Source organism: Aeromonas sp. R4-2 (genome assembly GCF_040908295.1).
GTDB lineage: Bacteria > Pseudomonadota > Gammaproteobacteria > Enterobacterales > Aeromonadaceae > Aeromonas > Aeromonas veronii.
In genome coordinates this window covers 285,659-335,102 of the sequence record NZ_JBFODL010000025.1, presented here as the reverse complement: position 1 = coordinate 335,102, position 49,444 = coordinate 285,659, and the positions used below count along the sequence as shown (strand labels likewise).

The window sequence follows — 49,444 nt, the reverse complement described above, 5'->3', positions numbered from 1 at the left end:
GCAGCGACAGCGGCGGAGGCAGCGACAGCGGCGGAGGCAGCGACAGCGGCGGAGGCAGCGACAGCGGCGGAGGCAGCGACAGCGGCGGAGGCAGCAACAGCGGTGGAAGCAGCAACAGCGGTGGAGGCAGCAACAGCGGTGGAGGCAGCAACAGCGGTGGAGGCAGCAACAGCGGCGGAGGCAGCGACAGCGGCGGTGGCAGCGACAGCGATGGGGGCAGCGATGACCGGGGCGGCCAGGGCGAGCATGCCGGCGGAGAGCAGCATGGTGGTGGAGAAAAACATGCAGGGGGAGAACGCCATGGGGGTGGCCGCGGGTTTGGCAATGGCGTTGATGACAACGGCGTGGATGCCGTCGATGCCAACGGCAACAAGCTCAGAGGCGATGGCACAGTCGATGACAACGGCGTAGATGCCGTCGATGCCAATGGCAACAAACTCAGGGGCGATGGCACGGTCGATGACAACGGTGTGGATGCTGTCGATGCCAACGGCAACAAACTCAGAGGCGATGGCACAATCGATGACAACGGTGTGGATGCCGTCGATGCCAATGGCAACAAACTAAGAGGTGACGGCACGGTCGATGATCGCCAGCAAGTGCTTACCGATGAGCAGGAGCGGGCGCTGCTCAACAACGGTTTTCGCCAACAGGGGCAACCATGATGCGTTATCTGCTACCACTCTTCCTGCTCGGCCTCGCTGGCTGCGCCACGGTCGACACTCCGCCACTTTACCATCAGATGGATAAGACAGATGTTCAACTGGCCAATCAGGCCCTTGCCAAAGCGCTGGAAACCCGCACCAAAGGGCAGAGCCTCACCTGGTTCAATCCGGCTAACCGTCACTCGGGTAGCGTCACCCCGCTACGCACCTTCCGCCATACCAGCGGGGAGTGGTGTCGCGACTATCGCGAGCAACTCTATATCGGCAAGGCCAGCCAGCAGTGGCAGGATACCGCCTGTCGCAATCAGGAAGGGCGCTGGCGGCCATTGCGAACTTAGTGAGTGCCACGGGTGATGAATGAAAGGGGGTAGCAGCGCTACCCCCTTGTCATCTTTACCGATCCGCTATCCGGGCGGTGAATACGCGGTTATACCCGACGATAGGGCAGGTAAACCGGCTCCCACATGTGGTTGAGGATATGCTGCTGCAGATCCTGACCGATTAGCGGGTGGGAGGGATCCCGGCGCACGATATCCTTGAGCACGGCGGTCGCTACATGCACCGAGATGCTGCGCAGCTCGCGAATGCGGGGATAAACGGCCCCTTTCGCCAGATCCACCTCACTCACGCACTCGGCCAGCGCAAAGGCGGCGGTAGTGAATACATCGGGTGTGATCTCGCGGATCTGGCTGACGATGGCCGCCAGACCTACACCGGGGAAGATAAAGACGTTATTGCCCTGCCCGACCCGGAACTCCTGCCCCTCGTAGCTCACATCCTTGAACGGGCTGCCAGTCGCAACAATGGCTTTGCCCTTGCTCCAGCGGTAGATATCCTCCGGCAGCGCTTCACAGTTGGCGGTCGGGTTGGAGAGCGGGAACACCATGGGGCGCTCGCAATGCTGCAGCATCAGCTGGATATGCTCTTCCTGGAAGGCGCCGCCCGAGCCGCTGGTACCCAGCAACACGGTAATGGGCACATGACGCAGCACATCGGCCAGATTAGCCTTGCCGGGCACCTCGGTGTCCCAACCCGCCAGCAGCAACCCCGGTTTGGCGTAGCGGCGCTTGTACTCGTCGAGCCCGTCCCGGTTGTCGCACACCAGCCCCTGGGTATCCAGAATGTAGATGCGATCGCGGGCCGCCTGCGGATCCATCCCCTCGCGGATCATCCCCGCGCAGATCTGATCCGCGACGCCGACCCCGCCGGCGCCAGCGCCATAGACCAGATAGTTCTGCTGGCCCAGGGTCTCCCCCTTGACCTTGACCGCGCCGATGATACCGGCCAGCACCACGGCACCGGTGCCCTGAATATCATCGTTGAATGACGGCAGTGACTGCTGGTAGCGGGCCAGATTGTTGAAGGCATTGGATTTGCTGAAGTCTTCCCACTGCAGCACGGCGTTGGGGAAGTGGCGCTTGACCCCCTGCACGAACTTGTCGATGAACTCTTCATACTCCTTGCCGCGAATGCGCTTGTGGGGGCGGCCCAGATACATGGGGTCATCGAGCAGTTTCTGATTGTCGGTGCCCACATCCAGCGCGATGGGCATGCAGCAGGCGGGGTGAATACCGGCCCCCAGGGTATAGAGCGCCAGCTTGCCGATGGGGATGCCCATGCCGCCAACACCCTGGTCGCCGATCCCCAGAATGCCCTGGCTGTCGGTGACGACTATGATGCGGATCGATTTGGCATCGAAGTGACGGGCCTGACTGCCCATGTCATCCACGTTGTCCGGGGTGATGTAGAGGCCGCGCGGCTTCTGGAAGCGGTGGCTGAACTCCTGACACGCCTTGCCCACGGTCGGGGTATAGATATAGGGAGTCATCTCCTCCACATGGCGTGACAACAGGGCATAAAACAGGGTTTCGTTGCGATCCTGCAGAGCACGCAGGTTCTGGTACTTCTCGATATCGCTGCAAGCGCTCTTGAACCCCTCATACACTCGCTCGAGCTGGGCTTCAAAAGTTTGCACCTGAGGCGGCAGCAAACCATCGAGATCAAAATCGGCCCGCTCCTGTTCGGTAAAGGCTGTGCCCTTGTTGAGGTATCGATTGTTAAGCAGATCAGTGCCGGTCAGTGCAACGGGGCGAAAATCCTGTCCCTGTGCATCTTTCCACAGCAGATATTGTCCGGTAGCCATAGTCATTCTCTTTGATTTACGTGAAATTGCCGTTCGGCAGGAGAGCAAGACTCATAATGAAATCAATCATATGACGTTTACTCGATCGGTTTTGTGAGCTTGGGCATACCCTGCGGCCAAAATAGGCGCCCGGCGACCCCGGCGAGACAAATATCCACGGCAAGGAATGAGACTCATGTTAGCATTGCGGGCAACCCAGCCCCTTTCACCGCATCACAGCCGGGAGTGATCTGATGCCCTCGCCTCTGCCAGCCTGCGCCCCCTTCTTCCTGCCATGCGCCTGATCCCGCTGCTTGCTCTGTGGTTGTTTCTGGCCTGCCAGTCGGCTCTCGCCGCACCGGGCCGGGTGCTCAACATCATCGTGGGTGAATGGCCCCCTTTCGTCTCCGAGCAATCAAAACAGCACGGGCCAGTGGCCCACCTCATCAGCGATCTGTTCAAGGAGGCGGGCTATGAGGTGAAGTTCCACTTCGCCCCCTGGGGTCGGGTCTATTCGCTGGCGGCCAACAGCCAGCTCTACGACGCCACCGCCGTCTGGATGCACAAACCGGAGCGGGAGCTGGATTTTCTGTTCAGCGAAGCGGTGCTGCAGGAGCAGTTTGTCTTCTTCTCCCTCAAATCACGGCAGCTGCGGGCCGAGCGCCTTGAACAGATCATCGGCATGCGGTTGGGGGGCGATATCGCCTACAGCTACGGGCCCGAGCTGGACAAGATGGTGGCCGATGGCAAGGTAACCCAACAGAAAGTCACCGACGTGAAACTGAATTTCGGCAAGCTGCTGCGCGGGCGGATCGACCTCTATCCGCAAGAGCTGCGAGTCGGTCTGGCCGAGTTGCAGAGCCAGCTCGACCCCGCCAGCGCGGCACTCATCATCCACAGTCAGACCCCTTTTCTGCGCAACGACAGCTTCGTGATGTTCCCGCGCAAGATGCCGGATTCAGCCAAACTGCGGGATCAGTTCAATCAGCAGTTGCAGCAGGCCATCGCCAGCGGACGTTATAAGCGCTACTTCGAACGGCTGGCCCGGGGCGAATATTGACCTTGGCGAGGCAAAAACAGAGGGGATAAAACAACGGTGGCGGCCCTTTGTGGCCGCCACCTCTGTGATGCTTGTCAGCTGCTGGCATTAGCCGCTGATGCCCACCTCCAGCTTGAACGGCGTCTTGGCCTTGCTGCTCTCGGCCGCCCCCATCTGGTAGACCCGAATGGTATAAGTGCCCTTGGCGGGCAGGGTTGCCTCAAAGTTGTTCCCTTCGGTAGAGCCGATAAACATCGCCTCCCCCTTGCTGCCCGGCGGCAGAATATTGAAGTAGGGCTTGCCGGTCAGGATCACCACCATGCTCTGGCCCTTGTTGGCCGTCAGCTTGTAATCGAGGGTCTGGCTACCCTGAATGGTGCCGTTGATAGTCGCCCCTGACTCCCCCTTCTTGAACTGCACCTGCTGGGTCTTGATCCCGTCAGCCGCCTGCGCCACGCCCGCAATACCACCGAAGAGCGCAGATGCACATACCGCTGCCAGCCATGCTTTTCTCATCATTTGTCATCCCTTGTGTGAATGGAACCCCTGTTACTGTTGCTCAAGGTGGCCCAAAAAACCATCGCCGTTTGCGGCATCGCTCAATCAATTTGCCATCACAATCGACCCGCCATCAAAAGGGGCGCCGCAGCGCCCCTTCTCTTTACTCTTTGTCGACCATCAGCTTGATTTACCCGCCTTGGGCTCATCGAGGGTGTGCTTCACCTCCTCATACCAGAGGTCATGGTGCTCCTTGGCCCAGGTCTCGTCCACCTCGCCGGTCACCATCCCCTCCAGCGCCCCTTCCAGCTGGAACAGGCCCATGTAGATATGGAAGATGAAGCCGCAGATAAGGATCAAGGCGCCTACGATATGGATGAAGCTGGCCCACTCCATCTGACGGCGCAGCTGGCCGAAGATGGGGAAATCAAGGAACAGCCCGGTCGCCACCACGATGCCGCCAAACCAGATCAGTAGCCAGAAGATCGCCTTCTCGCCGCCGTTGGAGAAGCCCGCCGAGGGGTGACTTCCCTTGTGTTTGCCGAGCATGCCGCCAAACTTCATGAACCACTGCACATCCACCATGTTGACGATGTTGTGGCGGAACCACTTGATGAGTACCCCCATCAGGCAGAGGAAGAAGAGCGGCCCCACGTAGTTGTGGAACACCTTGGCAAACCAGATCCAGTTCTCCCACACCCCGAGGCTCACCACCGGCTTGATGAAGTACTTGCCGTAGATGATGGCCAGCCCCGACCCGGACAGGGTCAGAAACATGGCCGCCGTGGTCCAGTGCAGCGCCCGATCCAGCCGGCTCCAGCGCTTGAGCTTGCGCCCGGTGCGCGGTTTGGAGAGCTTGGTTTGCCCCACCACCAGATACATCAGACCGCACATGGCCAAGGATCCGAAGATGGCGATGGCACCGAGCGGCGACACCCACTTGGTCTTCACCTCGAACCAGAGCTGGCCCGGCACCGAGATAAGCACTCCGTGCTCCGGCGAGCGGGAGGTGGTCACCCCCTCCTGCCCATCCTTCACCGCCCGCCAGTAATCGGCGCCGGCAAAGCCGACCGCCTCTTTCTCGGCATCGGCGAAACTCGCGGTACTCACCATCAGCAGGGCAGCAAACAGGGCCATTAGCCAGGTTTTCATGCCGCCCCTCCCTGCTTGTTCAGCTTGCTGGCATCGTGGAACAGCTCATCGCCATTACCCCAAGCCGCATCCTTGGCACCGCGATAGGCAACCCGCTCGCGGAAGATATCGGAGATAACCTGCGCATCCCCAGCCAGCAGTGCCTTGGTGGAGCAGAGCTCGGCACACATGGGCAGCTTGCCCTCGGCGATGCGGTTGGCACCGTACTTCTGGCGCTCCGCCTCACTGTGATCCTCCTCCGGGCCACCGGCGCAGAAGGTGCACTTGTCCATCTTGCCCCGATCGCCAAAGGCGGCAGTTTTCGGGAACTGGGGGGCACCGAACGGGCAGGCAAACAGGCAGTAGCCGCAACCGATGCAGAGATCCTTGTTATGCAGCACTATACCGTCGTCAGTGTGATAGAAGCAGTCGGCCGGGCAGACCGCCATGCAGGGGGCATCGGTGCAGTGCATGCAGGCGACCGAGATGGAGGTCTCACCCGGCAGGCCGTCGTTGAGGGTCACCACCCGTCGGCGCTGGATGCCCCACTCGAGGGCATCGTCGTTCTCGTTCTTGCACGCCGTCACACAGCCGTTGCACTCGATGCAGCGCTTGGTGTCACACATGAATTTCATTCTGGCCATGGGATCAGGCTCCTACTTTGTGAAAACGGCACAGGGTGACCTTGGTCTCCTGCATCTGGGTGACCGGGTCATAACCATAGGTGGTGACTATGTTGACCGACTCCCCCAGCACATAGGGGTCAGACCCTTCCGGATATTTGGATCGCAGATCCTTGCCCTCGAAGTGGCCACCGAAGTGGAACGGCATAAAGGCGAGCCCCGGTTTGACCCGCGGGGTCACCAGCGCCTTCACCTTGACCCTGCCCCCTTCCGGCCCCTCGACCCACACATCCTGACCATCGCGCACACCGACATCGTTGGCATCCGCCGGGTTCATCTCGACGAACATCTCCTGCTGCAATTCAGCCAGCCAGGGGTTGGAGCGGGTCTCGTCGCCGCCCCCCTCGTACTCCACCAGACGGCCGGAGGTGAGGATGATCGGGAACTCCTTGCTGACGTCCTTCTCCTGCACCGAGGCGTACTGGGTCGGCAGGCGCCACAGGCTCTTCGAATCAGGCCAGGTGGCGTAGTCGGCCAGCAGATCCCGGCGCGGGGTGTAGAGCGGCTCGCGGTGCTTGGGCACCTGATCCGGGAAGGTCCACACTACGCAGCGCGCCTTGGCGTTGCCGTAGGGCACGAAGCCATGCTTGATGGCGACCCGATGGATACCGCCGGAGAGATCGGTCTTCCAGTTCTTGCCCTCGGCCTCTTTCTTCTCGGCCTCGGTCAGCTCATCCCACCAGCCGAGCTGCTTCATCAGGTCGGCAGTGATCTCGGGATAGCCGTCTTCCACCTCGCTCCCCTTCGGCCAGGAGTCTTCGGCGAGCAGCGAGACGCCCTGATACTCGATGCCGAAGCGGGCGCGGAAACCACCGCCCCCTTCCGACACCGGAATACTGGTGTCGTAGAGGATGTGGCTGCCGGGGTGCTTCATCTCCGGGGTGCCCCAGCAGGGCCACGGCAGACCGTACACTTCGCCACTGACCGGGCCCCCTTCGGCCTTGAGGTTGGTCTTGTGGAAGGTGTGCCAGTTCTGCTGATGCGCCTTGAGCCGCTCCGGGCTCTGGCCGGTGTAGCCCACGCTCCACATGCCGCGGTTATATTCGCGGGTGATGTCTTCCAAGAGTGGCTGATTGTTCTCCACCTTGATGTGCTTGAACAGCTGGTCGGCAAAGCCGAGCTTCTTGCTCAGCAGATACATGATCTCGTGGTCGACCTTGGATTCGAACAGGGGCTCAATCACCTTGTCGCGCCACTGCATGGAGCGGTTGGTGGCGGTGACGGAACCATAGGTCTCGAACTGGGTGGTGGCCGGCAGCAGGTAGACGCCGTCAGTGCGATCGTTCATTACCGAGGCGACGGTGGGATACGGGTCGACAATCACCATCATGTCGAGCTTTTGCATCGCCTTCTTCATCTCGGGGCCGCGAGTCTGGGAGTTAACCGCATGGCCCCAGTAGAACATGGCGCGGATATTGGAGCCCTGCTCGATGAGATCGGCGTTCTCCAGTACCCCGTCCACCCAGCGGGAGACCGGAATGCCGTTGTTGTTCATCGGCAGCTTGCCATTGTAGGCCTTGTTGTCGAAGCGGGCCTTGATCCACTCGTAATCGACGTCCCACACCCGGGCCCAGTGCTTCCAGGAGCCCTCTTCCAGACCGTAGTAGCCGGGCAGGGAGTCGGAGGTGACGCCAAAGTCGGTGGCCCCCTGCACGTTGTCGTGACCGCGGAAGATGTTGGTGCCCGCCCCGCTCTTGCCCACGTTGCCGAGGGCCAGTTCGAGGATGCAGTAGGCACGGGTGTTGTTGTTGCCGGTGGTGTGCTGGGTGCCGCCCATGCACCAGACCACGCAGCCGGGACGGTTGTCGGCCAGCAGCTTGGCGGCGCCATAGACCTGCAGCTCGTTGAGGCCGGTCACCCGCTCCACTTCGGCCGGAGTCCAGCGCGCCACCTCTTTTTGCACCTCGTCCATGCCGTAGACGCGGGTGCGGATAAACTCCTTGTCTTCCCAGCCATTCTTGAAGATGTGCCAGAGCATGCCCCAGATAAAGGCAACGTCGGTGCCCGGACGCAGGGAGAGGTACATGTCCGCCTTGGCGGCGGTGCGGGTGCGACGCGGGTCAACTACCAAAATCTTGCAGCCGTTGCGCTCTTTTGCCAGCAGGATGTGCTGCATGGCGACCGGGTGGGCCTCCGCCGGGTTGGAGCCGATAAACATGATCGACTTGCTGTTGTGCATGTCGTTCAGGCTGTTGGTCATGGCGCCGTAGCCCCAGGTGTTGGCGACCCCAGCGACCGTGGTGGAGTGGCAGATCCGCGCCTGGTGATCCACGTTGTTGGTGCCCCACAGGGACGCCATCTTGCGAAACAGGTAGGCCTGCTCGTTGGAGTGCTTGGCCGAGCCGAGCCAGTAGACGCTGTCGGGGCCGGACTCCTTGCGAAGGCGCAGCACTTCGTTGCCCACCTCTTCGATGGCCTGATCCCAGCTGATGCGCTGCCACTTGCCGCCCACCAGCTTCATCGGGTACTTGAGGCGACGCTCACCGTGGCCGTGCTCGCGCAGGGCCGCCCCCTTGGCGCAGTGACCGCCCAAGTTGAAGGGGTGATCAAAGGCCGGCTCCTGACCGGTCCAGACGCCGTTCTGCACCTCGGCATATACGCCGCAGCCCACCGAGCAGTGGGAACAGATGGTGCGCTTCACCTCGACCGGCACCTCGGCCGCCACGGTTTTGGCCTCGGCCCGCTGCATCATGGCTGGCGCCAGCCAACCGGCGGCCACGGCGCCACCGGCCACCAGACCCGAGTTGACCATAAAGGCGCGGCGGGTCAGCCCCTGACCGCGAATGGCCTCATTGCCCTGCTCGCCCGCCTGGGGCTGCTCGGCACGTTTTGTCAGTTTCATGAGTTCTCCTTCACTGATCCGGCTCAGTCGGTGCCGCGCAGGGTGCGATAAAAGTCGTGAACATGGGGGGTCTCCCGATAGCCCTTGTCAGGCTCGGTGTCGTGGGTCAGCACCTCTTTGCCCACCACCCGACCGGTGGCACCGGCCAATACGCCTATGGTGGCGACCACGCCAACTCCCTTGATCAGATTGCGGCGAGACGGGTCTTTCAGCTGTTCATCGCTCATTCTTGTGACCTCTGTTGTTGTTCTTGCTGGCGCCTGCGCGCCAGCTTCGCGTCCAATGGGATATCTCGTCTGCTCGTTTTGTTATGCGCAGCTCTTGTTATGCGCAGATAAGGGCGTTCAGCCCCTCACCACGCAGGCGCCAAACGGCAGGCGCAATTCGTTTTCCAGCTTGAAGAAATCTTCGGCAAGGGCGCCGACCGCCCGGTAGAAGCTGCCCCCTTTCGCCTGTTGCTGATCGCGGCAGCAGGCGAGTACCCAAGGGGCAAGGTGGCGCTCATAGAAGCGGTTGCGCTCCGGATGCTGCTCGCCAATCAGTACCGCCATCACCTCACAGAGGGCGGCCAGATGATCTTCCGGCTCGCACACTCCGCTCTGGCGCTCAAAACCGAGGGACTGCAGATCTGCGCGCAGCACCGCCAGCGGCAGCTCCATCAAAGAGCCGGTGAGATACCAGGAGGCAAACGGCAAGATCTCCCCGCGCCCCAGCCCGATAAAGAGATCCTGATACTCCTCGGCAAGCTCGTTTTCGTGGTGGCTGCTGGCCGCCAGCTGCACCAGCCCCAGCCCTCTGGCAAAGGGGCCCGGCATCGGCTGCAACCCTTGCAGCCAGGCGAGCTGTTCGTCACGGGGGGCGGCGCGCCAGAGGCTTGCCAGCAGGGCGTAGAGATCGGCGCTACTCTGTTCCAGTTCGGTCATGGTCAGTTCGCCAGCCTTTTCGTTATGTTGTTCACTCATCACTGGCCCTCACACCTTGAGCTGGGAGACGGGATCCGCCGCCAGCGCCGCAAACACATCCTTGACCCGACACTCCTCGCACATCAGCAGCCGCTGGGCGGCCTCGTTCTGGAAGTGGGAGTGACCGGCCAGTTTTTGCTGGATGCGGCGGATCATCGAGGCGGGCGCGAACGGCTTGGAGCAGCGAATGCAGCAGGCCGCCTCTTCGGCTTTGAGGCTCTGCACGGCGCGGCGCGCCTCGGGCACGGGTTGCAGGCGGGGCGTGAGCACTATGGCCTGCTCGGGGCACGCCTTTTCGCACATGCCGCACTGGATGCAGTCCTGCTCGATAAAGTTGAGGCCGGGCGTGTGCCCAACCGCATGCAGGGCGCGGCTCGGGCAGACCGCCACGCAGCCCATGCAGAGGGTGCAGTCAGACTCTTTCAGTTCCACACTGCCGTATGGGGCACCGTGGGGCACCGCCAGCGGCTCGCGACTCCCTTCGTTGGCCTGCCAGAGGGCATCGAAGGCGGCAAACAGGTTTTCCCGTTTGTCCCCTTTGAGCGGCTTCTCCAGCAGGGCAACGGCTGACTCACAGGAGATCGGCTTATCTTGTTCGGCATCCGGGTTAAACAGGGCGATGCGATCGGCAGCAAGCCCAGCGCCCACCAGCAGCACGGCGGCGCTCGCCAGTTCCCGCTCAACCAGTGCCCGCACACTTGCGGGGGCATCGTCACCGAGCGCAATGCTCACCGCGCTGGCGCCATAGGAGAGTGCGGCGAACCAGCTCTCGATACCCAAACTCGCACTCTCCTCCACCCAGACTGGCAGCCAGTTGGCGGGCAGGCGGGTGAGTTCGGCTTCCACCCATTCGCGCTCGTTTTCACCGGCGATCAGCAGTCGAGGCGCTTCGCCACCCGCCTCTCGGTAGTGCTTGAGCAATCGGAACAGGTAGTCGCCGCTGGTGTTGGCATCGGGCTGGTGATAGGCAATCGCCCCGGTCGGACAGGCAGAAGCGCAGCTACCAAAGCCCTGACAGAGATGGGGATCGATCTGGATGCGACCATTGATGGGCTTGAGGGCATCGGTCGGACAGACATCGAGGCAGCGGCTGCAACCGGGCACGCCGCGGGCGGTAAAGGCGCAGGCCTCGGGGTCGAGGCGAAAATAGCGCGGCTTGTCGAAAATACCGGTCAGTGCGCAGATCTCGGCAAGCCGTTCGGCCAGCCCTTGGTCATCGGCAAGATGCAGATAACCGACCGGCGGGCGCTCCAGCGCAAAGAGCGGGGTGCGGCCCAGATCGGCCACCAGATCAAAGCGTGGTTCGCCATTTTCCGCAGCCAGCTGAGTAAAACAGAGCGCCGCCAGATTAACCCGCTCACCCTGACCATTAAGGCCGGTAAGCTGGAACTGCCCCAGATACCCTGTCAGGCCCGGTTCGCGCAGGGTCAGGGCCGCGAGGGATGCGGTGGCATCGAAAATGGTTTCGAGATCGGCCGCCTCGGCATCGTGGACCGCTTCGATCACCAGCAGAGTGGGCTTCACCCCGGCAGGCAGCAGGTTGGCAGCACGGCGAATGCGATCTTCCGGGCCGACCAGCAGCAGGCGCCCCTGACTCTGGTAAGAGACAGTGGCCGGGATCAGGTTGTCGGTCTTGACCGTATGCTGCAGGGCATAGGCGCGAGCGCGCGCGTTATGCTCGGCCGCCCCCGCCCCATGGGCAAGATTGGAGGCTAGATTTGGGGCCAGATTTGGCAATGTTTGTTCAGTGCTCACATACGCTCCTGTGCGCGCCACCTCATGGGATGGGCGCTTGTTGGTAAGCCGAGAGAGCAAGAGGCGAGCCAACTCCCCCGGGAAAAAAGTGACTGACAGGGAGTCAGGATCCTGAGGGTTCCATTCCTCCACCTTTGGTTGGGACATTTTGTCCACCACAGGAAACCAAAATGTCCCGATCGTCGGTGTGGGTTTGAGAATGGTTATCAGCCAGCTCGTCGGCGGCAGGTGCGCTGACAACCGCCACCGGTTCAGCGGAGCCGCTGGCCGGATTGGCCGATTCGCTCTCCGGGGCGATTACCTGATCCACCAGCCAGTTGCGCAGCCCGGCGGTCAGGGCTGCGGGCAGCCATTCGGGCTGGCTGAAATCCTGGGTGTAGTCGTCGAGCCCATCCGGCTTATGGCTGCGAAACATGGCCCGCAGCGCCTCCCTGTCGGGGAGTTTGGCCTTGCCCAGCTGGGCTGTTGTTAGCGGCGGTTCGCCACTCTCGGCCCCCTCAACGGCAAGGGGTTCACAACTCCCCTTGTCAGTGCTGACTACGGGGCTATCCAGCGCAGTATCTGGAGTTTCAGCTTCGCCACAGCCTTCGATGAGGGCGGCAACAGCCTCGGGGCTAACCTCTTCCCGTGGCTGCAATACCTGATGCTTGCGCGCCTCACTCTTGCGAGACGACCAGCGCTTGAGGAACTCACTCATGGGCGCTGTTTCCGGCCTTGTTTACGGCACAGGTTCCGGCGTCGCTGCCACGCTCGCGGCCATCGGGGCCGGTGGGTTTCACGGCGCCGCAGCTGGCTTGATCCTGGCTATCGACTCCCAGCTGATCCTGGGCCCGCCCCTTGCCCTTCTTGCCCTTGCGACGGGCCTCCAGCAGCTCGCCGTGGCGGCCGATAAAGGCCTCCACCCAGGCTTGCAGCGCTTCGGGCAGCGGGCAGGAGAGCACCTGCCGCTCGCCATCCATATAGGCGGCGGCCACGGTCTGGCTCAGGGTCAGGCCGTCGGCCACAAAACCACTGTCCACGCGGCTTCCGGTGACAAAGAGGCGGGGCGAGCCGGAACTCAGGTTGAAGCGATAATCCCCCCGCTCATCGCGAAACAGGGTAAGGGGCAAGGCACCGGCAGCCTCAGGTTCGGCGGGGTGGAGCGCCGCAATCTCGAAACGGCGGCTCTGCCAGCGGCCAACCTGGCTGTCGATGGCCTTTAACTCCAGTTGCAGCCAGCGCTGCGGGGGCAAGGTATTGGTTGTCTCTTGCACTGTCACGGCTCCCATCAGAAGGTCTCTGCCGGGCCGCCCTCCCCCATAAACCACCCAGTTCGGGGTGGATCAGGGCAGGAGTTTTATGGCGGCCACGGCCATCAATGGGATAAGACTTAGCAAGAGTGGGGCCAAGGCAGGTTTGGTAGTTGATGGAGGCATTGCTGCGGGTTGGCGCGTTGTGCGGGATATGGATCGGCGCGGGCGTAGGTTGGTGCTGAGCGCAGCGAAGCCCAACATACGGAGTCAGACCAATCCGCCATAACCTAATCAGCAGGGATGGCAATAATCGAATAACTCTGAATTATCCGATTATTGCTTTGATAAGGCTGTTCGCGGTAAACGTTGGGCTTCACTTCGCTCTGCACCAACCTACGCTTTGGCTCAACATACGAGATTTATATTTTCTCCCCAACCTATCAATAAGTTCTCCTGCCAGATATATTGGCTATAAAACAAGGGTATGTTATATTTATTCTGCAACAATGAAATATAAATTTCACTTTCCTTCGTCAAAGGGGCATCACCCATAACGACTAACTCATAGTTTTTATCTTTGCCGTAATAATGTGCATACTCTAATAACTGCCCAATTGCTTCTCTAATGCAGCGTTTCGCTGTTGATGCCGTCTTTATTTCGATTAAAATAAATTTGTTAGACATGTCAACTGAAAGATCAACATAATCCCTCTCATAAAAAACATTTTCATCTCCGAAATGGGAAGTTAAAATATCATAAACTCTATTTTGGAGACGGACATGTGTCGGATCATACTGGGCTCCCGCTTGAGCTGAACGCATTCTAGATTGTTCTGAACGTTTACTACCATTATTTAAATTACTTTCTATAAGATCCATTACAGACGATATGTCCCCATCCCAATTAAAAGGATGGTATCGATAATTTCGAGAAATAGTATGTTCTGAATCAACGGTTAACATAGGATCAAAAAACTCTACATCTTCAGGCTTAAACCTTATATTGATAACACCACCTTCGCTTATACCATCCGAATTAAAAGGCCCAACATTTAAGACTTCGCAGTCTTCTCTCATCTGTTTAATCCAACCGCGACGCTCAAACTCATTATATATTTCTTGTGTTTCATAAAGTGTAGGGATATAGGCTTTATGTATCACACCCACTATCAACCTGGTTCTATCTGGAGTAATTGTATAAAGACAAAGAGATGTTGTTTCACCTGCATATCTGGCATGAAACTTCCCTATTGGCTGAACAAATCCATAACTAAATCCATCTATCATCCACTCATAATTAAATAGCCATTCTTCATGCCCATATCCATGCTGGGCGACATAACTACCCCCAGTTTCTAACTCTGCTGCCTCCCCTGTTGGTCGCCTCCAAGCTGCTGTATTCCAACAAATTCGACATAACTTCATTTCCATATTTATCTCCATAAAATATAGAGCCAAGGAAATCGTTATACCACTTAATAGGTGTTAAACAAGTAATAAATCAACCCATTACGAACAGTTGTTTTATTAAATACATCCATATTCACTTCGTATATTCTGCTCAATCTGGAACAAAACTTGCTGTATCCCTCCCCTTAGATCCCGGCAACCGGTCGCGAGGGGCCCATGACACCGACCTTTATCAAAAGCAATGCAGCAGCCCAGCTCACCATGGCCGTCGAGGTGATGGATGAACAGGGCACGATGAACACCCGCCAAATCGCCTGTGAGCGGCCACTGACGGTCTACCTCAACTGGAAGGAGATAGTAACCCTGATGACGCTGGGTGCCCGTCCCGAGGCGCTGGTGCTGGGTTATCTGAAAAATCAGGGCTTTATCGAGGATATTTCGGCCATCGAGTCGGTGATCGTCGACTGGGAGAGCGAGGCCGCCGCCGTGGTGAGCAGCCAGCAGGCCGCCGATCTCGACAAATCCTTGGAGAAGAAGACGGTCACCTCCGGCTGCGGTCAGGGCACCATGTATGGCAGCGTGATGAAGAAGCTCGAAGGGGTGGTTTTGGCGGCGCCCGAGCTTAAACAGAGCACCCTCTACGCCCTGCTCAAGGCGCTGTCGGCCCATAACGAAACCTACAAGATGGCCGGTGCCGTCCATGGCTGCGCCATCTGTCGCGGTAGCGAAATCCTCTCCTTTGTCGAGGATGTGGGACGCCACAATGCGGTGGATACCCTGGCGGGCGAGCTCTGGATGCGCGGCGAAAGTGGCAGCAACAAGATCTTCTACACCACAGGGCGGCTCACCTCGGAGATGGTGATCAAGGTGGCGCAGATGGGCATTCCGGTGCTGCTGTCGCGCTCCGGCGTCACCCAGATGGGGCTGGATCTCGCCCGCCAGCTCGGCATCACCATGATTGCCCGCGCCAAGGGGCGCCACTTCGAGGTATTCAGCGGTCACGACCATATGGTGCTGGACGAGAAGCCGCCGATGCTGGCGCCCAGTCCGGCCGGTCGCGGGATGCGGGATGCGGGACTAAGCCATGAATGAGTTTATGAACGTGAAGCAGGTGGCGGAATACCTCGATCTCAACGAGAAGAAGGTCTACCAGCTCGCCAACGAGGCGCGTATCCCCGCCACCAAGGCGACCGGCAAGTGGCTGTTTCCCCGCTCCCTGCTCGACCGCTGGCTGCTCGGCAGTTGCCACGAGGGGGTGATGAACGACCGGCTGCTGCTGGCAGGCTCCGACGATGTGCTGCTCCACTACGCCAGCAGCCGCTTGGCACAGCAGCTCGGCACCCAGGCACTGGTGGGCTACACCCCGTGCGGCACCCGTCAGGGGCTGGCGATGCTGGCGCGCGGCCATGTGGATCTCTGCGCCATCCACTGGGGGCAGGCCGAGGAGGCGCACCTGCGCCACCCGGCGCTGGTGCAGCAGTATCAGGGCCACCGGCAATGGGTGATCGTTCATGGATTCAGGCGGGTGCAGGGGCTGGTGCTGCGGCAAGGGCTGCAACCCAAGGAGGCGAAAGAGGCGCTCGACTGGCGCTGGGCCATGCGTCAGGAGGGGGCTGGCAGCCAGCGCGCCCTGCAGGAGTGGCTGCAAACCCAGGGGGAGTCGCTGACCCGGCTGGAGCGCACCCTCGAGGTCAACAGCGAGCGGGAGCTGGCCGCCGCCATCAGCCGCGGCGATGCGGATGTCGGGCCCGGCGCCCAGAGCACCGCCACCGAGTTTGGCCTCGGCTTTATGCCCTTGTCGCAGGAGTGCTTCGATCTGGTGATGCCGCAGGGGGTCTTCTTTCGCACCCTGCTGCAACAGCTGATCGGCTGGCTGCAATCCCCCGAGGGACGCGAGCTGGCGGCCCGCCTCGGCGGCTATGATCTGACCCAGAGCGGCAAGCTGGTGTGGAGTCCGCAGTAAATAACCACTCACCCACAGACAAAACAGCCCGCCAACCATGTTGACGGGCTGTTTTTATCACGGGCCTTTTTATAACAGCATCAATCGCTTGTCTCACGCCCCTCGGCATTGAGGGCGATGCGCCACCCTTCCAGTTTCGCGGGCTCGCTGCCGCTGGGCAACAGGGCGTGGCTGCGCAGCCGCACGGTAAAGCAGCTCCCCTGCCCCGGGGTGGAGTCCACCAAGAGCTCCCCACCCCAGCGACTGATGATGCGGTGGCTCAGGGCCAGCCCCAGCCCGGTGCCGGTGGCGCGGGTGGTGAAGAAGGGGTCGAAGATCTTGTCGATAATGGCCGCCTCGATGCCGCTGCCGTTGTCGATCACCCGCACTTCTGCCCCGCGCAGCTGACCCAGTTCATCGAACCAGTCGCGGCTCTCGACCCAGATCTCCCCCTGCTCCCCCAGCGCGTGGCTGGCGTTGACCAAGAGGTTTATCAGAACCTGCAGCAACTGCTGTCGATCTGCCTCAATGGGCTGCTGGGCCCTGAGATCGGCCACCAGCGCCACCTGCTGCTGGCGCAGGGCGGAGCGCACCAGAGTCAGGCTCTCCTCGATGATGGGATTGAGGTGCTGCCACACAGGCGCCGTCTCGTAATCGCCGGGGCGCGAATATTGCAGCAGGCTGCGGGTGATGGCACGAATGCGCTCGATCTGGGCCAGCACCAGCGCCAGCTCCTCGCTGACCGGCTCGGCCGCCTCCCCCAGCTCCAGCTTCATCAGCTCCACGTTGCCGAGGATCACCGCCAGCGGGTTATTGATCTCGTGGGCCACCCCGGCCGAGAGCTCGCCAAGGGCCGCCAGCTTCTCGCTGATCAGCAGCTGCTGGCGCGCCTCGGTCAGCATATGGATATGATCTTCCAGCTCCGCAGTCTTGAGCTCGAGGCTCTGGGTGCGCTCGGCCACCTTCTGCTCCAGCTCGTCGGCGCTGCGAGCCATCTGCTGCTGGTGCGCCTCCTGCCTGTCCAGCATGGCGTCAAACTGGCGACCGAGCTGGGCCAGCTCGTGGTCGGGGTCGAGGGCCAGCGGGCCGATGCGAGCCGACTCCCCGGCCTGCACCTGCCGCACCACCTTGTGCATCCGCTCGATGGGGGAGAAGAGATCCCGCGCGCCGCGATAGACCAGCAGGCCGGAGAGCAGCAACAGCAGCACCACGCCGGAGCCCAGCTCCACCAGATTGGTGAGGTAGGTGCGGATAATGGGCCACTCGAGAAAACCGACATAGAGCATGCCGATCCGCTCGCCCCTGGCGCCCAAAAGCGGCTCGTAGCCCGAGACATACCAGGCGTCGTGAACGAAGGCGCGGTCAACCCACATCTCCCCCCGTCCCAGCACCTGATCGCGCACTGGCGGCGAGACCCGGGTGCCCACCGCCCGACCCACCTGACGGCTGCTGCTGACCGGTACGTTGGTGCTCACCCGCAGATCGTCGAGAAACAGGGTGACGGTGCCGACGCTGCCATCCGGCAGGGTATTTTTGGCAAACACCTGCCCCTTGAGCTCATCCACCAGCCGGGTGCTGCCGTTGACAAGCTCGCCCCCCTCCAGCACCGCCCAAAGGGAGCCGTCGCGGCCCATCACCGGCGTCAGCGAGAGGCTGATCAGCCCCCGGTTCTCCACCACTTTGGTGCCATCCCGCTGCCACAGCATGGCCCGCTTGGCCAGTTGCGGGGAGAGGGCGAGCATCTCCTGCTGCGACCAGACCACGAAGTGACTGACGCTGCGACCGGCCGTGAGGGCGGCGCGCTCCTGCGCCGTCAGCTGATCCAGCTCGGGGCCACGGCGCAAGCGCAGAAAATCGAGACCATAGTTGGCCGCCAGCGGCATCACCCAGTCATGCAGCTGATCCGGCGATTCCCGCAGCCGCAGCTGAAAGGCCCAGGCATCGCGCAGATGCTCGAGATGCTCGGTCTGGCGCTGCTGCTGCACCGTGATGGCGTGGTGGGCCACCCCGAGATCGCTGCGCACCGTGGTGAGCAGGTTCTGCCAGCTGTAGGTGAGGGTCCAGTAGAGGGTGAGCGCGATCATGCCCACCAGGGTGAGCATGATGGGTACCGAGGTGAGCAGCAGCAGGCGCCAGCGCACCTTGGTGCGGACGCAACGGGGCAACAGGGCGCGCATGCAGCGGGAGAGCAGGGTCAGTTTCATCGCCACCCCATCCAGTCAGCCTTCCTCATTCGATGGCCCACTCCTTGAATTTGCGATCCAGCGTCTTGCGCGCCACCCCGAGCACCCGGGAGGCGGCCGACTTGTTGCCATCATGGCTCGCCACTACTTGCAGGATGTGGGCTTTTTCCACCTCCGCCAGCGGCCACGCCAGCGGATAGCCCTCCTCGCTCGCCCCCTGTTCGGCAAGCTTGCTGCTCTGCCAGTAATCCGCCGGAGGTTTGCCCAGCAGCAGGCAGCGCTCGATAAGGTTGCGCAGCTCCCGCACGTTGCCGGGCCAGGGGTAAGCCTGCATCGCCACCACATCCTCGTGGGTCCAGCTCAAGGAACCCATTCCCATCTCGGCGGTGAGCTGGCGGGTAAAGTGGTGTACCAGCGCGGGGATGTCGTCGATCCGCTCCCGCAGCGGGGCAACCGGCAGCGCCACCACGTTGAGGCGATAGAAGAGATCTTCGCGAAAGCGGCCCGCCTCCACCTCGGCCTTGAGGTTGCGGTTGGTGGCGGCGACGATGCGCACATCCACCGCCAATTCGCGCTCGGCCCCCACCGGGCGGATGGCCTTCTGCTCCAGTGCCCGCAGCAGGGATGCCTGCATGGCGAGCGGCATCTCGCCGATCTCGTCCAGAAACAGGGTGCCCTGGTGAGCGACCCGGAACAGGCCGTCGCGCCCCTTGCGGGCGCCGGTAAAGGCCCCCTGCACGTGGCCAAACAGCTCGCTTTCCAGCAGCTCCGGCGCGATGGAGGCACAGTTGAGGGGCACAAAGGCCCCCATACGGCCGGAGAGTTGATGCAGGGCGCGAGCCACCAACTCCTTACCTGTGCCGGACTCCCCCTCCACCAGCACGGCGGCATTGGAGGGGGCCACTCTGGCGATGAGCGTCTTGAGTTCGCGGGTCTTGGCACTGTCGCCGATCAGGGTGGGCGGGAACAGCTTGCTCACCTCCCGGCGCAGCAGCAGATTCTCCCGCTCCATCTGGCGGCGCTCGATGACTCTGTCCACCGCCTGCACCATCTGATCGAGGTTGAAGGGCTTGAGGATAAAGTCGCTGGCGCCGAGGCGCAGCGCCTTGAGGGCGGTCTCCATATCGCCAAAACCGGTCATGAAGATGATGTCGCTGCGGCGAGTGGCCGGGTCTATGGCCTCGTGCCACTCGATGCCGGAGCGCCCCGGCAGCCGGATGTCGGCGATGATAAGGTCAAAGTGAAGGCGGCAGCGCAGGGCTTCCGCCTCCTCCACGCTGGCGGCTGTCTCAATCTGGGCGAAGCGCTTGGCCAGCGCCTTGGCCAGAAAGCTGCGCATGCCGGGCTCATCGTCAACGATAAGCAGGGAGAGGGCAGACCAGCGGCTGGGAGGGAGTGTCATGGAAAAAAGTACCTCGGATGCACGTACGGTCGATGAATGTCCCGATAACCGGAACCTTAGTGGGACATTTTGTCCTTACCGTATCAAAAGCACCAACACCAATTATTAAAAGCGATAACAAGCTCACCTAATTGATTCTAATAAGCTTCTGTTTTTAAACGGCAAACCGTGAATGCACCGGCAAAGGAACAGTTTGGCACCCTGCTTGCTTACTCTTGCCCTCTCCTCAGCCACCCTGAAAAAAGTTGCATCACGATGACGATAAAAACCAGCCTCAAACGTTTTGCCCTCTCCCTCGCCGCCAGCCTGCTGATCGCCGGTACGGCCCATGCCGAAGCGGATACTAATGCCACAAAAGCGCCGATCCGCCTCGCCACCACCACCAGTACCGAACAGTCCGGTCTGCTGGGCTGGCTGCTGCCCCAGTTCACCAAGGAGACCGGCTATCCGGTGCAGGTGATGGCGGCCGGTACCGGCCAGAGCCTGAAGATGGGCGAGAATGGCGATGCGGATCTGGTGATGACCCACGCCCCCTCTGCCGAGAAGAAGTTCGTCGACGCGGGCTTTGGCATCGAGCCGGTGCACCTGATGTACAACGACTTCGTCATCGTCGGCCCGGCGAAAGATCCGGCGGGTCTGGCTAAACTGCACGACGCGGCCAAGGGGCTGCAAGCCATCAAGGAGCAGGGCCAGACCTTTATCTCCCGCGGTGACGAGTCCGGTACCCACATCAAGGAGAAGACCCTGTGGCAAGCCGCAGACGTCAAACCCGAGTTTGCCGGTTACAAATCCATCGGCCAGGGGATGGGCCCCACCCTGACCATGGCCTCGGAGCTGGGTGCCTACACCCTGACCGACCGCGGCACCTGGCTCGCCTACCAGAGCAAGCTGGATCTCGCCGTACTGCTGGAGGGTGACAAGCGCCTGTTCAACCCCTATCAGGTGATCCTGGTCAACCCCAAGCGCTACCCGGATCTCAACACCGAAGGGGCCCGCACCCTGAAGAACTGGCTGGTCTCCGAGCATGGCCAGAAGTTGATCGGCGACTTCAAGGTGGCGGGTCAGGCGCTGTTTGTAGCGGATGCCAACGGGAAATAATGGCAACGCTGACTCTTGCGATGAGGTTGATGGCCCTCCCCCGGTTCGCTGAGGGAGGCGCCTGATGCCGACCTTGATCGATACCACGCTGGCGGCCCTCGCCCTGCTGTTCAGTGGTGACACCGAACTGTGGCAGGTGGTGGGGGTCTCCTTCTCCGTCTCCTGCATCGCCCTGCTGCTGGTGCTGCTGCCCGCCTTGCTGCTGGGCTTTGCGCTGGCCTATCTGCCGCTGCCCGGCCGCTGGCTCTGGCTCTCCTGCATCAATACCCTGCAATCGGTGCCGACCGTGGTGATTGGCCTCTTGCTCTATATGCTGCTGTCGCGGGCCGGCCCCTTTGGCGACTGGAAGCTGCTCTTTACCCAGCAGGCGATGGTGGTGGGGCAGATGCTGATCGCCTTCCCGGTGATCGCCACCATGGCCCACGCGGCGTTTGTCCAGAGCGACCGGCGTGCCTGGGAGACCGCCCTGACCCTGGGGGTCTCCTGGCCCAAGGCGCTGCTCGGCCTGATGCACGAGTGCCGCTTTGGCCTGCTGGCCGCCATCATCGGCGCCTTTAGCCGCATCGTCACCGAGGTGGGCTGTTCCATGATGGTAGGGGGCAATATCCTGCACTTCACCCGCAATATCCCCACCGCCATCGCGCTGGAGACCCAGAAAGGGGCCTTCACTCAGGGGGTGGCCCTCGGCATAGTGCTGCTCACCCTCGCCCTCTTGCTCAACCTGCTGCTGACGGCCTGTCGCGGCCACAGCTATCTGAAGAACTGACCATGCCCCCACTGTGTACCAACAGGAGTACCCCATGGCCCTGACCGCCCACCAGCTGACGATGCGCTTTGGCGAGCGCCAGCTGTTCGAGATTGACCGGCTCGCCATCGCACCGGGGGATGCCATCTGGCTGCATGGAGCCAACGGGGTGGGCAAGACCACCTTGCTCAAAATCCTGGCAGGGCTGCTGGCCCCCACCCGCGGCCACACCAATCTGCCGGGGCGCTGGCAACAGCGGCTAAACCGGCTGCTCAAACGGGATCTGGGGCCGGGCAGGGTTACCTATCTGCACCAGACCCCCTATCTGTTCGATCGCACGGTGCACGACAACGTGGCCTGGGCGCTCGATAAACAGCTCGGCAGCGAGATCCGGGTGTTCGAGGCGCTGCGCCGGGTCGAGCTGGAGGGGCTGGCGCGGGAGCACATCAGCATTTTGTCCGGTGGCGAACGGCAACGGCTGGCGATGGCCCGTGCCTGGGCGCTGCAACCGGCCTTTCTGTTGATGGATGAGCCCACCGCCAATCTGGACACACATTCGGTTGCCCTGATGGCCGCATTGGCGCAAGATCTGCGGGAACATGGCAGCGGCCTGGTCGTCATCAGCCACCAGAGCAACGCATTGACCTCCCTGTGCGAGCGGCAATGGACCCTCGCCCGTGGCCAGCTGCAAGAGACGACCCCTTTAAAAATCATCGAGCGACATGACTTCAAAAAGCGACAGCCACTCTGATCCCGTTGCCGTATCAGCAGTGATCCTGGCAGGAGGCCGCGCCACCCGGATGGGGGGCGAAGACAAGGGATGGGTAGCACTGGCGGGACGCCCTCTTATCGACCATGTTTTGGCGCGCCTGCGCCTCCAGGTGGATGAGGTGCTGATCAACGCCAACCGCAGTCAGGCCCGCTATCAGACGCTGGCTCCGGTCATCAGCGATGACAACAACGACTATCTCGGCCCGCTGGCGGGCATGCAGGCGGGCCTTGCTGCCGCCCGTCACGACTGGGTGCTGTTTGTCCCCTGCGATGGCCCCGCTCTGCCGCTGGATCTGCTGAGCCGCTTTCGCGCCGCCCTGACCCCGGATACCGAGCTGGTAGTGGCCCACGACGGCGACTGGCTGCAACCCGTGGTGGCCCTGCTGCACAAATCCCTGCTCCCCTCCCTCACCGCCGCGCTGGCAGAGGGTGAGCGCAAAATCGATATCTGGTTTGCCCGCCACAATATGGCGGTGGTGAGCTTTGCCGATCAGCCGGATGCCTTTATCAATCTCAATAGCCCTGCCGAACTGGCCGCCTACGAGGCCCGTCTGCTCGCCCCGGCTATCGACCCCCAACAAGGAGTCACCTCATGACCCCGGCCCCCACTCTTCCCCTGCTCGGCTTCGCCGCCTGGAGCGGCACCGGCAAGACCACCTTGCTGGAGCAGTTGATCCCCCTGCTGGTGGATCGCGGCCTGCGCATCGGGGTGCTCAAACACGCCCACCACGACTTTGATATCGACCAGCCGGGCAAAGACAGCTATCGCCTGCGCAAGGCGGGTGCCCAGCAGATGATGGTCGCCTCCCGTCGTCGTCATGCTCGTATCATTGAGACGGAACTGGCCGAAGCCGACTTTCGCCAGCTGCTGGCAAGCTTCGATCAGACAGATCTCGATCTGCTCTTGGTCGAGGGGTTCAAGCACGAACACTTCCCGAAAATCGAGCTGCACCGCGCCGAAATTGGCAAGCCGCTGCTCTTCCCCGAAGACAGCGACATCATCGCGCTGGCCAGCGATCAGCCCCAACAGAGTGACGAACAACAGCAGACAAGCCTGCCCTGCCTCGATATCAACGATCTGGCGGCTATCGCCGACTTCGTCTGCCGCTGGCTTGACGGCTGCCAGAGCAAGGAGCCTGAGGCGGGCAAGGGCTTTCTCTCGGTCGAGGCGGCCCGCAACGCCATTCTGGCGGCCCTCACCCCGAGCAACGCCTGCATCGATAAACCGCTGGCCCAGTGCCACGGCGCTGTGCTGGCTGCAGATCTGATAAGCCCCATCAATGTGCCGCCCCACGCCAACTCGGCGATGGATGGCATTGGCCTTCGCAGCGACGATCTCGCCGCCGGTCGCTGGCAACTGGTGGGGGAAGTGCTGGCGGGCCAGCAGCGCCACGAGCCTGTGCTGGCCGGTCAGGCTGTGCAGATCATGACCGGTGCCCCGCTGCCCCCCGGGGTAGATACTGTGGTGATGCGGGAAGAGACACATATTGAAGGTGAGTGGGTCACCGTCACCGCCCCGATCCGGGCTGGGCAGAATGTGCGCCTCGCCGGCGAAGATCTCGCCAAAGGTGCGGTCGCCATCCCGGCCGGAACCTGGCTTGGCGCCCCCCAGCTGGGGCTGGCGGCATCACTCGGTCAAGCCAGTCTCACGGTGCGCACCCCGCTGAAAGTGGCGCTGTTCAGTACCGGCGACGAGGTGCAGGCGCCGGGCGAGCAGCTCGCCCCCGGCCATATCTTCGACAGCAACCGCTTCACCCTGATGGCCCTTATCCGCGCCGCCGGTTGCGAGGTGATGGACCTTGGCATCATTCCCGATGACAAGACCATTCTGCGCCAGCAGCTGGAGCAAGCCGCCGCCAGCGCCGATCTGGTGCTGAGCTCGGGCGGAGTCTCGGTGGGCAACGCCGACTTTATCAAGCTGGTGCTGGCGGAGCTCGGCCAGATCGATTTCTGGCGCATCCAGATGCGGCCGGGCCGCCCGCTCGCCTTTGGCAAGCTGGGGCAGACCCCCTTCTTCGGCCTGCCGGGTAATCCGGTCGCGGCGATGATCTGCGTGCTGCAGTTTGTCGAGCCTGCCATCGCCCGCTTGCAAGGCAAGCGGTGGCTGCCGCTGCGCCTCTCGGCACTGGCAGACGAGAAGATGAAGAGCCGCCCGGGGCGCACCGAGTTTCTGCGCGGCATCTTTCATCAGGACCGCAACGGCCAGCTGCGGGTGCGCACCACTGGGCCACAGGGCTCCGGCATTCTCAGCTCCATGGCCGATGCCAACTGCCTGATCGAAATCGTACCGGATCAACCCGGGATCGCCGTTGGCGAGCGGGTCTGGATCCACCCCCTGCAGGGACGACTGGCCTAAATCCCGACGGGGCGTCGGCCGGATGCACGGCGCCCCGTCCCCCACCTGACAGGAGGCAGACCGTGCGTCTTGATGCCCCCCTCTCCCGACTCGATCTGCTGGTCTATGGCCGCTACCGGATCGTCCATGGCCTGCGCATTGCGCTCGCCTTTATGCTCACCTTTCTGCTGACCCGCGAGCTGAAACTGCCGGAGAGCACCTGGCCGCTGATCACACTCGTGGTGGTGATGGGCCCCATCTCGTTTTGGGGCAATGTGCTCTCCCGCGCCCTGCAGCGGGTGGTGGGCACCATCTTCGGCGCCAGTTGCGGGGTGGTGGCGCTCTATCTCGAGATCTACTCCCTGCCACTCACCCTGATCTGGTGCGGGTGCATCATGTTCCTCTGCGGCTATCTGGCCCTCGGCAAGCGCCCCTATGTGGGGCTGCTGATCGGCATCACCCTGGGCGTCACCATGGGGGCCATGCCGGGGGATATAGAGACGGCGCTGTGGCGCAGTGCCGACGTGATACTGGGCTCCCTGCTGGCGCTGCTCTTTTGCAGCATCTATCCCCAGCGGGCCTACAGCCACTGGCGGCTGCAACTGCACCAGATCCTGCAGCAGTCGGGGCGGCTCTATCACACTCACCTCTCCCCCAATGTGCTGGAGCGCCCGCGCCTCAAGCACAATCTCTCCCAACTGCTGGCCCAGACCGGCAAAGTGCGAGCCCTGCTGGCCCCCGCAGCCAAGGAGACGCGTCACAGCGTCGCCCTGTTTGATGCGGTGCAGGTCACCATGCGCAACACCCTCTGTACTCTTGAGATGCTGGCCAACACCTACTGGAACGATCGGGAGAGCCACTTCCTGATGCAGAGCACCCGCGAACTGCACGCCTGCCATCAGGCCACCGAGGAGGCGATCAGCCAGCTCGCCCTGATGATGCTAACCGGTGACGGGCGCGGCGCGGATGCCGCCATCGCCCGCCTGCACGAGGTGGCGACCCAGGTGTCGCTGCCCCCCAACACCGAGGCCGCCATCAATGGCTACCTCTGGCTCAACGTCCAGCTGACCGAACAGCTCACCCACCTGCGCCGCCTGCTGGGACTGATCCTCACCCCGCCCCATCGCAAGCAGCCCGACTAGGCCCAATGCAAAACGCCCCGCAGTGGCGGGGCGTTTTGCTGTCTGACTGGCCGCTTGGGCCATGAAGGCTGCAAATCTTAACTGGCATTGGCCAGCGGCTGCTCGGTGGTGAGGTAGAGGGAGAAATCCTGAATACCCGCCTGCAGGGCGGCAAAACAGTCGGGGTCTATCGCGGTGTCCAGATTCTCCGCCATCATCTCCAACGCCTGCGGCACAGGGATGGCGCCGCGATAGGGGCGCTTGGCGGTAATGGCATCGAAGATGTCGGCTGTGGTGATGATGCGCGTCTCAAGGGTAATCTCGTTCCCCTTCAGCCCCTTGGGGTAGCCCTTGCCATCGAGCCGCTCATGGTGGGCGCCCGCCACTTGTGCCAGCTCCTCGAAGGCGCCGATGCGGCTCAGGATCTCCTCGGTATAGGCGGCATGCATCTGCACCGCCGCCCACTCCTGCGCATCGAGTTTGCCCGGCTTGTCGAGAATGGCGTTGCTCACCCCGAGCTTGCCTACATCATGGAGCAGGGCACCCCGCTTGAGCCAGCGTCGACGCGGCTCGGACAACCCCATCTGGGTGGCAAGAATGTCGGTATAGAGCGCCACCCTGCCGCTGTGACCCGCGGTGTAGGGACTTTTGGAGTCCACCACCTGCCCGAAGGCCGCCGCGATTTCGTCCAGATAATCTTCATCCAGCGCTACCTCCCCTTGCCCGGCCGGGTGGACCAACACCCACTCGGTCAGTCGGGGATCGGCCAGTCCTTGCCAGAACTCTTCGTCGGCCAGCGCTTCAAATTCCCGAACCAGTGCCGGATCAAACCAGCTGCCGCTGCGCTCGCGCAGCTCCTTGAGCGCCGCATCCGGGCCTGCGGCTGCGTGAAACACATCCACCACCTGACAGAGCAGGGCAATGCGCGAGAAGAGCGGGATCACCTCGCCTGCCAGTTGCAGGGGCCGACCTTTGCCATTCCAGTGTTCATCAAGGGAGAGAATGCCATCGGCCACCTCGTCACTGAAACGGAGCTGGCGAGCGATATCCGCCCCCCGATGACAGCGGGTCTGGATCAGTTCGTTGGCAATCTGGTCACCGTTGCGAAAGATATGAAACAGGCTGCGAAAACGTCCCAGCAAATCCGCCTGCAAGCCGGTGTGGCCCAGCACAAAGTTGACTACCTCGGAGAGGGAGCCATCCACCAGTTTGAAATCGCGTTTGAAGTGAAGATCGTCGGTGAGATAGAGCTCGCAGATGCGGGCGGCATTACTGCTGCACCCAAGATCCTTAAGCAGGAGCGTGTAGTAGAGATCATGGCGCAGCCGGGCGTCCAGTCCCAGCCGCTCCCCCAGACGGGAACCTATCCAGCAGCAGCGAATGCAGTGTCCTCTTGGTTGCCCCTCGGTCATATCGAGCGCATGACTGAGGGAACCAATCAACTCCGCCAATCGCAATCCATTCACCGTCATAGTCTACTCCCTTAGACATCATGGCGATTTTGCCAGCAGATTAGGTATACCCCATCTGAAGCTGGATCGATCTGGATTCAGTTAAATTTAGGCAGCAGCCTTCCCCTGATTCGCCCGCTCTTCCAGCTCCGCACGGCTCAGGGTAGAGACAAAGCGGCCATCGAAGTAGATATCCATCAACTCGCCACGCTTCTCGCCACGCATCATGCTGCGGCGACCATCCAGATAGTGCACCTCCATCTGGGCGGTATGCTCGTCCGGATAGCTGATCTCCACCTCGCGCACCCCTTGTGGCAACATGGCCAGCGGCACCTTCTTGAGGGCCGGATCCAGATGCTGGTTCACCTTGATCACCGGATCGGCCTTCATGTCCACCACAGCCGGAGATTTGCCGGTGATAGGGTTCTTGCCAGACCAGAACTCGATGGTATTGAAGACGAACAGGTCAGCGGTCGCGGCCAGACCGTAGACAGGGGAGAGCAGCATAAAGACCCCGGCACGAGCGTAGCGGTTATCCACCACGCTCAGGTTGCCCTTGGTGACCATGCCGGAAAGCCCCATCTGCCCCATACAGCCGCCCAGACCCATGCTCGCGACCATAACCAGCAGGGCCATTGCCCGCCCCTTCTGTTGTAATGCCATCGTGTTCTGTTCCTGCTCTGAAATAAATGAGGCGGCAAGCCTAATCAAGGGGCCAGAAGAGGACAATTCACAATGGCGGGACGATACAGGAGGGGTTCAGATTGGGGCACTGACTGCTCAAATATGAGTCAATGCCCCGGCATGACAGGAAGTCAGGGGGTTCAGATGGCCAGATCAGAGACGGTGCTGGAGACGTTGTTCGCCTCCCGGCGGATCTCGCTCATCACCTCGTTGACCTCGCCTACCTGCTGCTTGCCCAGCTCGGCACTGCCCGCCACATCAGACATCTCGGCGGTGACCTTGGCGGTCAGTTCACGGTTGTTCTGCACCACCTTGGCAATCTCGTCGGTAGAGAGCGAGGTGCGTGCCGCCAGCTGGCGAACCTCGTCAGCCACCACCGCAAAGCCACGCCCCTGATCCCCGGCTCGGGCTGCTTCGATGGCCGCGTTGAGGGCCAGCAGGTTGGTCTGATCGGCAATGCTGCTGATGGTGGAGACGATCGCCTCGATACTGCGCGACTGCTCGTTGAGCTGATTGATAAGACCGATGCTGTGAGTCAACTGGCTGGCAATCAGGCTGGAGGTATCGACCACCGAGGAGAGCAGACCCGCGCCACGCTCGGCGCAGTTCAGGGTCTCCCGCGCCGCATCGTGGGCCAACATGGCCGCTTCCCGCACCGCATCGCTCTTGTTGATCCGCTCGGTGATGTCGCTAGCGAACTTGATCACCTTCACCACCTTGCGATGCTCATCAAGGATCGGGTTGTAGGTCGCCTCCAGCCACACCTTGCTACCGTGACTGTTCTGACGACAGAAGAGACCGGACTTGAACTGACCACGGCCCAGCTCATCCCAGAAGTGGGGCTGGTCTCGATAGAACTGATCGTCGCAGAAGATGCGGTGATGCTTGCCCTGCACCTGAGCCAGGGTATAGCCCATGGTATGGAGGAAATTACCGTTGGCTGCAATCACCTCCCCGTCGGGGGTGAACTCGATGACCGCCAGCGACCGATCCAGCGCCGTCACCACCGCCTGCTGGCTGAGCAGTTGCAGGTGGTGCTCGGTAATATCGGCCGCGATCTTGATCACCTTGGTCACTACGCCCCGCAACTTGACCGGAAAATAGGTCGCTTCCAGCCAGATCGCCTCGCCCCGTTTGTTGAAGCGCTGGAATACCCCGGTACGGGAGCGCCCCTGCTTCAGGTCCGCCCAAAACTGCTGATAGTCGCTGCTCTGGGCATAGAGCTTGTCGCAAAAGATACGGTGATGCTGGCCGATAACCTCGGGCGCACTGAAGCCCACCACGTTGAGAAAGAGATCATTGGCGGCCAGCACAGTGCCATCCGGCGTAAAGGTGATGGTCGCCACGCTGCCGTGCACTGCGTCAAAAAATCCCTGCTGTTCCAGAAGTTGATCCTGGCACTGCTGCAACTCGGCTTTCAGTTTGCTATTGAACATCGAAACGTATCCTCCAGACTGGCACCCACCATTGCCAAACCACGCAGTGGATCAATAAGATAATGGTGGCGTGCTCCATCAGCATAGTTGGCAGCTTTGCCGCGATCCCATCTGACGCCATATTTATTGCTGTAAATCAAATTCACCGACCAAACGCCACTCATGCAGAGCTGAAACCCTTATTCCACCGCCGGTTGCCACTCCAGATAGGCCGGATTGGCGACAAAGCCGATCCGCTCATAGAGAGAGCGCCCCTGCTCGCTGGCATGGAGCCACACCTTGCCCAGCTGACGCGCTCTGGCGAAGGCCGTTATGGCATCGAGCAGCGCCGTGGCGATCCCCTGCTGGCGCCATTGTGACCGCGTATACATGTTGAGCAGGTACCCCTCCACCCCCGTCAAATTGCCGGGATAGGGGGGCCGTACAAACAATGCCAGCGTCCCTGCTGCCACGATCTGTTTGCCGCCCTCTTGCGTATCGGCCTCAGCCAGCCATGATAAAGCGCTCTCTTCACTCATCGCCCGGGTAAAGTAGTCAAGGGTGGCCTGCCACAAGGCCGGGTCTGCCTGCGGCGTCACCAGCTCACCGACCTCACAAAACAGCTCCATGCGCAGCGCCACCAGTGCGGGAATATCTGCGGCCCTTGCCTGACGAATGATCATTGGCTGCTCCTTTTCTCTCATGGGAAATTTCGCCGGCCGTCATTATGACAAAGAGCGCCTTGTGGCGCTCTTTGTCATTGGGAAAATCACTGATAAATCAATGGTTGCGACGTGTCAGCCAATAATCCAGGCTCAGCACACCGCCGCCCCAGATGATCAGGGTCAGCAGCATCCAGCCCCACAGCTGGTGATCGTAAAAGCCACCCGCCCAGAGGGTCGGATAGGAGATCACCGCCATGATATTGAAGCCAAACAGCAGCAAGGCGGCTGGGCGGGTAAAAAGCCCCGCCAGCAGGAAGAGCGGCAACAGCAGCTCGGTCGCCGTCCCCAGATAGGCAGCCCACAACCAGGGCAGCAGGGGCACCTGATACTCGGATTCAAACAGATAGAGGGTGGAATCCCACGCCGTCAGCTTGAGCCAGCCTGAAGTGATAAAAACCGAGGCGACCCACAGCCGCGCCAACAACAGCACACCGGCACTGCTCCAGCGCGGCAAATCACCACTCGAGCTGGCCAGCGCCAGCCATTTGTTTGCCATCATGGCATTACCTCCATATCCACCAGCAGACCAAGGGTTATCAGGCGAGTGAGATGTTCACTGGCCGCAGGGTCGGCCGCCAGCAGATCGACCAGCGCCGTACCAGCGAGACAACCCTGTAGCAGCGCCCACTCACCCGCCGTCAGGGGCAAGGGGGCAACCCGGCAATCCGGCTGTTTCTTCAATGCCAGCCAGACGGGGGCATCAAGCACCTCCACCGCTTCACCACCGTGCAGCGCCATCTGCCACAGGGCCAGCACCGGATAATCACTGGCAACCAGCAGCAGATCCGTGGCTGGCAAGAGTCGCAGCAGCTCCCATTGTTGCGGCGATAATGCGGCCAGACGCTCGGCTGGCCAGCAGCGTGATTCCAGCGGCAGCAGACTGGCACGCTCAAGCTGCCATTCGAACTGAGCCAGCGCCTCCAGCCAGGGCAGTCCGGTTGTAGTCGGCAAGCGTGCCAACCATTGACCAAACCCGGCGCCATAGTGCATGACGCTCCCTTCCCTGAGCGGCTCGGCCAATACGAAGCCACGTGCCGCCGCTGCAAAAAAGTCCTCCCCGACCATAGCCTTGACGGCGGGATAACTGCTCGCCAGCACCTCGCCAAGGCTCAGGATGAAGTGGTTGCGATAGACCTGCAGCACAGATTCGGCAGGAAAGAGCCGGGAGCTGATGTGAGGGGCAATAGTGTCAGGCGCCCCCAGCAGACCCTCGGCGAAATGCTGTTGCAGCTGTGCCAGCTCAGCCATTGGCTACCTCCCGTGGTGCACTCATGGCACGCGCCTCATCCAGAATGGCACTGGCCTGCGCCGCCTCTGCCAGCAAGACCGGCAGCGGCGGGATCTCGAGATCCCACTCAATCAGGGTGGGAATGGCCTGCTTGCGGCAGATCTGGCGATAGAGTTCCCAGACCGGCTCCACCACAGGGGCGCTGTGGGTGTCGATATAGAGGGAGCCTTCCGGCAGCTGCTTCTCGGTATAACCGGCCAGATGGATCTCCCCGACGGTTGCGAGATCGATCGCCGCCAGATACTCATCGCAAGAGAAACCGTGATTGAAGGCACTGACATGGAGATTGTTGAGGTCGAGCAGGATGCCGCACTCGCTGCGCTGCTGCAGCTCGGCCAGAAATTCCCACTCGCTCATCTCCCCGGGCAGTTGCAGATAGGAGGAGGGATTTTCAATCAGCATGCGGCAACCCAGGGTCTGTTGTACTTGCTGGATCTTGTCGCTCATGTTGCGCAGGGAGGCTCGGGTATAGGGCACCGGCAGCAGATCGTTGAAGTAACGCCCACCAATGCTGCCCCAGCTGAGATGTTCGGAGATCCGTACCGGTTTGATCGCCGCGGCCAGTGTCGACAACTGCTGCAAATGGTGCGGATCGAGCGGGTCGGCAGAACCGAGGGACATGCCAACGCCGTGAAGACTGACGGGGTAGTGCTGCGCCAGTTCGGCGAGCACCTGAAAACCCTGGCTGTGCCGTTCGAAGTAATTTTCACTATGCACCTCCAGCCAACCGACTGCCGGCAGGATTTGCCGGATCTCGTCGTAATGGGGAGTGCGTAATCCGATACCAATCAAAGGGTTCATCGCAAGACTCGCTTTCGCCAATCAGAGAAGATGCAGGGGGCGACCCGTTGGCCATCCCCCCTGCCCGATGTCTCTTACTTGGGTTGCAGCGAACCGCCGACCAGCTTCTCGCACAGCCCTTTGGGCATCACCACAAAGGCATCACCCTGAGCATCTTCCTTGGCAGTGCCGGCGCAGGAGCTGCTCTTGGTCGCACAGTCATTCTTGCTGGCCTTGACCACGCCGTAGCACTTCTCCTTTTCATCGGCAGCCATGGCTGGCGCCGCGATAAATTGGGCGCCCAGCGCCAGCAGACCGGTCATGGCGGAGGCGATAGCAGTGTTTTTTTTAACATTCATGTTCATGTTCCTTTTGATGTCGTTGGATGTTGCTGATATCCCCGATTTGTCGCAACCGGGTACCTGCAATAGAACCGGCAAATGGGATATTCCCTTTCAAAAAAACACAAAAAAGAGTTAAACAACCCAAAGCGAAACAAACAAGACATTGATTTAAAACAGCAATTTCTTCATTAAAAATTTATTGCCGACCACCCATTAATGAACGAAAAAAGTGCCATATGGTGCTTTCACCCCGTTAATCTTCTTCACTGCTTCCATCAAAAGAGATGCGTCAGACATAAAAAAGCCCCGCCAACAGGCAGGGCTGGATGCAACTTTAAAGAAACAATAAATAAATAATCTGAGTGCTGTTGGGAGCCAGGAGTTGCAGCAAGCAGATAAAAAAAGAGACAGCTTTGGCTGTCTCTTTTTGCACATGGTGCGAATGGGGTTTAGTAGAAGATCCGCTCGCCACGCTCGCTCATTTTGAGCCACACCGGTTTGGTGCTGGTTTTATTCCAGATCCGGTGCAGATAGCTGTAGAAGCGGGCACGATCGCTGCGAAACAGCATCACGGGGAAAGCCAGAATGCCCACCAGCAATACATAAATGCGACGAAGAATAATCTGAGTCAGGGAAAAGGGATGAAACATGATGTAACTCCTTACTGGTAAGACCACTGAGCAAAGATTACCCCACTCCATGTAGGATTACTACATCACCAACGCATTTTTTTATAAAAAAATGGTGAAAAACGGGAAATACTGAAAACGGGTTACGTCATTAACCAACAGTTAACAAACTTGCGAAAATCGTGCGCTTTGCCACAGTTATCAGGGGAAAAACATGCAGTAGGGAGACACGCATGAAACTGCCTGAAGTGGCACTGCTGGTGCTGATGGTTGCCCTGACACGGGCACAACTGGAGGAGTGGCAACTGAATCGGGAAGATGCCATCGTGCTGGCCGAACGGGGCGTGCCCACCGTCAGCCTGTGGCAATGCGGCACACTGAAGCAACGGATTGCGGATCTCAACCAGCACAGTGCCGAGGTGCAGTTTCAATATCGGGGGCAAAACATGGCGGATGTGAGCCACTATCTCGAGCGCGAGTGGAAACAGGTTGGCTGCGAACAGTTACTGGTACAGCAAGGATACTGACCAAAGCTCAGACTCGAAGAGTGATGATTGAGATAAACAGAGGAAAGATGGAGGCACGTTCCGGAGTCGAACCGGACTAAACGGATTTGCAATCCGCTGCATAACCGCTTTGCTAACGCGCCATGCTGACAAGACTGATTGTCTTGAAAGTGAGTTCCATCGTTGGTTCGATGGAAAATTGGAGCGGGAAACGAGACTCGAACTCGCGACCCCGACCTTGGCAAGGTCGTGCTCTACCAACTGAGCTATTCCCGCGTTACTGCTTTCGTGCCAGTTGCCTGACAACGAGGCGCATTATACGTACCACGAGCGCCAGCACAACCCCTTTTTCGCAATTTAAGCCCTGATGCAGACTGTTTGCTCAGGGTTTAAACGCCTTGCTGCATTTTTCTCCAGCCAGCTGTGACCCACCAAGCGAATTTGGGATAAAGTCGTTGAAATGATTACGCTTTCGTTCGAGACTTGAGCGGCTTAATAACCGGATTCTCAATTGAAAATCACAAGATGAAATGGATCTTCACGCTTCGTGGGCTCAGGCCGCAGTTAATGCTGGCTTTTTTCATGTTGGGCATGGTGCCCTTTTTGGTCATCACCCTCTTCTTCCTATACAGCCACGGCAAGGATCTCACCACCCAGACCTCCAACCATCTGGTCTCCGTCCGTAATATCAAGAAGAGTCAGCTCGAGGATTACTTCAACAACCTCAAAGAGCAGATCATCAACTTCTCCCAGCAGGATTTCGCCGGCAACAGTATCGGCCGTTTCTATGGCTTTACCGGCGCCTTCGAGAAGTTGGGCACCACACCGCAGGAGGCCCGCAGCCGTGCTCAGGCCCGCTATCTGCCCGGCTCCTGGGATCAACTGCGCAAACCGGACAGTCAGGTGGAGATCGAACCCTCCATCACGGCGCTTATCCTTGCCGACGAGATGTATGGCCGGGTGCACCAGCGCTTTCATCGCGGCTATGCCGACATGGTGCGCAAGTCCAACTACAGCGACATCTTTCTGGTGGACCTCAACGGTGATGTGGTCTATTCGGTCACCAAGCACCCTAACTTTGCCACCAATCTGCTCTCAGGACCTTATCAGGGCAGTGGCTTGGGCCAGACCTTCGCCAAGATCAAACGCCGTCTTGATGGCGGCCAGAAGCCGCAGCAGATCTTCGAATTCACCGATTTTGGCCGCAACGAGCTGACCGGGCAGGTGGTCGCCTACATGGCGGCGCCCGTGATGCAGTACGACTATGTGCGCGGTGTGGTGATTTTCGAGCTGCTGCCGGACAAGCTCAACCAGATCATGGCGGAGCGGGAGGGGCTGGGCGAGACCGGCGAAACCATCCTGATCGGCCCCGACAAGCGGATGCGCGCCGATGCCTGGCTGGCACCGGAGTTCAGCGTCGAGAACAGCTTCAGCCCCAACTTCCGTCCACTGCAAACGCCCCTCATCACCAAGACGCTCTCCGGCGAGCAGGGGGTCGGGCTGTTCCACTCCTATCAGGATGACGAGGTGCTGGCCGCCTACACCCAGGTGAAGGTGTTCGATACCGAGTGGGCCTTTATTGCCGAGATCTCCACCCGGGAAGCCTATGCCCCGATCCGCCAGCTGGAAACTCTGGTAATTGTGCTGGGTGCTGGTTCGGTACTGCTGCTGATCCTCTTCTCCCGCTGGCTCTCCCACTCCATCACGGCGCCGCTGCGCTCCCTGACCGAAGCGGCCGAGCAGGTGGCCGACGGCGCGCTGGATCACCCCATCGCCATCGAGCGCACCGGCGATGATATCGACCGGCTGGCCGAAGCGTTTCGCCATATGCAGCGCTCGGTGAAGGACAAGATCGAACTGATCGAACAGCAGACCCAGGAGCTGCAACAGCAGGTCAAGCTGACCCACAAGCAGAACCTCAGCCTGCAGCAGGCGGACAAGCTCAAGGATGAACTGCTGGCCAACACCTCCCACGAGCTGCGCACCCCCATTCACGGCATCAAGGGGATGGCCGAGTCGATGCTCGCCAGCCAGCAGGATTTGACCGAAGGGCAGCAAAAGCAGCTCGGCCTCATCATCAAAAGCGCAGACGGCCTGGCCCGTCTGGTGGACGATCTGCTCGACTACCATCAGATGCGCTACGGCCAGCTGGAGATCCACTCCCAGCCCGTCTCATCAAAAGGGGTTATCCGGCTGGTGCTGGATCTCTGCCAGCATCTGGTGCAGGCCAAACCCCTCACCCTGGTGGATATCAGCCCGGCCGAACTGCCGCCGGTGCTGGCCGACGAGCAGCGGCTCGAACAGGTGCTCTACAACCTGGTGGGTAACGCCATCAAGTACACGCCGCAGGGCAAGGTGGTGCTCAGTGCCATCGTCGAGAACAACTTCCTGCGCATCAAGGTCACGGATACCGGCATCGGCATCGCCCCCGACCATCTGGAACATATTTTCGAACCGCTGGTGCAGATGAGCCCGGAGGTAAGCAAGCAGGGGGCCGGCCTTGGCCTCTCCATCACCCGCCAGCTGGTGCACCTGATGGGGGGCGAGCTGTTTGTCGAGAGCGAGCCGAGCGTTGGCTCTACCTTCGCCTTTACCCTGCCCCTTGCCACCGGCAAAGCGGCCAATCTGACCCTCGACAGCCGCCAGATCGAGCATCAGCTGGTGCGCCAGCAACCGCTGATCCTGCCGGACTGGGAGAGCGACGATCTGCCTCCTCCCCCCGAGGATGCGCCGCTCATTCTGGTGGTGGATGACGAGCCCATCAACCTGCACATCCTGCGCCATCTGCTACAGCCCTGCGGCTACCGCATCCTGCCAAGCAGCGACGGCCACGATGCGCTGGCCAAGCTGGCCGAGGAGCCGGTGGACCTCATCCTGCTCGATGTGATGATGCCGACCCTTTCCGGTTTTGACGTCTGCCGCCGCCTGCGCGAGCAGCACCCGAAAGATATGCTGCCGGTGCTGCTGCTCACCGCCCTCAACCAGCCCAAGGATATCGAGGAGGGCTTTGGAGCCGGAGCCAACGACTATCTGGTCAAACCCTTCTGCAAGGAGGAGCTGTTTGCCCGGGTCAAGGCACTGCTGGAAGCCAAGGCCGGACGCGCCTCGCTGGTAGAGAACCGGCTATTGAAGCAGGAGATCGAACATCGCCTCACCCTGCAGGAGCGGCTGCATCAGGATCAGCAGCGGCTGCTGGCCCTGCTCGGCGAAGGGGCCGACCCCATGATCTTTATCGACGAGCAGGGCACAGTGCTGTTTGCCTCCCGGGTGATGGCACGCCTGCTGGGGCAGGAGCCGGAAGCCATGGAGGGGCAGCCCCTCAATGAGTGGCTCGCCACCCCGCTGCAACAGCAGTGGCCCGACCTTGCCAGCGAGCGGGAACACAATCTGGAGTTTCTGGTGGCCGGGCAAAAAGATGTGCTCAACGCCCGTGCCCTGCCCATCGCGCTCGGGGGACAGGCCGCTTTCGCCCTCACTCTGAGTACCGAGCTGCGTCAGGATGAGAACCGGGTAATGGCGCTGGAGAACGCCCTCAAGAACCTCTCGCGGCAAGCCATCATCGAAGATGAACAGCTGCTGGGCGAGCTGAGCCGCCTGGGCGGCGAGTTCCGTTCGCTGGCCGACGACCTTATTCGCCAGCAGGATGACGAGCCGCTGCGCCGGGCGCTGGTAGAGACCATGCAGCTCACCCTGGATGCCTGGCAGCAGGGGACCGGCAAGGGCAAAATCGTGCTGGCAGAGAAGAGCAAGCTGTGGCGGGTCTATATGGACAGATCCAGCCCGCAGACCCGCACCCTCGACAAATACCTGAGTCTGGACACCCTGCCCAAGTCGCCACGCTGGAAGACGGTAGTGGCCACCACCGAGTATGTGCTGGGCCACTGCCCGCTCAATGACCACCAGCGCCAGCAGTTGCAGCACAGCGCACAGACCCTGCGTCAACTCGCCAACCGCAAACCGTGACACGGCGCCCTAAACGGGCGCCGGATCACAATTGGCAATCTGGTTTCTTTTTATGCAAAACAAAGCCCCGCCCCCCCCCGAAACCGAGAGCAGATCCAATTCACAAATTTGTCATATACGCCATTTTCACAGCCACTTTTTACGCGAAAGCAAATAACGCAAAGCAATGATTTTAAACAGATAAAAAGGCATTTTGACGAGATTGACGTAACACCGTCAATTTTTACGAAAACAACGAAATCAATAGTTGTTGTTTTCCTGTTAATTCTGGTTTGCTTAGGGCGTTGGAAAACAGAACGACAAAGGTTAGACACCTGACCAACACAGAGGGCCGATTTCATCAGCATGCGAAACCGGTGCTCACACAAAACAAGGCGAACCCTCGGGAATGCCAAAAAATAAGAAAGGAAAACATATGCTTGCCAAAGTATCCAAAATCTCTACCGCTGTAATGCTGGGAACCATGATGCTTGCCGGTGCCGCCGGTAACGCCATGGCCGCAGAAAACAAAACCGTGCTGACCATGGTCGCACAGCAGGAAACCGCCTGGGTCAAGAACTTCAACCCCTTCCTGCAAGCGGGCTTGCTGCACACCACCCGTCACTTCATCTATGAACCGCTGGTGATCTTCAACGATATGCAAGGGGGCAAACCCGTCTATCGTCTGGCCACCAACTATGCATTCAGCGATGACCTGAAATCCGTCACCTTCGATCTGCGTGACGGCGTGAAGTGGTCTGACGGCGAAGCCTTTGATGCCGATGACATCATCTTCTCCTTCAATCTGGTCAAGGCCAACAAGGCGCTGGATGAGCGCTCAATCTGGACCCAGATCAAGAGCGTCGAGAAGCTGGCCCCCAACAAGGTCAAATTCGACCTGACCGAGGTCAACACCAACGTGGTGAACGATCTGGTGCTGGTACCTATAGTGCCGGAGCATCAGTGGAAATCGGTGAAAGATCCGGTTGCCTTCACCAACGACAAGCCGGTTGGTACTGGCCCCTTCACCGAAGTGGACAACTTCTCCGCCCAGCTCTATACCCAGTGCCGCAACCCGCACTACTGGGATAACGCCAACCTGGCTATCGACTGTATCCGCATGCCGCAAATGGCCACCAACGATCAGGTGCTGGCTGCTGTCATGAAGGGTGACATCGACTGGTTCGGCTCCTTCGTACCGGATATCGAGCGCCTCTACGTCGGCAACGATCCGAAGAACAACAAATACTGGTTCCCGGCCTCCGGTACCGTGGCGTTCAACGTCAACTTCCAGACCAAGAACCCGGGCAATAACGAAGCCTTCAACGACATCAACTTCCGCCGCGCCTTCTCCATGGCGATGGACCGCCAGTCCATGGTGGATATCGCGGGCTACGGCTACCCCACCGTCAACGAGTACCCGTCAGGTCTGGGCAAAGCCTTTGACTCCTGGAACAACCCGGAAGTGGACAAGAAGTACGGCAAGTACAACAAGTTCGACTTGGAAGGGGCCAAGGCCCTGCTGAAAGAGGCAGGCTACAAGGATTGTGACGGCGACAAGTTCCTCGACACCCCGAGCTGCAAAAAGATCGAGTTCAAGGTACTGGTACCGAACGGCTGGACCGACTGGGTCAACACAGTTCAGATTGGTGTAGAAGGGCTGCAGGCGCTGGGCCTGAACGCCAAGACCGCCACCCCGGAAGCAACCGTCTGGACCGAGAACCTGATCACCGGTGACTTCGATGTCGCCCTGCAGGGTTACTTTGCCGGTGCCAACCCGCACAAGTACTTCGAGACTGCGTTCCACTCCCGCAACATGGGCGACCGTGGCAACCGCTTCGCCGCGCCCCGTTACAAGGACCCCGAGCTCGACAAGCTGATCGATGACTTCACCCAGACCGCCGATGCGGCCAAGCAGAAGGAGATCATGTTCGCCATCCAGGATCGTGTTGGTGCCAACCAGACCATCATTCCGGTCTTCAACAACCCGACCTGGTATGAGTACAGCACCAAGCGCTTCAACGGCTGGTTCAGTGCTGATAACCCGGTAGCCAAACCTCAGCTCCACCCGGACACCCCTGAGCGTCTGCTGCACGTGTTGTCCCTCAAGCCAAACAGCTAAACAATCCCGGCCCCCTGCGGGGGGCCATCTTCCCCGTTAACCCCCTTCTTGCCCGGCACCGCCGGGGTTGGGGTAGCTATACCCGACGCGGGGCAGACTTGCAGTAAAAGGTACTATCATGGGATTCATACTGAGACGCTTTTCCTTCTATCTGGTTGCCTTTCTGGTAGCCGCCACCATCAACTTCCTGTTACCCCGTGCCATGCCAGGGGATCCTGTCTCCGTGATGTTTGCCCGCGCTGGCGCCATGATGGAACCCGCCGCCCTGGAAGCCCTCAAAGCCACCTTCGGCTTTGTCGACGGCCCCATCGGCACCCAGTTTCTCACCTATGTGAAGAGTGTCTTCACCTGGGATCTCGGCACCTCGGTGCGCTTCTACCCGCAGCAGGTCTCTGACGTGCTGGGCCGTGCCATCGGCTGGACCCTGTTTCTGGTCGGCACCTCCACCATCCTGAGCTTCTCCATCGGTTCCATCGTCGGCATCTTTGCCGCCTGGTATCGCGGCGGCCGGATGGACAGCATTCTCTCCCCGCTCACCCTGGTGATGCAGGCCATTCCGCCGGTGGTGGTCTCCCTGCTCGCACTGTTCCTGTTCGGGGTCAGCCTCGAATGGCTGCCCATCGGCTACGCCTACAGCCCGGAGATCAAGGCTGACTGGGGCTGGGAGCACATCAAGAGCATCATGACCCACGCCATCATGCCGGTGCTGACCCTGGCCGTGGTGCAGGTGGGGGGCTTTCTCATCACCATGCGCAACAACATGATCAACCTGTTGGGCGAGGATTACATCACCATGGCCAAGGCCAAGGGGCTCTCCAGCAACCGGGTGATCTTCAACTACGGCGCCCGCAACGCCATTTTGCCCAGCGTCACCGCCCTCTCCATGGCGCTAGGTTTCGTCATCGGTGGCTCTCTCATCACCGAAGTGATCTTCAACTATCCCGGTCTGGGCCTGACCCTCTATCAGGGCATTCTGGCCCGCGACTACCCGCTCATTCAGGGGCAGCTGCTCATCATGACCATCACCATGCTCAGCTTCAACTTCCTGGCCGACGTGCTCTACGTCTTCCTGGATCCCCGTCTGCGTACAGGAGGCAAATAAGATGCGTATGCCGACCATTCTCAAAATCCTGCTGGGCAACAAGAAGGCTGCCTGTGGCCTCGCCATCGTGGTTGCCTTCGTACTGATGGCCCTCTTTGCCCCCATTCTGGCCAGCAACGAGCCGACCAAACGGGTGGCTCGCCCGCACCAGCCGCCCAGTGCCGAGTTCGTGATGGGGTCCACCCGCATGGGCCACGACATCTGGGCCCAGTTCACCAACGGCGCCCGTATTTCGCTGCTGGTGGGCTTCAGCGCAGGCCTGCTGGTCTGCACCCTGGCCGTCGCCATCGGCATCACCGCCGGTTACTTCGGCGGTCTGGTGGATGAATGCCTCACCTTCCTGATGAACGTGGTGCTGGTGATCCCCAACCTCCCCTTGCTACTGGTGCTGGCGAGCTTTATCGGGGAGGCGTCACCGGCGGTGATTGCCGTGATAATAGGGTTGACCTCGTGGGCCTATGGCGCGCGGGTCATCCGTGCCCAGACCCTGGCCCTGCGCGAGAAAGAGTTCGTCATCGCCGCCGAAGTGCTGGGCGAGCCGGCCTGGCGCATCATTCTGGTGGAGATCCTGCCCAACCTCATCTCCATCATCGGAGTGAGCTTTATCGGTTCCATCATCTACGCCATCGTCACCGAAGCGACCCTGGAGTTCCTCGGCCTCGGCGACCCGACCGTGGTGAGCTGGGGAATCATGCTCTACAACGCCCAGACCTCCAGCGCCATACTGGTCGGCGCCTGGTGGGAGATCCTGGCCCCCTGCTTTGCCATCGCCACCCTGGGTGCCGGTCTGGCCCTGCTCAACTTCGCCATCGACGAGATTGCCAACCCGCAGCTGCGCTCCCACAAAGGGCTGAGCCGCTGGAAGAAACTCGCGGCGCCGGTCACCACTCCGGTTGCCACAGCACAGGAGAAGACAGCATGAACAAGCATCCCCTGCTGTCAGTACGCAATCTTTGCGTCGACTACATCACCGAAAATGGCGACGTGCGCGCCGTCAACTCGGTGAGCTTCGATATCAGACAGGGCGAGATCTTCGGTCTCGCCGGTGAGTCGGGCTGCGGCAAATCCACCGTCGCCTTCTCGGTGGCCCGGCTGCACAAGCCGCCCGCCTACATCAGCGGCGGCGAGATCCTGTTCAAGGGGGAGAACATCCTCCACTACAACGACGAGCGGCTGCGCTCCTACCGCTGGCAACAGGTGTCGGTGGTGTTCCAGTCCGCCATGAACGCCCTGAACCCTGTGCTGCGGATGGAGGAGCAGTTCTGCGACGTGCTGCTGGCCCACAACCCCGGCATGACCCGTTACGAGGCGATCAAGCGCGCCCAGGAGCTGCTCACCATCGTCGATATCCACCCGAGCCGGCTCAAGGACTACCCGCACCAGTTCTCCGGCGGCATGCGCCAGCGGCTGGTGATTGCCATCGCCATGGCGCTCAACCCCGAGCTCCTGATCATGGATGAGCCAACCACGGCGCTCGATGTGGTGGTACAGCGGGAGATCCTGCAGAAGGTCTATGCCCTGAAAGAGAAGTTCAACTTCTCCATTTTGTTCATCACCCACGACCTCTCCCTGATGGTGGAGTTCTGCGATCGCATCGGCATCATGTATGCCGGTGAACTGGTGGAGGTCGCTCCCTCCAAAGCGATCCTGACCGCGCCGCTGCACCCCTATACCAGAGGGCTGGGCAACTCCTTCCCGCCCCTGCACGGGCCGAAGAAGGTACTGGAGGGGATCCCGGGCACACCGCTCAACCTGCTGGAGGTGCCGGTCGGCTGCCGCTTTCAGGCCCGCTGCGGCAAGGTGCACGATCGCTGCCGTCAGGAGTACACCAAATTGGCCGAGATCCGCCCCGGGCAACAGACCGCCTGCCACCTCTATGAGGAGCAGGGACTGCAACAAGATTCCGTGATCTATCTGGACAAGGCCGCTGGCTGTTAAGGATGTCTGTCATGCAAATCGCCAAAACCGATGCACCCATCATCGAGGTCCAGCACCTCTACAAGGACTTCCCCATCAACTCCAATGCCATCAAGAGTGGCAAGATGCGGGCGCTCTCCGACATCACCTTCAACCTGCACCGGGGCCGCGCCCTGGCGGTGGTCGGGGAGTCGGGCTCCGGCAAGAGCACCATCGCCAAGATCATCGCCAAGATGTACAAGCTCAGTGCCGGGCGCATCCTCTATCGCGGCCACGATCTGGAGGAGTTCAACAAGGGCACCGCCCTGCTGGACTATCGCCAGAGCGTGCAGATGGTGTGGCAAGATCCGTTCGGTTCGCTCAACCCGACCCACACCATCTATCACCACATCGCCCGCCCCCTGCTGCTGCACAGCAAGGTGATCGACAAGAAAGAGCTGCCAGACATGGTCTACGCCCTGCTGGAGAAGGTGGGGCTCACCCCCGCCAAGGCGACGGCGGCCAAGTATCCGCACCAGCTCTCCGGCGGCCAGCGCCAGCGGGTCAACATCGCCCGCAATCTGGCGGTGGAGGCGGAAGTGGTGCTGGCGGACGAGCCCACCTCCATGCTCGACGTCTCCATTCGCATCGGCATCCTCAACCTGATGGAGCAGATGAAGAACGAGCTCGGCGTCTCCATGCTCTACATCACCCACGACATCGCCACCGCCCGCTATGTGGCGGAAGATCTGGCTGTGATGTATGTAGGGCACATGGTGGAGTGGGGCGAGGTGGACGAGATCCTGCACCACCCGCAGCACCCCTACACCCAGCTGCTCATCTCGGCGGTGCCCGATCCGGAGAAGAGCATCCACGCCGAGCTGGAGGGCGGCCGCAAGGGGGAGATCCCGCTCTGGACGCCGGAATCCTGCGGTTGCCCCTTTGCCGGGCGCTGCAATCAGGCGATGCCCCGCTGCAAGGAGGCACTGCCCCCCATCACCAAGCTTGCCGACAACCACTTCGTGCGCTGCTACCTCTACGAGTGAAAGTGAACCCGATACCGGCCGGACAACCCTGTCCGGCCATGCCTCGATACGGGGCGGCCACAGCCCCGTGATGTGCCTCACCGCCCGGCGGTGAACCACAGGAGTAATACCTTGATGGAACTCTTGATCAATCAGGTGGGCTACGAGTGCGACGGACACAAGGTCGCCCTGTTGCAAACCTCCCCCGCCCCTGATCTCGGCGGCTATGTCAGGCTGCAACGCCTCGACGATGGCCAGATCCTGTTTGAAACCCCGCTGCAACCGGCTGGCAGCGTCCCCGGCTGGCAGGGCCGCGCTTACTGGCGTGCCGACTTCTCCGCCTTCAAGGAGCCCGGCCACTATCGGCTGGAGGCGATCACTGCCCAAGGCATAGTCCGCTCCACCCGTTTTGCCATCGGCCAGGATCTGCTGGCCAGCCGCTGTCTCTCCGATGTCCTCCACTACTTCAAGGGCCAGCGCGCCAGCGGCACCTTCGATCGGGCCGACCGCAGCGCCCGCCTGTTTGGCACCGACCAGCACAAAGATGTGCACGGCGGCTGGTTCGATGCCAGCGGCGACATGAGCAAGTACCTGAGCCACCTCTCCTACGCCAACTACCTCAACCCCCAGCAGACCCCCATGGTGGTGTGGGCTCTGCTCAAGTGCCGGGAACTGCTGGCCCCGCGCCGCGATATCGACGGGGTGAACCTCTGCAAGCGGCTCAATGACGAGGCGCTGCACGGCGCCGATTTCCTCTGCCGGATGCAGGATGAGTCAGGCTTCTTCTTCATGACCCTGTTCGACAAGTGGAGCAAGGATCCCGCCCAACGCGAGCTGTGCACCTACGCCACTCAGCAGGGGATCAAATCCGCCAACTGGCAGGCGGGTTTTCGCCAAGGGGGCGGCATGGCCATCGCCGCGCTGGCCCGCGCCGCCCGCGAGAGCGTCAGTGGCGACTTCGATGCCAGCCGCTACGCCGAGGCAGCCAAACGCGGCTACCTGCATCTGTGCGAACACAACCTTGCCTACCTCGATGACGGGGTCGAGAACATCATCGACGACTACTGCGCCCTGCTGGCGGCGGTGGAGCTGACCCGCACCTTCGGCAACGAGTGGCTGAATGAGGCGAGAGCCCGTGCCAGCAAACTCTGTGCCCGCCAGCGCCCTCATCCTGAGCTGGGTCACTACTGGTCGGCCAACGAGGATGGCTCGCGCCCCTACTACCACGCCGCTGAGGCGGGTCTGCCGGTGCTGGCGCTGCTGGAATATCTGGGCGTAGAGCCGGATCAGGGGCACCAGGCCCGGGTACAAACCGTAGTGGAGCAGTCGCTGGCCGCCGAGCTGGCACTGTGCGCACGGGCGGGCAACCCCTTCTCCCTCGCCCGCCAATATGTGAAAGGGGTGGATGAAGCGCCGCGCGTCAGCTTCTTTATGCCCCACAACAACGAGTCCGGTTACTGGTGGCAGGGTGAGAATGCCCGCCTCGCGTCTCTGGCGACCATGGCCTTTGCTGGCGCCCGCCACTTCCCCCGCCAGAGCCAGCCGCTGCTCACTTATGGCCAACGCCAACTCGACTGGATCCTCGGGCAAAACCCCTTCAATGCCTGCATGCTGGCGGGCCACGGCATCAACAACCCCGCCTATACCGCCGGGTATCCCAATGCGCAGGGTGGTATCTGCAACGGCATCACCTCAGGGTTTGATGACGAAAACGACGTGGCTTTTATTCCGGAGGAGTACAAGGATCGGCTGGATCAGAACTGGCGCTGGGGCGAGCAGTGGATCCCCCACGCAGCCTGGTTTGCCCTTGCCATCAGCTGGCAGAGCGCCCTGAGTGCTCGAAATGAGCAGGGAGGTCGCCATGATTGAGTTCTGGGTAGGCGTCGATGGCGGGGGCACCCACACCCGCGCCCGCATTCGGGATCGGGCGGGCAAGCTGCTCGGAGAGGGGCGCGCGGCCGGCTCCAATCTGGAGCTGGGCATCCCCCATGCCCACGCCAATGTGCTGGCTGCCATCGCCAGCGCCCGCCTTACGGCCGGGCTCGGAATAGAGTGCGAACAGCAGATGGGGGTCGGGCTGGCGCTCGCCTCCGCCGAGCTGGCCGACTGCTATCACGCCCTGCTCGAGATGCCCTTCCCCTTCGCCAGCGTCAGGCTCACCTCCGATGCCTTCGGTGCCTGCCTCGGCGCCTTTGGTGGCCGTGAGGGGGCCATCCTGATCGCCGGTACCGGCTCGGTGGGGCTGATCTATCAGGAAGGGCAGATCCGCACCTGTTCCGGCCGCGGCTTCCCCATTTCGGACATAGGCAGCGGCGCCTGGCTCGGGCTGCGCGCCATCCAGCAATCTCTGCTCTGCCACGACGGCATTCTGCCCCCCAGCACCCTCGCAATCCGCCTGATGGACCGCTTCAAGCGGGATCAGGCCGAGCTGGTACGCTGGGCCGCCCGCGCCATTCCGGCGGACTATGGCCACTTTGCCCCCTGGGTATTCGATGCCGCCAGCGATGGCGACGAGCTCGCCAATCAGCTGCTGGACGAAACCTGCGAACAACTGCGGATCCTGCTGGAGGGAATGACCCAGCTCGGTGCCAGACAGATCGCCCTGCTGGGGGGGATTGGCACCCGCCTCGCTCCCCGTCTCGGCCAACTCAACCTGATCCCCCCCCAGGCAGATGCGCTCGATGGCGCCATCCTGTTTGCCCAATCAGAGGATTTTCCATGTCTACACCCCTGATCCACACCCAGGTCGCCCGACGTGACGGAGAGGATGTCTGGTTCACTTTCACCCTATCCCGCATGCCGGATACCCGGTGGAAACTGCACTTCTGTCTGGCTCGCCATATCGACCCCGACTCCTTGCAAGGGGGGGAGCTGGAGCGCCAGAGCGGCAGCTACAAGGTGATTGTCCCAAAAACTGGCAACTGCGAGCTGCGCTTTTGCTGCCGCCAGACCCCCATCAAGAAGCTCTCCGACATGCCGCAGGGCTTTTTCCTCAGCCTGCCGGAGGCCACCACGGGTGCCCAGCTGCTGCCGGTGACGCTGGCAGCGCAGGATCTCGGACTGGAGAACCCGCCGGTAACCCGCCCCGACCTGCCGGAGGTCGAGCCCCTGCCCGGTATAGTGCCGCAACCGGCCCATCTGGTACTGCTGGAGGGGAACTTCCGGCTGGCCGAGCGGGCTCATGTCAGCGCCCCCCGCGATGTGCCGAAATTGCTGGCCCACTTCAACGAACTCACATCGCTGGCGCTGGAGCAGGATCACGACGCAGAAATCCGGCTGACCGAGGCCAAACTGGCCCCCGAAGCCTACCAACTGACCATCACGCCGCAGGAGGTGGTAATTGCCGCCGCCGACGAAACGGGCTGGCGTCATGGGCTGGTGACGCTAGCCCAGTGGTATCTGCAACATGGGGAGAGCCTGCCCTGCATCACGCTGGAGGATGCCCCGCGCTTTGGCTTTCGCGGCATTTTTCTCGACTGCGCCCGCCACTTCCACACTCCGGCCACCATCAAGCGCCTGCTCAAGCTGATGAGCCTCTACAAGTTCAACCGCTTCCACTGGCACCTGACCGATGACGAGGGGTGGCGGCTCGAGATCAAGGCCTTTCCGAAGCTGACCGACGTGGGTGCCTGGCGTGGCCACGATCTGGCGATCGGCCCCCAGCTCAGCGGCGGCGCCGAACCCTATGGCGGCTACTACACCCAGAGCGAGGTGAAGGAGCTGGTGAGCTATGCCAGTGAGCTCGGCATCACCGTCATTCCCGAGATCGACATTCCGGGCCACTGCCACGCCGCCATCAAGGCGCTGCCCGAGTTGCTGATCGAAACGGCGGATCACTCCCGCTACCGCTCGGTTCAGCATTTCGATGACAACGTGCTCAACCCCGCCCTGCCCGGCACCTACCGCTTTCTGGAGGCGGTGCTGGACGAGGTATGCGAGCTCTTTCCCGGCCCGCAGATCCACATGGGGGGTGACGAGGTGCCGACCGGGGTCTGGACCGACAGTCCCGCTTGCCAGCAGCTGATGGTCGAACAGGGCTACGCCGACTGCCGCGAGCTGCAGGGCCATCTGCTGCGCCACTGTCAGCGCTATCTGGCCGCCAGAGGCAAACAGATGATCGGCTGGGAGGAGATCCTGCATGGCGACAAGGTGAGCCGCAAAGCGGCCATTTGTGCCTGGACCAGCTTTCAGGCGGGGCTGGACGCAGCCGCAGCCGGTTATCCGGTGGTGATGGCGCCCGCCCAGTTCCTCTATCTCGATCTCGCCTGGAGCGCCGATATTCATGAACCCGGCCTCTACTGGGCGGGGACCCTCAATCTGGAGCAGATCTACGCGTGTGACCCTGCCCCAGCCGATTTCCATGCCAACGATAACATCCTCGGGGTGCTGAGCCCCTTGTGGTCAGAATTGATCACCAGCCGTGATCGTCTCGACTACATGTTGTTCCCGCGTATGCTGGCCACGGCCGAGGTGGCCTGGAGCGATCCCGCCCACAAGGGCTGGGAGCACTTCGCAGCCCGCCTGTCGGGTCAGCTGCAGATCCTCGATCAGTTGCAGGTGCGCTACCGGATGCCACAGAGGTAATGTTGTCTCTACTTTGGCGGCCAATCGGCCGCCTTTTTTACGATTAGCCAACAAAACATCAACTTCCCCCTACCATTCATACGCCATTATTGGCAAAATCCAGCCCCCAATGAAGCTGGTCTGCCTCCTGCTGGCGCGAGCCTGCGGCCACCTCCAGATCTGCCACAATAACAACGACAACATTATCAACAAGAACATCGGAGCGTATTCCTATGGCCCGCAGAGATGTCCATACCCTGGATAGCGAAGTGGAGTTTCCTGCCGACGTACAACTGGTCTCCACCACTGACCTGCGCGGGGTGATCACTTATGCCAATCCGGCTTTTTGCACCATCGCCGGCTATAGCGCCGACGAGCTGGTCGGTCACAACCACAATCTGGTACGCCACCCCGACATGCCCAAGGCCGCCTTCGCCGATCTCTGGGCCCGCCTCAAGGAGGGCAAACCCTGGCGCGGCATCGTCAAAAATCGCTGCAAGGATGGTCGTTACTACTGGGTAGATGCCTACGTCACCCCCATCTATGAAGGCAACAGGATCAGCGGCTACCAGTCGGTACGCTGCAAGCCCGAGCCCCAATTCAAACGCATCGCCGCTCAGACCTACCAAGCACTGCTCAAGGCCGAGCGCGGCAACAGCAGCAACCTTCCCTCTCTTGCCAGAGTGCGCACCCCGGCCATTACCCTGCTGCTGCTCGGCATGATGGGCTGGATCTTCGCCAGCCAAGGGGCCATGACCGTCCTGCTGATGCTGCTGCCCCTGTTGCTTCTTGGCGGAGCCTACTGGCGCGAGCTCTTTGCCCTGCCCCACTATCTGCAGCAACTGGGCCGTGAATATGACAGTCTGACCCGACTGGTCTACTCCGGTGACAACCCCGGCGCCATTGCCGATTTTCATATCAAGATGCTGCAGGCCCGCATCCGAACCGTGTTGGGGCGGATCAACGATGCCACGGCACCTCTGCAAACCCTGGCCATCAATTTGAAGCAGGCCTCTCATCAGGCCTGTCTCGATAT

The 49,444-nt window shown here is 61.0% G+C and carries 43 protein-coding genes, 2 tRNA genes and 1 pseudogene (1 of these 46 only partly in view); 22 read left to right on the top strand and 24 right to left on the bottom strand.

Annotated features, from left to right (window positions below):
- Both AB5Y99_RS21055 and AB5Y99_RS21050 read left to right on the top strand, forming a co-directional pair.
- Positions 1 to 665, top strand: a pseudogene (locus tag AB5Y99_RS21055) (hypothetical protein); the annotation flags it as partial.
- The gene (locus tag AB5Y99_RS21050) at positions 662 to 1,003 is read left to right on the top strand and encodes an RT0821/Lpp0805 family surface protein (RefSeq protein ID WP_368210815.1); all 342 of its coding nucleotides are present in this window, start codon (positions 662 to 664) and stop codon (positions 1,001 to 1,003) included. The pseudogene AB5Y99_RS21055 and the gene AB5Y99_RS21050, both read left to right, overlap by 4 nt.
- 89 nt (positions 1,004 to 1,092) lie before the next feature.
- On the opposite strand, the gene AB5Y99_RS21045 is transcribed toward AB5Y99_RS21050, so the two are convergent.
- Entirely contained in the window at positions 1,093 to 2,808 is a 1,716-nt protein-coding gene (locus tag AB5Y99_RS21045) for an NAD-dependent malic enzyme (protein WP_058055721.1), read from the bottom strand.
- A gap of 274 nt (positions 2,809 to 3,082) precedes the next feature.
- On the opposite strand from AB5Y99_RS21045, the gene AB5Y99_RS21040 reads away from it, so the two are divergent.
- The gene (locus AB5Y99_RS21040) at positions 3,083 to 3,847 is read left to right on the top strand and encodes a substrate-binding periplasmic protein (protein WP_368210814.1); all 765 of its coding nucleotides are present in this window, start codon (positions 3,083 to 3,085) and stop codon (positions 3,845 to 3,847) included.
- A gap of 87 nt (positions 3,848 to 3,934) precedes the next feature.
- Here AB5Y99_RS21040 and AB5Y99_RS21035 read toward each other — a convergent pair whose 3' ends face one another.
- The 10 genes from AB5Y99_RS21035 to AB5Y99_RS20990 all read right to left on the bottom strand — a co-directional run bounded on the left by AB5Y99_RS21035 (position 3,935) and on the right by AB5Y99_RS20990 (position 14,360).
- Entirely contained in the window at positions 3,935 to 4,345 is a 411-nt protein-coding gene (locus AB5Y99_RS21035) for a hypothetical protein (protein WP_013723543.1), read from the bottom strand.
- Positions 4,346 to 4,504: 159 nt separating this feature from the next.
- The gene (locus AB5Y99_RS21030) at positions 4,505 to 5,476 is read right to left on the bottom strand and encodes a formate dehydrogenase subunit gamma (RefSeq protein WP_069528638.1); all 972 of its coding nucleotides are present in this window, start codon (positions 5,474 to 5,476) and stop codon (positions 4,505 to 4,507) included.
- Entirely contained in the window at positions 5,473 to 6,099 is a 627-nt protein-coding gene (gene fdh3B / locus AB5Y99_RS21025) for a formate dehydrogenase FDH3 subunit beta (protein ID WP_005334799.1), read from the bottom strand. Before fdh3B ends, AB5Y99_RS21030 begins: the two co-directional genes overlap by 4 nt.
- A 4-nt stretch (positions 6,100 to 6,103) precedes the next feature.
- Positions 6,104 to 8,980, bottom strand: coding sequence for a formate dehydrogenase subunit alpha (locus AB5Y99_RS21020; RefSeq protein WP_368210812.1), 2,877 nt, complete (start codon positions 8,978 to 8,980; stop codon positions 6,104 to 6,106).
- Positions 8,981 to 9,003: 23 nt separating this feature from the next.
- Positions 9,004 to 9,207: a transcriptional initiation protein Tat gene (locus tag AB5Y99_RS21015; protein ID WP_005303194.1), complete on the bottom strand. Its 204-nt coding sequence runs from the start codon at positions 9,205 to 9,207 to the stop codon at positions 9,004 to 9,006.
- A gap of 117 nt (positions 9,208 to 9,324) precedes the next feature.
- A complete protein-coding gene (locus tag AB5Y99_RS21010; protein ID WP_368210810.1) occupies positions 9,325 to 9,942 on the bottom strand; it encodes a molecular chaperone in 618 nt (205 codons plus the stop codon).
- A 9-nt stretch (positions 9,943 to 9,951) separates the two neighbouring features.
- Positions 9,952 to 11,697, bottom strand: a complete 1,746-nt coding sequence (locus AB5Y99_RS21005) for a 4Fe-4S binding protein (RefSeq protein ID WP_368210808.1) — start codon at positions 11,695 to 11,697, stop codon at positions 9,952 to 9,954.
- Between the two features lie 103 nt (positions 11,698 to 11,800).
- Positions 11,801 to 12,394, bottom strand: a complete 594-nt coding sequence (locus AB5Y99_RS21000; RefSeq protein ID WP_368210806.1) for a DUF3306 domain-containing protein — start codon at positions 12,392 to 12,394, stop codon at positions 11,801 to 11,803.
- On the bottom strand, positions 12,387 to 12,965 hold the full coding sequence (locus AB5Y99_RS20995; protein WP_201943357.1) for a DUF3305 domain-containing protein: 579 nt from the start codon (positions 12,963 to 12,965) through the stop codon (positions 12,387 to 12,389). Before AB5Y99_RS20995 ends, AB5Y99_RS21000 begins: the two co-directional genes overlap by 8 nt.
- Positions 12,966 to 13,334: 369 nt before the next feature.
- A complete protein-coding gene (locus tag AB5Y99_RS20990) occupies positions 13,335 to 14,360 on the bottom strand; it encodes a hypothetical protein (protein WP_368210805.1) in 1,026 nt (341 codons plus the stop codon).
- A 195-nt stretch (positions 14,361 to 14,555) separates the two neighbouring features.
- Between AB5Y99_RS20990 and AB5Y99_RS20985 the strand changes: the two genes are divergently transcribed.
- Complete coding sequence (locus tag AB5Y99_RS20985) at positions 14,556 to 15,431, top strand: formate dehydrogenase accessory sulfurtransferase FdhD (RefSeq protein WP_368210803.1); 876 nt, start codon at positions 14,556 to 14,558, stop codon at positions 15,429 to 15,431.
- A 4-nt stretch (positions 15,432 to 15,435) separates the two neighbouring features.
- Positions 15,436 to 16,302 carry a helix-turn-helix transcriptional regulator gene (locus AB5Y99_RS20980; RefSeq protein WP_013723539.1) on the top strand — a complete coding sequence of 289 codons (867 nt, stop codon included), beginning with the start codon at positions 15,436 to 15,438 and terminating at the stop codon, positions 16,300 to 16,302.
- 80 nt (positions 16,303 to 16,382) lie between these two features.
- Here AB5Y99_RS20980 and AB5Y99_RS20975 read toward each other — a convergent pair whose 3' ends face one another.
- Positions 16,383 to 18,485: a cache domain-containing protein gene (locus AB5Y99_RS20975; protein ID WP_368210802.1), complete on the bottom strand. Its 2,103-nt coding sequence runs from the start codon at positions 18,483 to 18,485 to the stop codon at positions 16,383 to 16,385.
- Positions 18,486 to 18,510: 25 nt separating this feature from the next.
- Positions 18,511 to 19,866, bottom strand: coding sequence for a sigma-54 dependent transcriptional regulator (locus tag AB5Y99_RS20970; RefSeq protein WP_005353777.1), 1,356 nt, complete (start codon positions 19,864 to 19,866; stop codon positions 18,511 to 18,513).
- Between the two features lie 255 nt (positions 19,867 to 20,121).
- Between AB5Y99_RS20970 and AB5Y99_RS20965 the strand changes: the two genes are divergently transcribed.
- The 6 genes from AB5Y99_RS20965 to AB5Y99_RS20940 all read left to right on the top strand — a co-directional run bounded on the left by AB5Y99_RS20965 (position 20,122) and on the right by AB5Y99_RS20940 (position 25,957).
- Positions 20,122 to 20,964, top strand: coding sequence for a substrate-binding domain-containing protein (locus AB5Y99_RS20965; RefSeq protein ID WP_368210801.1), 843 nt, complete (start codon positions 20,122 to 20,124; stop codon positions 20,962 to 20,964).
- Between the two features lie 64 nt (positions 20,965 to 21,028).
- Positions 21,029 to 21,730 carry an ABC transporter permease gene (locus AB5Y99_RS20960; protein ID WP_158112132.1) on the top strand — a complete coding sequence of 234 codons (702 nt, stop codon included), beginning with the start codon at positions 21,029 to 21,031 and terminating at the stop codon, positions 21,728 to 21,730.
- Between the two features lie 34 nt (positions 21,731 to 21,764).
- The gene (locus tag AB5Y99_RS20955) at positions 21,765 to 22,460 is read left to right on the top strand and encodes an energy-coupling factor ABC transporter ATP-binding protein (protein ID WP_019446237.1); all 696 of its coding nucleotides are present in this window, start codon (positions 21,765 to 21,767) and stop codon (positions 22,458 to 22,460) included.
- Positions 22,432 to 23,076 carry a molybdenum cofactor guanylyltransferase MobA gene (gene mobA / locus AB5Y99_RS20950; RefSeq protein WP_368210799.1) on the top strand — a complete coding sequence of 215 codons (645 nt, stop codon included), beginning with the start codon at positions 22,432 to 22,434 and terminating at the stop codon, positions 23,074 to 23,076. The genes AB5Y99_RS20955 and mobA overlap by 29 nt, the downstream gene beginning before the upstream one ends.
- Entirely contained in the window at positions 23,073 to 24,836 is a 1,764-nt protein-coding gene (locus AB5Y99_RS20945) for a bifunctional molybdopterin-guanine dinucleotide biosynthesis adaptor protein MobB/molybdopterin molybdotransferase MoeA (RefSeq protein ID WP_368210798.1), read from the top strand. The genes mobA and AB5Y99_RS20945 overlap by 4 nt, the downstream gene beginning before the upstream one ends.
- Positions 24,837 to 24,898: 62 nt before the next feature.
- On the top strand, positions 24,899 to 25,957 hold the full coding sequence (locus AB5Y99_RS20940; protein WP_368210797.1) for an FUSC family protein: 1,059 nt from the start codon (positions 24,899 to 24,901) through the stop codon (positions 25,955 to 25,957).
- Between the two features lie 77 nt (positions 25,958 to 26,034).
- Here the strand turns inward: AB5Y99_RS20940 and AB5Y99_RS20935 are convergent, their stop codons facing one another.
- The 9 genes from AB5Y99_RS20935 to AB5Y99_RS20895 all read right to left on the bottom strand — a co-directional run bounded on the left by AB5Y99_RS20935 (position 26,035) and on the right by AB5Y99_RS20895 (position 33,273).
- The gene (locus AB5Y99_RS20935; protein ID WP_368210796.1) at positions 26,035 to 27,408 is read right to left on the bottom strand and encodes an HD-GYP domain-containing protein; all 1,374 of its coding nucleotides are present in this window, start codon (positions 27,406 to 27,408) and stop codon (positions 26,035 to 26,037) included.
- Positions 27,409 to 27,495: 87 nt separating this feature from the next.
- A complete protein-coding gene (locus AB5Y99_RS20930) occupies positions 27,496 to 28,050 on the bottom strand; it encodes a DUF3332 domain-containing protein (protein ID WP_076491369.1) in 555 nt (184 codons plus the stop codon).
- A 161-nt stretch (positions 28,051 to 28,211) separates the two neighbouring features.
- Positions 28,212 to 29,507, bottom strand: a complete 1,296-nt coding sequence (locus AB5Y99_RS20925; protein ID WP_368210795.1) for a methyl-accepting chemotaxis protein — start codon at positions 29,505 to 29,507, stop codon at positions 28,212 to 28,214.
- Between the two features lie 179 nt (positions 29,508 to 29,686).
- Positions 29,687 to 30,169: a GNAT family N-acetyltransferase gene (locus tag AB5Y99_RS20920; RefSeq protein ID WP_368210793.1), complete on the bottom strand. Its 483-nt coding sequence runs from the start codon at positions 30,167 to 30,169 to the stop codon at positions 29,687 to 29,689.
- A gap of 97 nt (positions 30,170 to 30,266) precedes the next feature.
- A complete protein-coding gene (locus tag AB5Y99_RS20915; RefSeq protein ID WP_064339660.1) occupies positions 30,267 to 30,710 on the bottom strand; it encodes a DoxX family protein in 444 nt (147 codons plus the stop codon).
- Positions 30,707 to 31,459, bottom strand: coding sequence for a putative DNA-binding domain-containing protein (locus tag AB5Y99_RS20910; RefSeq protein WP_368210792.1), 753 nt, complete (start codon positions 31,457 to 31,459; stop codon positions 30,707 to 30,709). Before AB5Y99_RS20910 ends, AB5Y99_RS20915 begins: the two co-directional genes overlap by 4 nt.
- Positions 31,452 to 32,300, bottom strand: coding sequence for a DUF692 domain-containing protein (locus AB5Y99_RS20905; protein ID WP_368210790.1), 849 nt, complete (start codon positions 32,298 to 32,300; stop codon positions 31,452 to 31,454). Before AB5Y99_RS20905 ends, AB5Y99_RS20910 begins: the two co-directional genes overlap by 8 nt.
- Positions 32,301 to 32,374: 74 nt before the next feature.
- Positions 32,375 to 32,638 (bottom strand): DUF2282 domain-containing protein, encoded by a 264-nt coding sequence (locus tag AB5Y99_RS20900; RefSeq protein ID WP_021229844.1) that lies wholly within the window; start codon positions 32,636 to 32,638, stop codon positions 32,375 to 32,377.
- Positions 32,639 to 33,072: 434 nt separating this feature from the next.
- Positions 33,073 to 33,273 carry a YbfA family protein gene (locus AB5Y99_RS20895; RefSeq protein ID WP_005334863.1) on the bottom strand — a complete coding sequence of 67 codons (201 nt, stop codon included), beginning with the start codon at positions 33,271 to 33,273 and terminating at the stop codon, positions 33,073 to 33,075.
- A gap of 212 nt (positions 33,274 to 33,485) precedes the next feature.
- Here AB5Y99_RS20895 and AB5Y99_RS20890 point away from each other — a divergent pair, with 212 nt between their 5' ends.
- A complete protein-coding gene (locus AB5Y99_RS20890; protein WP_368210789.1) occupies positions 33,486 to 33,779 on the top strand; it encodes a hypothetical protein in 294 nt (97 codons plus the stop codon).
- A gap of 48 nt (positions 33,780 to 33,827) precedes the next feature.
- Here the strand turns inward: AB5Y99_RS20890 and AB5Y99_RS20885 are convergent.
- A tRNA-Cys gene (locus AB5Y99_RS20885) sits at positions 33,828 to 33,901 on the bottom strand.
- A gap of 57 nt (positions 33,902 to 33,958) precedes the next feature.
- Positions 33,959 to 34,034, bottom strand: a tRNA-Gly gene (locus tag AB5Y99_RS20880).
- 249 nt (positions 34,035 to 34,283) lie between these two features.
- On the opposite strand from AB5Y99_RS20880, the gene AB5Y99_RS20875 reads away from it, so the two are divergent.
- From AB5Y99_RS20875 to AB5Y99_RS20830, 10 genes are all read left to right on the top strand, one after another.
- The gene (locus tag AB5Y99_RS20875; RefSeq protein WP_368210787.1) at positions 34,284 to 37,721 is read left to right on the top strand and encodes an ATP-binding protein; all 3,438 of its coding nucleotides are present in this window, start codon (positions 34,284 to 34,286) and stop codon (positions 37,719 to 37,721) included.
- Positions 37,722 to 38,136: 415 nt separating this feature from the next.
- The gene (locus AB5Y99_RS20870) at positions 38,137 to 39,822 is read left to right on the top strand and encodes an ABC transporter substrate-binding protein (protein WP_005353816.1); all 1,686 of its coding nucleotides are present in this window, start codon (positions 38,137 to 38,139) and stop codon (positions 39,820 to 39,822) included.
- Between the two features lie 118 nt (positions 39,823 to 39,940).
- On the top strand, positions 39,941 to 40,924 hold the full coding sequence (locus tag AB5Y99_RS20865; protein WP_005353818.1) for an ABC transporter permease: 984 nt from the start codon (positions 39,941 to 39,943) through the stop codon (positions 40,922 to 40,924).
- Position 40,925: 1 nt separating this feature from the next.
- Complete coding sequence (locus AB5Y99_RS20860; RefSeq protein WP_005347708.1) at positions 40,926 to 41,846, top strand: ABC transporter permease; 921 nt, start codon at positions 40,926 to 40,928, stop codon at positions 41,844 to 41,846.
- Positions 41,843 to 42,862: an ABC transporter ATP-binding protein gene (locus AB5Y99_RS20855; RefSeq protein ID WP_019446723.1), complete on the top strand. Its 1,020-nt coding sequence runs from the start codon at positions 41,843 to 41,845 to the stop codon at positions 42,860 to 42,862. Before AB5Y99_RS20860 ends, AB5Y99_RS20855 begins: the two co-directional genes overlap by 4 nt.
- An 11-nt stretch (positions 42,863 to 42,873) precedes the next feature.
- Complete coding sequence (locus AB5Y99_RS20850; RefSeq protein ID WP_005353824.1) at positions 42,874 to 43,866, top strand: ABC transporter ATP-binding protein; 993 nt, start codon at positions 42,874 to 42,876, stop codon at positions 43,864 to 43,866.
- A gap of 114 nt (positions 43,867 to 43,980) precedes the next feature.
- Positions 43,981 to 45,714 carry a glycoside hydrolase family 9 protein gene (locus tag AB5Y99_RS20845; RefSeq protein WP_368210786.1) on the top strand — a complete coding sequence of 578 codons (1,734 nt, stop codon included), beginning with the start codon at positions 43,981 to 43,983 and terminating at the stop codon, positions 45,712 to 45,714.
- Positions 45,707 to 46,579: a BadF/BadG/BcrA/BcrD ATPase family protein gene (locus tag AB5Y99_RS20840; RefSeq protein WP_019446725.1), complete on the top strand. Its 873-nt coding sequence runs from the start codon at positions 45,707 to 45,709 to the stop codon at positions 46,577 to 46,579. The genes AB5Y99_RS20845 and AB5Y99_RS20840 overlap by 8 nt, the downstream gene beginning before the upstream one ends.
- Positions 46,564 to 48,429 carry a beta-N-acetylhexosaminidase gene (locus AB5Y99_RS20835; RefSeq protein ID WP_368210784.1) on the top strand — a complete coding sequence of 622 codons (1,866 nt, stop codon included), beginning with the start codon at positions 46,564 to 46,566 and terminating at the stop codon, positions 48,427 to 48,429. Before AB5Y99_RS20840 ends, AB5Y99_RS20835 begins: the two co-directional genes overlap by 16 nt.
- A 212-nt stretch (positions 48,430 to 48,641) precedes the next feature.
- Positions 48,642 to 49,444 carry the 5' portion of a methyl-accepting chemotaxis protein gene (locus AB5Y99_RS20830; protein ID WP_368210782.1) on the top strand. Its footprint extends 751 nt past the window's final position, so only the first 803 of its 1,554 coding nucleotides appear in the window; it begins with the start codon at positions 48,642 to 48,644; its stop codon lies off the right edge, out of view.

What these genes read in the sequence shown, in the direction of transcription:
- AB5Y99_RS21050 (WP_368210815.1), top strand. Translation starts at nt 662, where the DNA reads ATGATGCGTTATCTGCTACCACTCTTCCTGCTCGGCCTCGCTGGCTGC.
- AB5Y99_RS21045 (WP_058055721.1), bottom strand. Translation starts at nt 2,808, where the DNA reads ATGGCTACCGGACAATATCTGCTGTGGAAAGATGCACAGGGACAGGAT.
- AB5Y99_RS21040 (WP_368210814.1), top strand. Translation starts at nt 3,083, where the DNA reads ATGCGCCTGATCCCGCTGCTTGCTCTGTGGTTGTTTCTGGCCTGCCAG.
- AB5Y99_RS21035 (WP_013723543.1), bottom strand. Translation starts at nt 4,345, where the DNA reads ATGATGAGAAAAGCATGGCTGGCAGCGGTATGTGCATCTGCGCTCTTC.
- AB5Y99_RS21030 (WP_069528638.1), bottom strand. Translation starts at nt 5,476, where the DNA reads ATGAAAACCTGGCTAATGGCCCTGTTTGCTGCCCTGCTGATGGTGAGT.
- fdh3B (WP_005334799.1), bottom strand. Translation starts at nt 6,099, where the DNA reads ATGGCCAGAATGAAATTCATGTGTGACACCAAGCGCTGCATCGAGTGC.
- AB5Y99_RS21020 (WP_368210812.1), bottom strand. Translation starts at nt 8,980, where the DNA reads ATGAAACTGACAAAACGTGCCGAGCAGCCCCAGGCGGGCGAGCAGGGC.
- AB5Y99_RS21015 (WP_005303194.1), bottom strand. Translation starts at nt 9,207, where the DNA reads ATGAGCGATGAACAGCTGAAAGACCCGTCTCGCCGCAATCTGATCAAG.
- AB5Y99_RS21010 (WP_368210810.1), bottom strand. Translation starts at nt 9,942, where the DNA reads ATGAGTGAACAACATAACGAAAAGGCTGGCGAACTGACCATGACCGAA.
- AB5Y99_RS21000 (WP_368210806.1), bottom strand. Translation starts at nt 12,394, where the DNA reads ATGAGTGAGTTCCTCAAGCGCTGGTCGTCTCGCAAGAGTGAGGCGCGC.
- AB5Y99_RS20995 (WP_201943357.1), bottom strand. Translation starts at nt 12,965, where the DNA reads ATGGGAGCCGTGACAGTGCAAGAGACAACCAATACCTTGCCCCCGCAG.
- AB5Y99_RS20990 (WP_368210805.1), bottom strand. Translation starts at nt 14,360, where the DNA reads ATGGAAATGAAGTTATGTCGAATTTGTTGGAATACAGCAGCTTGGAGG.
- AB5Y99_RS20985 (WP_368210803.1), top strand. Translation starts at nt 14,556, where the DNA reads ATGACACCGACCTTTATCAAAAGCAATGCAGCAGCCCAGCTCACCATG.
- AB5Y99_RS20980 (WP_013723539.1), top strand. Translation starts at nt 15,436, where the DNA reads ATGAACGTGAAGCAGGTGGCGGAATACCTCGATCTCAACGAGAAGAAG.
- AB5Y99_RS20975 (WP_368210802.1), bottom strand. Translation starts at nt 18,485, where the DNA reads ATGAAACTGACCCTGCTCTCCCGCTGCATGCGCGCCCTGTTGCCCCGT.
- AB5Y99_RS20970 (WP_005353777.1), bottom strand. Translation starts at nt 19,866, where the DNA reads ATGACACTCCCTCCCAGCCGCTGGTCTGCCCTCTCCCTGCTTATCGTT.
- AB5Y99_RS20965 (WP_368210801.1), top strand. Translation starts at nt 20,122, where the DNA reads ATGACGATAAAAACCAGCCTCAAACGTTTTGCCCTCTCCCTCGCCGCC.
- AB5Y99_RS20960 (WP_158112132.1), top strand. Translation starts at nt 21,029, where the DNA reads ATGCCGACCTTGATCGATACCACGCTGGCGGCCCTCGCCCTGCTGTTC.
- AB5Y99_RS20955 (WP_019446237.1), top strand. Translation starts at nt 21,765, where the DNA reads ATGGCCCTGACCGCCCACCAGCTGACGATGCGCTTTGGCGAGCGCCAG.
- mobA (WP_368210799.1), top strand. Translation starts at nt 22,432, where the DNA reads ATGACTTCAAAAAGCGACAGCCACTCTGATCCCGTTGCCGTATCAGCA.
- AB5Y99_RS20945 (WP_368210798.1), top strand. Translation starts at nt 23,073, where the DNA reads ATGACCCCGGCCCCCACTCTTCCCCTGCTCGGCTTCGCCGCCTGGAGC.
- AB5Y99_RS20935 (WP_368210796.1), bottom strand. Translation starts at nt 27,408, where the DNA reads ATGACGGTGAATGGATTGCGATTGGCGGAGTTGATTGGTTCCCTCAGT.
- AB5Y99_RS20930 (WP_076491369.1), bottom strand. Translation starts at nt 28,050, where the DNA reads ATGGCATTACAACAGAAGGGGCGGGCAATGGCCCTGCTGGTTATGGTC.
- AB5Y99_RS20925 (WP_368210795.1), bottom strand. Translation starts at nt 29,507, where the DNA reads ATGTTCAATAGCAAACTGAAAGCCGAGTTGCAGCAGTGCCAGGATCAA.
- AB5Y99_RS20920 (WP_368210793.1), bottom strand. Translation starts at nt 30,169, where the DNA reads ATGATCATTCGTCAGGCAAGGGCCGCAGATATTCCCGCACTGGTGGCG.
- AB5Y99_RS20915 (WP_064339660.1), bottom strand. Translation starts at nt 30,710, where the DNA reads ATGATGGCAAACAAATGGCTGGCGCTGGCCAGCTCGAGTGGTGATTTG.
- AB5Y99_RS20910 (WP_368210792.1), bottom strand. Translation starts at nt 31,459, where the DNA reads ATGGCTGAGCTGGCACAGCTGCAACAGCATTTCGCCGAGGGTCTGCTG.
- AB5Y99_RS20905 (WP_368210790.1), bottom strand. Translation starts at nt 32,300, where the DNA reads ATGAACCCTTTGATTGGTATCGGATTACGCACTCCCCATTACGACGAG.
- AB5Y99_RS20900 (WP_021229844.1), bottom strand. Translation starts at nt 32,638, where the DNA reads ATGAATGTTAAAAAAAACACTGCTATCGCCTCCGCCATGACCGGTCTG.
- AB5Y99_RS20895 (WP_005334863.1), bottom strand. Translation starts at nt 33,273, where the DNA reads ATGTTTCATCCCTTTTCCCTGACTCAGATTATTCTTCGTCGCATTTAT.
- AB5Y99_RS20890 (WP_368210789.1), top strand. Translation starts at nt 33,486, where the DNA reads ATGAAACTGCCTGAAGTGGCACTGCTGGTGCTGATGGTTGCCCTGACA.
- AB5Y99_RS20875 (WP_368210787.1), top strand. Translation starts at nt 34,284, where the DNA reads ATGAAATGGATCTTCACGCTTCGTGGGCTCAGGCCGCAGTTAATGCTG.
- AB5Y99_RS20870 (WP_005353816.1), top strand. Translation starts at nt 38,137, where the DNA reads ATGCTTGCCAAAGTATCCAAAATCTCTACCGCTGTAATGCTGGGAACC.
- AB5Y99_RS20865 (WP_005353818.1), top strand. Translation starts at nt 39,941, where the DNA reads ATGGGATTCATACTGAGACGCTTTTCCTTCTATCTGGTTGCCTTTCTG.
- AB5Y99_RS20860 (WP_005347708.1), top strand. Translation starts at nt 40,926, where the DNA reads ATGCGTATGCCGACCATTCTCAAAATCCTGCTGGGCAACAAGAAGGCT.
- AB5Y99_RS20855 (WP_019446723.1), top strand. Translation starts at nt 41,843, where the DNA reads ATGAACAAGCATCCCCTGCTGTCAGTACGCAATCTTTGCGTCGACTAC.
- AB5Y99_RS20850 (WP_005353824.1), top strand. Translation starts at nt 42,874, where the DNA reads ATGCAAATCGCCAAAACCGATGCACCCATCATCGAGGTCCAGCACCTC.
- AB5Y99_RS20845 (WP_368210786.1), top strand. Translation starts at nt 43,981, where the DNA reads ATGGAACTCTTGATCAATCAGGTGGGCTACGAGTGCGACGGACACAAG.
- AB5Y99_RS20840 (WP_019446725.1), top strand. Translation starts at nt 45,707, where the DNA reads ATGATTGAGTTCTGGGTAGGCGTCGATGGCGGGGGCACCCACACCCGC.
- AB5Y99_RS20835 (WP_368210784.1), top strand. Translation starts at nt 46,564, where the DNA reads ATGTCTACACCCCTGATCCACACCCAGGTCGCCCGACGTGACGGAGAG.